61 protein-coding genes and 1 tRNA gene (2 of these 62 cut by a window edge) are annotated in these 57,671 nt (G+C 43.5%); 35 read left to right on the top strand and 27 right to left on the bottom strand.

The features are described from left to right. The 8 genes from proB to RMO68_RS10900 form a co-directional block, all read right to left on the bottom strand. Nucleotides 1–258, bottom strand: the start of a protein-coding gene (proB, locus tag RMO68_RS10935; RefSeq protein ID WP_310440791.1) for a glutamate 5-kinase. It extends 513 nt beyond the left edge of the window; the window shows 258 of its 771 coding nt (coding positions 1–258); its start codon is at nt 256–258; its stop codon lies beyond the left edge, outside the window. Continuing rightward, nucleotides 255–1,352 (bottom strand): GTPase ObgE, encoded by a 1,098-nt coding sequence (gene obgE / locus RMO68_RS10930; RefSeq protein ID WP_310440790.1) that lies wholly within the window; start codon nt 1,350–1,352, stop codon nt 255–257. Before obgE ends, proB begins: the two co-directional genes overlap by 4 nt. Before the next feature lie 154 nt (nt 1,353–1,506). After that, nucleotides 1,507–1,764: a 50S ribosomal protein L27 gene (gene rpmA, locus RMO68_RS10925; RefSeq protein ID WP_310440789.1), complete on the bottom strand. Its 258-nt coding sequence runs from the start codon at nt 1,762–1,764 to the stop codon at nt 1,507–1,509. A gap of 23 nt (nt 1,765–1,787) precedes the next feature. Continuing rightward, entirely contained in the window at nt 1,788–2,096 is a 309-nt protein-coding gene (gene rplU, locus RMO68_RS10920) for a 50S ribosomal protein L21 (protein ID WP_310440788.1), read from the bottom strand. Between the two features lie 61 nt (nt 2,097–2,157). After that, nucleotides 2,158–2,529, bottom strand: a complete 372-nt coding sequence (locus RMO68_RS10915; protein ID WP_310440830.1) for a RidA family protein — start codon at nt 2,527–2,529, stop codon at nt 2,158–2,160. Between the two features lie 21 nt (nt 2,530–2,550). Next, nucleotides 2,551–2,946, bottom strand: a complete 396-nt coding sequence (locus RMO68_RS10910; RefSeq protein WP_310440787.1) for a thioredoxin family protein — start codon at nt 2,944–2,946, stop codon at nt 2,551–2,553. Nucleotides 2,947–2,972: 26 nt separating this feature from the next. After that, nucleotides 2,973–4,070, bottom strand: a complete 1,098-nt coding sequence (gene dapE / locus RMO68_RS10905; protein WP_310440786.1) for a succinyl-diaminopimelate desuccinylase — start codon at nt 4,068–4,070, stop codon at nt 2,973–2,975. Between the two features lie 2 nt (nt 4,071–4,072). Next, nucleotides 4,073–6,097: a MutS-related protein gene (locus RMO68_RS10900; RefSeq protein ID WP_310440785.1), complete on the bottom strand. Its 2,025-nt coding sequence runs from the start codon at nt 6,095–6,097 to the stop codon at nt 4,073–4,075. A 140-nt stretch (nt 6,098–6,237) separates the two neighbouring features. On the opposite strand from RMO68_RS10900, the gene RMO68_RS10895 reads away from it, so the two are divergent. Further along, nucleotides 6,238–6,651, top strand: a complete 414-nt coding sequence (locus RMO68_RS10895) for a PAS domain-containing protein (RefSeq protein ID WP_310440784.1) — start codon at nt 6,238–6,240, stop codon at nt 6,649–6,651. Here RMO68_RS10895 and RMO68_RS10890 read toward each other — a convergent pair. The 3 genes from RMO68_RS10890 to RMO68_RS10880 are packed head-to-tail and all read right to left on the bottom strand — an operon-like array spanning nt 6,648 to nt 9,450. Next, nucleotides 6,648–7,952, bottom strand: a complete 1,305-nt coding sequence (locus RMO68_RS10890) for an MATE family efflux transporter (RefSeq protein WP_310440783.1) — start codon at nt 7,950–7,952, stop codon at nt 6,648–6,650. The two genes, RMO68_RS10895 and RMO68_RS10890, sit on opposite strands and share 4 nt — an antisense overlap. Before the next feature lie 11 nt (nt 7,953–7,963). Then, on the bottom strand, nt 7,964–8,248 hold the full coding sequence (locus RMO68_RS10885; protein ID WP_310440782.1) for a hypothetical protein: 285 nt from the start codon (nt 8,246–8,248) through the stop codon (nt 7,964–7,966). Beyond that, entirely contained in the window at nt 8,245–9,450 is a 1,206-nt protein-coding gene (locus RMO68_RS10880; protein ID WP_310440781.1) for an MFS transporter, read from the bottom strand. The genes RMO68_RS10885 and RMO68_RS10880 overlap by 4 nt, the downstream gene beginning before the upstream one ends. Before the next feature lie 94 nt (nt 9,451–9,544). Here RMO68_RS10880 and RMO68_RS10875 point away from each other — a divergent pair, with 94 nt between their 5' ends. The 20 genes from RMO68_RS10875 (at nt 9,545) to RMO68_RS10780 (ending at nt 27,376) form a co-directional block, all read left to right on the top strand. Then, entirely contained in the window at nt 9,545–9,931 is a 387-nt protein-coding gene (locus RMO68_RS10875; RefSeq protein ID WP_310440780.1) for a flagellar protein FlaG, read from the top strand. Nucleotides 9,932–9,988: 57 nt separating this feature from the next. After that, nucleotides 9,989–10,369 carry a flagellar export chaperone FliS gene (gene fliS / locus RMO68_RS10870; RefSeq protein ID WP_310440779.1) on the top strand — a complete coding sequence of 127 codons (381 nt, stop codon included), beginning with the start codon at nt 9,989–9,991 and terminating at the stop codon, nt 10,367–10,369. After that, nucleotides 10,350–10,604 (top strand): hypothetical protein, encoded by a 255-nt coding sequence (locus RMO68_RS10865; RefSeq protein WP_310440778.1) that lies wholly within the window; start codon nt 10,350–10,352, stop codon nt 10,602–10,604. The genes fliS and RMO68_RS10865 overlap by 20 nt, the downstream gene beginning before the upstream one ends. Nucleotides 10,605–10,690: 86 nt before the next feature. Beyond that, nucleotides 10,691–11,908: an argininosuccinate synthase gene (locus RMO68_RS10860; protein ID WP_310440777.1), complete on the top strand. Its 1,218-nt coding sequence runs from the start codon at nt 10,691–10,693 to the stop codon at nt 11,906–11,908. 13 nt (nt 11,909–11,921) lie between these two features. Further along, nucleotides 11,922–12,662, top strand: coding sequence for a ferredoxin-thioredoxin reductase catalytic domain-containing protein (locus RMO68_RS10855; RefSeq protein ID WP_310440776.1), 741 nt, complete (start codon nt 11,922–11,924; stop codon nt 12,660–12,662). A 12-nt stretch (nt 12,663–12,674) separates the two neighbouring features. Next, on the top strand, nt 12,675–13,121 hold the full coding sequence (rplI, locus tag RMO68_RS10850) for a 50S ribosomal protein L9 (protein ID WP_310440775.1): 447 nt from the start codon (nt 12,675–12,677) through the stop codon (nt 13,119–13,121). Nucleotides 13,122–13,124: 3 nt separating this feature from the next. Further along, on the top strand, nt 13,125–13,658 hold the full coding sequence (hslV, locus tag RMO68_RS10845; RefSeq protein WP_310440774.1) for an ATP-dependent protease subunit HslV: 534 nt from the start codon (nt 13,125–13,127) through the stop codon (nt 13,656–13,658). Between the two features lie 4 nt (nt 13,659–13,662). Beyond that, nucleotides 13,663–14,964 (top strand): ATP-dependent protease ATPase subunit HslU, encoded by a 1,302-nt coding sequence (hslU, locus tag RMO68_RS10840; protein WP_310440773.1) that lies wholly within the window; start codon nt 13,663–13,665, stop codon nt 14,962–14,964. Nucleotides 14,965–14,976: 12 nt separating this feature from the next. Beyond that, nucleotides 14,977–15,855: a GTPase Era gene (gene era, locus RMO68_RS10835; RefSeq protein WP_310440772.1), complete on the top strand. Its 879-nt coding sequence runs from the start codon at nt 14,977–14,979 to the stop codon at nt 15,853–15,855. Further along, entirely contained in the window at nt 15,849–16,802 is a 954-nt protein-coding gene (locus RMO68_RS10830) for a murein L,D-transpeptidase family protein (protein WP_310440771.1), read from the top strand. Before era ends, RMO68_RS10830 begins: the two co-directional genes overlap by 7 nt. A 3-nt stretch (nt 16,803–16,805) precedes the next feature. Then, a complete protein-coding gene (locus RMO68_RS10825; protein WP_310440770.1) occupies nt 16,806–18,098 on the top strand; it encodes a M99 family carboxypeptidase catalytic domain-containing protein in 1,293 nt (430 codons plus the stop codon). Between the two features lie 8 nt (nt 18,099–18,106). After that, nucleotides 18,107–19,639: a hypothetical protein gene (locus RMO68_RS10820; protein WP_310440769.1), complete on the top strand. Its 1,533-nt coding sequence runs from the start codon at nt 18,107–18,109 to the stop codon at nt 19,637–19,639. Further along, nucleotides 19,636–20,271 (top strand): hypothetical protein, encoded by a 636-nt coding sequence (locus tag RMO68_RS10815; RefSeq protein WP_310440768.1) that lies wholly within the window; start codon nt 19,636–19,638, stop codon nt 20,269–20,271. Before RMO68_RS10820 ends, RMO68_RS10815 begins: the two co-directional genes overlap by 4 nt. Continuing rightward, nucleotides 20,268–20,774 (top strand): hypothetical protein, encoded by a 507-nt coding sequence (locus tag RMO68_RS10810; RefSeq protein ID WP_310440767.1) that lies wholly within the window; start codon nt 20,268–20,270, stop codon nt 20,772–20,774. The genes RMO68_RS10815 and RMO68_RS10810 overlap by 4 nt, the downstream gene beginning before the upstream one ends. Before the next feature lie 9 nt (nt 20,775–20,783). Beyond that, entirely contained in the window at nt 20,784–22,358 is a 1,575-nt protein-coding gene (mshL, locus tag RMO68_RS10805) for a pilus (MSHA type) biogenesis protein MshL (protein WP_310440766.1), read from the top strand. 3 nt (nt 22,359–22,361) lie between these two features. Beyond that, nucleotides 22,362–23,171 carry an ATP-binding protein gene (locus RMO68_RS10800; protein ID WP_310440765.1) on the top strand — a complete coding sequence of 270 codons (810 nt, stop codon included), beginning with the start codon at nt 22,362–22,364 and terminating at the stop codon, nt 23,169–23,171. Beyond that, complete coding sequence (locus tag RMO68_RS10795) at nt 23,164–23,844, top strand: tetratricopeptide repeat protein (protein WP_310440764.1); 681 nt, start codon at nt 23,164–23,166, stop codon at nt 23,842–23,844. Before RMO68_RS10800 ends, RMO68_RS10795 begins: the two co-directional genes overlap by 8 nt. Then, a complete protein-coding gene (locus RMO68_RS10790; RefSeq protein WP_310440763.1) occupies nt 23,841–24,380 on the top strand; it encodes a hypothetical protein in 540 nt (179 codons plus the stop codon). The genes RMO68_RS10795 and RMO68_RS10790 overlap by 4 nt, the downstream gene beginning before the upstream one ends. A 15-nt stretch (nt 24,381–24,395) precedes the next feature. Continuing rightward, complete coding sequence (locus RMO68_RS10785) at nt 24,396–26,132, top strand: GspE/PulE family protein (protein ID WP_310440762.1); 1,737 nt, start codon at nt 24,396–24,398, stop codon at nt 26,130–26,132. Continuing rightward, nucleotides 26,129–27,376 (top strand): type II secretion system F family protein, encoded by a 1,248-nt coding sequence (locus RMO68_RS10780; RefSeq protein ID WP_310440761.1) that lies wholly within the window; start codon nt 26,129–26,131, stop codon nt 27,374–27,376. The genes RMO68_RS10785 and RMO68_RS10780 overlap by 4 nt, the downstream gene beginning before the upstream one ends. Before the next feature lie 7 nt (nt 27,377–27,383). Here RMO68_RS10780 and RMO68_RS10775 read toward each other — a convergent pair whose 3' ends face one another. Continuing rightward, nucleotides 27,384–29,462: an ATP-dependent helicase gene (locus RMO68_RS10775; RefSeq protein ID WP_310440760.1), complete on the bottom strand. Its 2,079-nt coding sequence runs from the start codon at nt 29,460–29,462 to the stop codon at nt 27,384–27,386. 35 nt (nt 29,463–29,497) lie between these two features. Beyond that, nucleotides 29,498–29,881: a flagellar assembly protein FliW gene (gene fliW / locus RMO68_RS10770; protein WP_310440759.1), complete on the bottom strand. Its 384-nt coding sequence runs from the start codon at nt 29,879–29,881 to the stop codon at nt 29,498–29,500. Nucleotides 29,882–29,977: 96 nt separating this feature from the next. Here fliW and RMO68_RS10765 point away from each other — a divergent pair, with 96 nt between their 5' ends. After that, nucleotides 29,978–32,596, top strand: a complete 2,619-nt coding sequence (locus RMO68_RS10765) for a valine--tRNA ligase (RefSeq protein WP_310440758.1) — start codon at nt 29,978–29,980, stop codon at nt 32,594–32,596. Continuing rightward, nucleotides 32,597–32,998, top strand: a complete 402-nt coding sequence (locus RMO68_RS10760; RefSeq protein ID WP_310440757.1) for a hypothetical protein — start codon at nt 32,597–32,599, stop codon at nt 32,996–32,998. Here RMO68_RS10760 and RMO68_RS10755 read toward each other — a convergent pair whose 3' ends face one another. After that, entirely contained in the window at nt 32,999–33,565 is a 567-nt protein-coding gene (locus RMO68_RS10755; protein ID WP_310440756.1) for a YceI family protein, read from the bottom strand. Between the two features lie 169 nt (nt 33,566–33,734). On the opposite strand from RMO68_RS10755, the gene pyrF reads away from it, so the two are divergent. The 3 genes from pyrF to RMO68_RS10740 all read left to right on the top strand — a co-directional run bounded on the left by pyrF (nt 33,735) and on the right by RMO68_RS10740 (nt 34,776). Then, nucleotides 33,735–34,418 (top strand): orotidine-5'-phosphate decarboxylase, encoded by a 684-nt coding sequence (gene pyrF, locus RMO68_RS10750; RefSeq protein ID WP_310440755.1) that lies wholly within the window; start codon nt 33,735–33,737, stop codon nt 34,416–34,418. 50 nt (nt 34,419–34,468) lie between these two features. After that, nucleotides 34,469–34,615 carry a hypothetical protein gene (locus RMO68_RS10745; protein WP_310440754.1) on the top strand — a complete coding sequence of 49 codons (147 nt, stop codon included), beginning with the start codon at nt 34,469–34,471 and terminating at the stop codon, nt 34,613–34,615. Between the two features lie 71 nt (nt 34,616–34,686). Then, nucleotides 34,687–34,776, top strand: a tRNA-Ser gene (locus RMO68_RS10740). Nucleotides 34,777–34,978: 202 nt separating this feature from the next. Here RMO68_RS10740 and RMO68_RS10735 read toward each other — a convergent pair. Next, entirely contained in the window at nt 34,979–35,611 is a 633-nt protein-coding gene (locus RMO68_RS10735) for a hypothetical protein (protein WP_310440753.1), read from the bottom strand. Nucleotides 35,612–35,723: 112 nt separating this feature from the next. On the opposite strand from RMO68_RS10735, the gene galU reads away from it, so the two are divergent. Next, nucleotides 35,724–36,545 (top strand): UTP--glucose-1-phosphate uridylyltransferase GalU, encoded by an 822-nt coding sequence (galU, locus tag RMO68_RS10730; RefSeq protein WP_310440752.1) that lies wholly within the window; start codon nt 35,724–35,726, stop codon nt 36,543–36,545. On the opposite strand, the gene RMO68_RS10725 is transcribed toward galU, so the two are convergent. From RMO68_RS10725 to pyrH, 6 genes are read right to left on the bottom strand one after another with little or no spacing between them, the layout of a single operon-like run. Then, nucleotides 36,542–38,128 carry an N-acetylmuramoyl-L-alanine amidase gene (locus tag RMO68_RS10725; RefSeq protein ID WP_310440751.1) on the bottom strand — a complete coding sequence of 529 codons (1,587 nt, stop codon included), beginning with the start codon at nt 38,126–38,128 and terminating at the stop codon, nt 36,542–36,544. The two genes, galU and RMO68_RS10725, sit on opposite strands and share 4 nt — an antisense overlap. Then, nucleotides 38,125–39,216: a nitronate monooxygenase gene (locus tag RMO68_RS10720; RefSeq protein WP_310440750.1), complete on the bottom strand. Its 1,092-nt coding sequence runs from the start codon at nt 39,214–39,216 to the stop codon at nt 38,125–38,127. Before RMO68_RS10720 ends, RMO68_RS10725 begins: the two co-directional genes overlap by 4 nt. After that, nucleotides 39,213–40,415 carry a tyrosine--tRNA ligase gene (gene tyrS, locus RMO68_RS10715; protein WP_310440749.1) on the bottom strand — a complete coding sequence of 401 codons (1,203 nt, stop codon included), beginning with the start codon at nt 40,413–40,415 and terminating at the stop codon, nt 39,213–39,215. Before tyrS ends, RMO68_RS10720 begins: the two co-directional genes overlap by 4 nt. 3 nt (nt 40,416–40,418) lie before the next feature. Then, complete coding sequence (locus RMO68_RS10710; RefSeq protein WP_310440748.1) at nt 40,419–42,578, bottom strand: RelA/SpoT family protein; 2,160 nt, start codon at nt 42,576–42,578, stop codon at nt 40,419–40,421. Nucleotides 42,579–42,599: 21 nt separating this feature from the next. Then, nucleotides 42,600–42,815, bottom strand: coding sequence for a DNA-directed RNA polymerase subunit omega (locus RMO68_RS10705; RefSeq protein WP_409574827.1), 216 nt, complete (start codon nt 42,813–42,815; stop codon nt 42,600–42,602). Nucleotides 42,816–42,834: 19 nt separating this feature from the next. Beyond that, nucleotides 42,835–43,545, bottom strand: coding sequence for a UMP kinase (gene pyrH / locus RMO68_RS10700; RefSeq protein WP_310440747.1), 711 nt, complete (start codon nt 43,543–43,545; stop codon nt 42,835–42,837). A 118-nt stretch (nt 43,546–43,663) separates the two neighbouring features. Here pyrH and RMO68_RS10695 point away from each other — a divergent pair, with 118 nt between their 5' ends. The 4 genes from RMO68_RS10695 to nhaA all read left to right on the top strand — a co-directional run bounded on the left by RMO68_RS10695 (nt 43,664) and on the right by nhaA (nt 48,859). After that, entirely contained in the window at nt 43,664–44,992 is a 1,329-nt protein-coding gene (locus RMO68_RS10695) for a hypothetical protein (protein WP_310440746.1), read from the top strand. A gap of 2 nt (nt 44,993–44,994) precedes the next feature. Then, the gene (locus tag RMO68_RS10690) at nt 44,995–46,092 is read left to right on the top strand and encodes a trypsin-like peptidase domain-containing protein (protein ID WP_310440745.1); all 1,098 of its coding nucleotides are present in this window, start codon (nt 44,995–44,997) and stop codon (nt 46,090–46,092) included. A gap of 30 nt (nt 46,093–46,122) precedes the next feature. Next, complete coding sequence (locus RMO68_RS10685; protein WP_310440744.1) at nt 46,123–47,487, top strand: TIGR00341 family protein; 1,365 nt, start codon at nt 46,123–46,125, stop codon at nt 47,485–47,487. A gap of 196 nt (nt 47,488–47,683) precedes the next feature. Next, nucleotides 47,684–48,859: a Na+/H+ antiporter NhaA gene (gene nhaA, locus RMO68_RS10680; RefSeq protein WP_310440743.1), complete on the top strand. Its 1,176-nt coding sequence runs from the start codon at nt 47,684–47,686 to the stop codon at nt 48,857–48,859. On the opposite strand, the gene RMO68_RS10675 is transcribed toward nhaA, so the two are convergent. After that, nucleotides 48,849–49,436 carry a DUF502 domain-containing protein gene (locus RMO68_RS10675; RefSeq protein ID WP_310440742.1) on the bottom strand — a complete coding sequence of 196 codons (588 nt, stop codon included), beginning with the start codon at nt 49,434–49,436 and terminating at the stop codon, nt 48,849–48,851. The two genes, nhaA and RMO68_RS10675, sit on opposite strands and share 11 nt — an antisense overlap. A 95-nt stretch (nt 49,437–49,531) precedes the next feature. Here RMO68_RS10675 and RMO68_RS10670 point away from each other — a divergent pair, with 95 nt between their 5' ends. Genes RMO68_RS10670 through RMO68_RS10660 form a run of 3 tightly spaced genes read left to right on the top strand, consistent with a single transcriptional unit; the run spans nt 49,532 to nt 53,273 of the window. Continuing rightward, on the top strand, nt 49,532–51,484 hold the full coding sequence (locus RMO68_RS10670) for a M3 family metallopeptidase (protein ID WP_310440741.1): 1,953 nt from the start codon (nt 49,532–49,534) through the stop codon (nt 51,482–51,484). Continuing rightward, the gene (locus RMO68_RS10665) at nt 51,485–52,492 is read left to right on the top strand and encodes an endonuclease/exonuclease/phosphatase family protein (protein WP_310440740.1); all 1,008 of its coding nucleotides are present in this window, start codon (nt 51,485–51,487) and stop codon (nt 52,490–52,492) included. 22 nt (nt 52,493–52,514) lie between these two features. Further along, a complete protein-coding gene (locus RMO68_RS10660; RefSeq protein ID WP_310440739.1) occupies nt 52,515–53,273 on the top strand; it encodes a CHAD domain-containing protein in 759 nt (252 codons plus the stop codon). On the opposite strand, the gene ung is transcribed toward RMO68_RS10660, so the two are convergent. The 4 genes from ung to purH all read right to left on the bottom strand — a co-directional run bounded on the left by ung (nt 53,233) and on the right by purH (nt 56,869). Further along, nucleotides 53,233–53,907: a uracil-DNA glycosylase gene (gene ung, locus RMO68_RS10655; protein WP_310440738.1), complete on the bottom strand. Its 675-nt coding sequence runs from the start codon at nt 53,905–53,907 to the stop codon at nt 53,233–53,235. The genes RMO68_RS10660 and ung overlap by 41 nt on opposite strands. A gap of 4 nt (nt 53,908–53,911) precedes the next feature. Then, nucleotides 53,912–54,298, bottom strand: coding sequence for a heat shock protein transcriptional repressor HspR (locus tag RMO68_RS10650; protein ID WP_310440737.1), 387 nt, complete (start codon nt 54,296–54,298; stop codon nt 53,912–53,914). Nucleotides 54,299–54,300: 2 nt separating this feature from the next. Beyond that, nucleotides 54,301–55,185: a J domain-containing protein gene (locus RMO68_RS10645; protein WP_310440736.1), complete on the bottom strand. Its 885-nt coding sequence runs from the start codon at nt 55,183–55,185 to the stop codon at nt 54,301–54,303. A 148-nt stretch (nt 55,186–55,333) separates the two neighbouring features. After that, a complete protein-coding gene (gene purH / locus RMO68_RS10640; RefSeq protein ID WP_310440735.1) occupies nt 55,334–56,869 on the bottom strand; it encodes a bifunctional phosphoribosylaminoimidazolecarboxamide formyltransferase/IMP cyclohydrolase in 1,536 nt (511 codons plus the stop codon). 95 nt (nt 56,870–56,964) lie between these two features. Between purH and RMO68_RS10635 the strand changes: the two genes are divergently transcribed. Next, a complete protein-coding gene (locus RMO68_RS10635; RefSeq protein ID WP_310440734.1) occupies nt 56,965–57,459 on the top strand; it encodes a DNA-deoxyinosine glycosylase in 495 nt (164 codons plus the stop codon). Here RMO68_RS10635 and RMO68_RS10630 read toward each other — a convergent pair. Further along, on the bottom strand, nt 57,448–57,671 hold the 3' portion of the coding sequence (locus tag RMO68_RS10630; protein WP_310440733.1) for a D-alanyl-D-alanine carboxypeptidase family protein. It continues 577 nt past the right edge of the window; the window shows 224 of its 801 coding nt (coding positions 578–801); its start codon lies off the right edge, out of view — the gene reads right to left on this strand; it ends in the stop codon at nt 57,448–57,450. The genes RMO68_RS10635 and RMO68_RS10630 overlap by 12 nt on opposite strands.

The following is a 57,671-nucleotide window of genomic DNA, read 5'->3' as shown; positions in this document are numbered from 1 at the left end:
GTGTTCAAACATCTTGCGGTATTTGTTCATCAAAATCGGCTGACCGATGGAAGCAAGAGCTTGTTTGTTCGCCAAAATCTTTTTATCGAGTTTAAGTTCCGTATAGCCTGCCGCAACCGCCCCCGAAGAGACGAGGATCACTTCATAGCTTTTTTTGAGCTCTGCAATAAAATCGACGAGGTTTTGCATTCGATCTTTTGCAATACGATTTTGCTCGCTTAAAACCGCACTTCCAACTTTAACAACGATCCGCTTCATGCGCGCTCCGTTACGACCATTTGATAAAGTGCGTACGTTAATGGTTTAATATTGAGGTTGATCGCCGAAGAGATCGGGGCGATAAATGCCGGCTTGGTACGGTCATAAAACGCTTTGTCAAAATCGGCTTGCTCATAGACCGGATATTCATCACTAAAAGCGAATCGGCTCTTTGTAACCGGAGCAAGATTCACCAGTTTCAAAAACGCATTGGTTTTTTCAATAGCTTCTTCAGGGCTCATGGCGTCGGCACGGGTTAAGGCAATCGCAAAATTGCGCTCTGCCAAAAGAGGCGAGAATTTTTCAAGCTCTTGTTTGAGGGTTTCGTATTGATACTCTAGTTCATGGTACGATGCCAAATCGATCATAAACAAAAGAGTTTTGGTACGCTCAATGTGACGGAGGAATTTAAGCCCAAGCCCTTTACCCTCAGATGCTCCACCGATAATCCCCGGAATATCCGCCATAATATACGAATCAAACTCACCGATATTAATCTGCCCAAGCTTCGGAGTCAGTGTCGTAAACTCATAGTTTGCTACTTCGGGACGAGCGTTGGATACCGTAGAGATCAAAGTTGATTTTCCAACATTCGGAAATCCGACTAAGCCTACGTCTGCGATCAGTTTAAGATCAAGTCTTACAATACGGGTAACCGCCGGTTCACCCGGCTGAGCGTACATCGGCTTTTGGTTGGTTGAGGATTTAAAATGGACATTTCCTAACCCTCCGCGCCCCCCTTCTAAAAAGAGAACTTCTTTTCCGTCTTCGAGAAGATCAAGTAGTACTTCACCAGTCTCGACATCAACAACCTGTGTTCCCGGAGGGACAACGACAACGAGTCGTTTACCTGCTTTACCCGCCATATTGGAACCTGACCCCGGTTGACCTTTATCGGCTTTGAGGTTTTTGTTTCCTTGAAAGTGTGCAAGGGTGTGGGTATTGTTGTCTACTCTAAAATAAACATCACCTCCACGGCCACCATCACCGCCGTTCGGTCCCCCTTGAAGAACGTATTTTTCCCGTCGAAAAGCAACACACCCTGCTCCCCCTTTACCGGATGAGACGGTAATTTCTACACTATCACTAAACATGGATGTCCTTCAGGTTGTTTTGAACGCTTGTCTCATAATGAAACAACTATTATTTGCTTAACTCTATACTTTTCGAAAAGTACATGATTAAAAAGATAATTTTGGAAATTGTATCAAAAATCGGGCGAAAGCCCGACGAGAGTCTTTGAGAAAATTAAGCGGCAGGGATGATAGAGACTTGTTTACGTTTTTTGTCTTTACGTTCGAATGCAACGACACCGTCAACCAACGCATACAATGTGTGGTCTTTACCCATACCCATATTTTTACCTGGGTGAACTTTTGTTCCGCGTTGACGAATAATAATATTACCCGCTCTTACGAATTCACCGCCGTATTTTTTGACACCGAGTCTACGTCCCGCTGAGTCGCGGTTATTCTGTGTACTACCCTGACCTTTCTTATGAGCCATGCTGTCCTCCTACTTTAAAATAATTACGCAGCGATCTTAACGATGCGAACGCGTGTGTGATCTCGTCTGAAACCACGTTTCAATTTGCTGTCTTTACGACGACGTTTTTTGTAGATCACGACTTTACGGTCACGACCTTCATTGATAACCTCAGCAGTAACAACAGCACCACTTACGAATGGGGTACCGGTTTTAAGTTCACCGTTATTTACGGCAAGAACTTCTTTGATTTCGACGGTGGTTTTAGGATCTAGTCCCATTTTATCGAACAAAAGGATATCACCCTCTTGAACTTTATACTGTTTTCCGCCGTTTTTGATAATTGCGTACATTAGCGTTCCTTACTTACAAGTCTACAAAAAGTGGCGAATTATAGCCAACGTTTATTTAAGCTTAAATTAAAGCGATAGCATCAATCTCAACAAGTGCATTTTTCGGTAACGTTTTCACGGCTACCGTCGAACGCGCCGGCTTATGATTGCCGAAAGTATCACCGTATATTGCGTTAACTGCCGCAAAATCATCCATATCCGCCAAGAAGATCGTCGTTTTGATCACTTTGTCGAAAGAACTGCCCGCTGCTTCCAAAACCGCTTTAAGGTTTGAAATAACTTGAATACATTGCGCGCTCACATCCCCATCAACCATTTCACCTGCAGGGGTTAGTGCGATTTGACCGGAGGTAAAAACCATCCCGCCTGCTAACATCGCCTGCGAATAGGGTCCGATTGCTGCAGGAGCGTTAGGTGTTTGTACATTCTTAATCACTGTTATTCCTTAGTAAAATTATTTTTTAGCTTTACGCAGCGCATCATCCAAAATCGATTGATAATCTTCTGTAGGCCAATATCCCGGAATAGAGTAAATCACTTTTCCGTTACCGTCTAAAAAATAACTCATCGGTACCATTTTGGCTGTAAGCATTTTAGGATAAACACTCTTGTCTCGGGTAACATGAACCGGAGCAAAATAGGTATTGATTTTAGAGATAACCTCAGCATCGGACAGCGTTGTCGCTTCAAGCTTACGGCACCATCGGCATTGCTCCGTCGTGATAATGACCAACATCGGTTTAGACTCTTTTTTTGCTTTAGCCTGTGCTGCCGCAAAAGTATCATGCCATGCGATTTCAGCACCGAAGAGGTTGAGCATTAAAAGAACTAAAAGGAGTATTTTTTTCATTCTTGACCTTTAACTAAAACAGAATTTTACCGAAAATTATGGATCAATTTTGTAAAAACAGCATAAAGATTTTGAACTTCGGCAATGGTTGTCCGCTCATTGGGGGCATGTATCGTATCGTTAATAACACCGAATTCGATCACATCGATCCCGTATGCGGCAACAAAACGGGCATCTGAAGTCCCCCCAGCCGTAGAGTTTTTGGGAGTGATGCCGCACACTTCAACAATCGCATTACGCAATGCTTTGACAATTGGGGTAGTGGCATCGGTGATAAACGGATAAGCCGATTGATCCAAGCCCAAGGTATAGTCCATTCCGCAAAGTTGTGAGTCGATAAATTTTCTAATACTTTCTTGATCGGTTCGGGTGGAGTTTCGGACGTTAAACATCATTTTCAACTTACCCGGTGAAACATTCGTTGTCTCAATCCCTGCACGCATATCGGTAATAACCATCTGACTCGGAGCAAAATATTCATCCCCCTCATCCAAAAATACACCCGCAATGTGTGATAACGCGGGGGCAAGTTGATGAACAGGATTGATCGCTTTTTCAGGATACGCGGCATGTCCTTGTTTTCCGATGATTTCGATTACACCGTTGATCGACCCACGACGCCCTACTTTAATTGCATCCCCGAATTTATCTTCACATGTCGGTTCAGCCACCACAACGGCATCCGGCAAAAGATTATGCTCTTTGAGATAGGCTAATACTTCAACCGTTCCAAATTTAGCGGGACCCTCTTCATCCGAAGTCAATAAAACGGATAACGTACCGTTAAAATCTTTCGCTTCTTTTAGCGCTTGGATAAAAGCCGCCACACCGCTTTTCATATCCTGTGCACCGCGAGCATAAATATATCCCTCACTCTCGGTTGCCACAAACGGATCGCTGTTCCACCCCTCCCCTGCGGGGACGACATCGACGTGTCCTGCAAAACAGAGATGTTTTCCCACTCCGAAACGACGATAGGCAAAAAGGTTTTTCACCCCTCCTCGGTCAATGCGTACAGTGGTAAACCCCTCCAAATACTCTTCTAAAAAATCAAATATACCGCCATCTTCAGGGGTAACACTCGGTGATTCCAAAAGCTGTTTAAATAACTCAATAATATTCAATGTTAATCCTCTTTTAACTGCGTCTCATACTCCAGACGCAAACCGCTCTGCGTCATTATAAAACCTTGCAGTTTGATTTTGCCTTGAGAAATCGCACGAGAATGCGTTTCACATAAAGGTATAAGATGGTGGTGCTCTTTTGTAACAGGGTTTTTTTGAGCGTTTCGTACCAATGCACCGCAAATAACACACTCCGATGCCACCACTTCACGATACCGCTTAATGTACTCTTTTTGGTTACCGAGTTCCAGCACATCATACTCTTTTGCTAAACTTTCCCGTAATCGTTTTGCATTCTTTAAGAAATTGGGATTCATATGAAGCGATTCGGCAAACTCCAAACCGTACACACTGCTCCCGCGCCCTGATTTTAAAATACGATCATACGTTAAACGATCATGTTCTTCATCATAACGTACACTGAGATGCAGGTGTACTACTTCACGTAAACGGCTGAGTTCACTAACCATAGAGAGTTGATGCAAGTGCGTCGTCATTAAGAACAAACACCCTTTTTTAGTGAGTTCCATTATCGTACTGGCAACTATAGCAACGGCCGAGAGAGTTTCGGTACCGTGACTGATCTCATCCCCTAATACCAATGAACGTTCCGTTGCTCGGCTGAAAATTGTGTTCAGTTCCAGCATCTCTACTCCGAAAGTAGAAAGCGATTTCGCAACATTATCCCGCGATTGAATACGGGTATAGATGCCGTCAAAAAGGGAAAACTTCATCACTTTAGCAGGAACAAAAAAACCGCTTTGCGCTAACGTTACCGCAATACCGATACTCTTCATAAGTGATGATTTTCCGCTCGAATTGATTCCATAAAGCAATACGCCGCGAATATTAGCACCGTCATGCACCTTGGAATCCAACATAACCGTATCCGGATACGGCAAATCGACACAATCACGATCGCCCATTACAATATCGTTCGGAACATACTCAATACCCTGTTCTTCTACCAACAAATGACGTAATCCGCTCATTTGCAAAAAATTTTCCTCTTTAGATACCACAATCGTAGGACGAATTAGGGCATATTTTTGAGCGTTAAGGGCTGAAGCTACGGCAACGTCGATTTGAGCAATCCAATTCAGTGTATTTCTGACTAAAAGCATTTGGGCCTCTTGCCATTGCCGCTCATATGCATGATTACGTAACTCTATCTCCCACCCTTCCTGAATCATTTCCGGAATAAGAAGCTGAGTCAAATTATGCTTTGCACAATATTTTTGAATTTCCATAATAATTGAAAATGAGTTGAGGACAAGATCTAGCTCACCCTTTTGTCCGGTTTGAAGATTGCGCCATAACAGCTCAGTATCGGTTACTAAGCGCAACCGATCTTTGAGCCAGAGCGCATGGGGGTTGAGAGCTTCAATCCAATCAAACCTTTGATTAAGCTCATAAGAATCTTTGATCGGTAGAAAAAGGCGAAAACGTCCTAACCTTTTTCCCATCGGAGTCGACATATTCATAAAGAGTTTAGCAATACTCGGGGCTCTTGAATCAATTGCTGTTATTTCTAACTGCTCAAGGGCATTGTTCCCTAATTCTATCAATTGTGTTGTTTCTAAAAAGCTCGGCAGCGGATACGTAAAAAGCTTAGTGTCATTAATACGATTGGCAAGCAACGCTAATGCCTGTGCGGCTAACGCTCTTTTTTCCAAACTCAAATGCTCTAGCGGGCTCAAAAGCGAATAGACCCCGAATACCTCTTTAAAGAGTTTGTTTTGCTCTGTCGCATCCAATTGATTTGCATCAAAAGTATATTCGTACATTGCAAAACTCGGTGCGATTTCATCAAAAATTTGTTTTGAAGAAGCCCCGATAATAAGACGACGACTATCGGTAACAAATAAAAGATGCAATACTCTATCTATTGCACCGTAAGGGTGTGCGGGATCTGCTTCAATCTCACAAAGCCATCCTTTAAGACCAAACGGTTCAAACATCGCCAAGCCGATTGAATATCCGCTAGAGTCTGCATTGATAAATAGGGCTGCTTGATACTCTTGCATTATGTTACCATCGCTTTTTTATCTATAATTTTTTATAAAGATCATTATACAAAAATGAATGCTATTTAACTTTTATTTTAGTAACAATCGGGTTATAATCGCAAACTTATATAGTTCAGTCTAAGTTTAGGATATGGTATATGAAACGCCCAGCACCAGTCAATGAAGAAGTTTTATTTGACGGACGAAGTTTGATTTCCGAAACGGACACCAAAGGTATCATTACCTACGTTAACCGTAAATTTACTGAAATGACAGGCTACACCGCCATAGAAGCAGTCGGTCAGCCCCACAATCTGCTCCGTCATCCTGATATGCCAAAAGCTGGATTTGAACAAATGTGGAAAATTATCGAAAGCGGGAAAATCTGGGAAGGATACGTTAAAAATCTCCGAAAAGACGGGAAATTTTACTGGGTAGTTGTCCATATCGTCCCGAAACTTGATGAAAATGGCAACATTATCGGCTATATCGCTTCACGAAAAATGCCTGATCGAGTACGTCTCAAAGTAATCGAAGAACAATACAAAGCAATGCGTGTTCAAGAAGACTAAATTCTCTTCATCAACCACTCTTTTTTACGATAAACACTCCAAAACCAATACCCTTTAATAAATGTTTCAATCGTCATAGCAATGTATATCCCTAAAATTCCTCCCCCAAATTTCAAAACCGCATACGCCGGAATAATTCGAAAAAGCCATAAAGACACGAGGGAGATCTGCATACTCAGTTTCGTTGCACCGGCACCGCGTAACGCACCGCTGAGAACGAAAGTCAGTGCAAGGGGAACTTGTGCAATCCCCACAAGGCGCAGATAGAGTGCCGCTTGATCAATCGTTGCGGGGTCTTGGGTAAAAAACTGTATTAGAATTTCAGGGATAGCTACCAAAATTACACCGACGCTTCCCATAAACAGTATCGCTATTTTTGCACTCAATATCCCCGATTCATACGCATAATCGTATTGCTTCGCCCCAAGATATTGTCCGACTAAGACCATAGCGGCTACGGAAAATCCGAATCCGGGCATAAATGCTAACGCCTCAATCCGAAGTCCGATCTGATACCCGGCTAAAACTACCGTACCTTGCGAAGCAATCATCATGACAAAGAGCAAAAAGGAAGCGACTCCGGCAACTCTTTCTACGGCTGCGGGGGTACCGATAAAAATCATTTTTTTCAAGTCATTCAGAGCAACAATCGGATAAATTCCTAAAATCCCCCCCCTTCGTATCAAAAGCCACCCGTATATGATGACGCTGAACCCATACGCACACACTGTTGCGTAAGCAGCACCTTCAACCCCCATCGCTTCAAAACCGCCATGTCCGAAAATAAAAAGATAATTCAAACCGGCATTAAGAAATGCCGAAGCTATTTTAATAAAAAGTGAGCTTCGTGTATCTCCAGCAGCGGAGAGAGCACTGTATGCCAACGTATCGAGAAATATCAGTCCCATTCCCAAAGAAAGAATGCCGAAATATCCGCTCCCTAAAATCACCACCTCTTCGCTTGATCCCATCCATCGAAAAAAATCAGCCGCAAAAGTCCACCCGATAATCCCTACGATGAGTGACCCAGCCAGCGCAACCCACAGTCCGACAAAAACGACTGCCGAAGCACGATTACGCCTTCCACTACCGATATACCGCGAGATCAAAGCACTCGAGCCGATAGCATAAACACTCATAAAAGCTTGAATGACCATCATAAACTGCATCGATAATCCAACCGCGGCCAATGCGGCAACACCTAAAATTCCGACCATAACCATATCTATCAAGATCTGGATAATATCGAGAAAATGTTTTAATGCAGCGGGAATCGCAAGCCGTAATACACGCTGTTTCATCATAAGAGTATTCAGTTTCGGAACCTTTGCGCTATCTCTTCCATTACACTAAAAAGCTCCTCTTTTGTTGCATATCGAAGCTCTATTCGGTTCGTCGGAACCTCCCCTACGGGATCAAAATCACAAATTAAAAGATACGCTTCAAGCGTTATCTGTTCGGCTTTTAATTCGGCCCATTCCAACGATACCGAAGCACTTTCGCCTCCGGCATGAATCAAAGCGGCAGGATACAAACGGGTGATTTTTGCCAAATCAATCTGCTCTCCGTTTGCTTCAAACATCATCTCATTTTTCATCCAATCTCCTCAAGCTCATACATCTGTCGTATCCATCGATAATAGAGTGCGGCGAATACAAAAACACTCCCCAAAATCAACGTTATCATCGACAACGAAACCCCTAAGGTTGCCAAATAACCTATCAATAGTGAGACAAATGCCCCCACCCCTAAAAAAATCATATCATTATACGCAATCACGCGACCGTAGTAATCGCTATGGGTATGATGTTGTAAAAGGGTATACGTATAGGACCATAAAGTGGTAGTCACGAAACCTACGGTAACCGAAGCAACCATTGAAAGATAAAAATTATCTATCACCAATGCCCAAAAAATGATACTCAATGCTTCTCCAAGCAATAGCCACCCTAAACGTCTATTATTAATCCAGTGTCCTAATACCATCGGGCCTATGACCAATCCCACCGCACGAGCGGCATTGAGTAACCCTATCCCCAATGATACGGCAATGATTTGAGAATAATAATGTTTTGCAGCCAAAGCGACCAGAGCATCAAATGCGGTAAACCCTATAATGGCGTGAAGAATTATAAGATGATAGACAATAGGATTGGCCCGAATATAGGTAAAAGCTTCCCGCATCATAACCATCATCTTTGTACCGTTTTGCGATAACTCAATCTCAATTTTGATCGTATACGCTAGAAAAAGGACAATAACAAATAACCCCGCATCGAGTAAAAACGCCGTTGTAACGCCTACCCAATAAACCACCAAGCCGCTCAAAGCCATCCCGAACGTATACGACAAAGACCAAATTATGGAATGAATTTCATTCGCTGCTTGAAGATCTTTCCCCTCCAAAATACGTGGAAGAAGCGACATCTCAACCGTAAAATGAAAGCTCGCAGCCCCCATACGGATAAATACCAATACATACAAAAGCCATAGCATCCCGACATTGTCGACACTAATCAAGGATAAAGTACAAAAAATTTCTATCAGAGTAAGGAGTATCATCAGCCGTTTGGGATGGATACGATCAAGAATAACACCGCTCAAAGGAGCTTGAAATACCCCGGGCAAGAAATGGAGTGCCGCAACGAGAGCTATTGTCGTCGCATCAGCTCCCATCTGAATTAATAGTGTGTAAATCGCAACATTGCTAAACCACGCTCCGAAATAAGCAAGCAACTGAATTAAGGAGAGGCGACGAAGAAGCGGTTCATTACGTAAGAGAATTAAATAGCGTTTCATAGTTGTAAGGTTATCACGGGAGTGATTAAAGTTTTTATTTTCATGGACGATTTAGGGTTAGAAATTGCCTCATATTTTTATTAGGAGACTTACAATGGAAATCTTCCAAACAACCGCAAAGATGCAACAAAGTCAAAGTGTTGCTCCAAAACAAAATGTTACGGACGTTCAAAGCGTTCAACAAATACAAAAAGCACAAATCCAGCAGGATCAAGCAGCGCAGGCTAATACTGAACAAAAAACGTCAAAAACTGCTTCTCAAGAGGATATGAATCAACTGATTGATCAACTCAACAAATCGCTCAATCCGTTTAACACAACCTTGAAATTCGGGTTTGACGATTCGTCAGAAGACTTTTACGTATCCGTAGTCGAAACGAAGAGCAATCGTATGCTTAGACGTTTTCCGATTGAACAGGCAGAGGCACTTTTGCCGAAAATGCAAGAAGTGAACGGGTTGTTATTTGATCAAAAAGGGTAAGTACCCCTTTTAGAATATTTTTAATACTTTTTATCGAATAAATCAAAGGACTTTTTTATGCATACAAATTTAGCTTATAACACATACACCCAGAATAATATCGGCGTTGAATCACCGGAAAAATTGATCCAAATGATGTATGAGGGGATATTGCGTTTTAACATGCAAGCAAAACGTTCCATCAATGAGGGCGATATTGAACGCCGTACGTATTGGATCAACCGCTCTAACGCCGTAATCAGTGAACTTATTAATATTTTGGATTTTGATCAGGGAAGTGTTTCACATTATCTTGCCGGACTTTATACCTATCAACTCCGCTTGCTTGTAGAAGCCAATATCTACAGTGATTCCACTAAAATCGACCAAGTAAGCCAAGTTTTCAAAGGTCTTTTAGAAGGATGGAAAGAGAGTACCGATGTGGCTAACAAAGCTTAAAAAAGCACTGATTCTGGAAGACTTCGAGCATCTCTCAGCTTTGCTGGATGAGATGCCTCAATTTGATACGATAGATAAAATGGAAGAAGCCGCCTATCTTCTAATGCAAAGTAAAATATGTTTGGAAAAAAATAAAGTACATACGGCTCAGATCTTAAATCAACTCAAAAGCACGCTTGATTTTCTAAAATCTACTCAAACAGAACCACCCTCTTCCCTAAATCTCAAATTTTAACCCTTTTCTCACCCTTTTTTTGATAAAATCGCGACATTCACTCCATACATGATATGGAGCAAGGGTTCAACGATAAGGAAGCAGTTATGAAAAAAGAGGTTAAAAAAGTTGTTCTTGCCTATTCCGGCGGATTGGATACAAGTGTCATTTTAAAATGGCTCCAAGACGAATATAAATGTGAAGTGGTTACTTTTACCGCAGATATCGGTCAAGGCGAAGAGGTAGAACCGGCACGTGCAAAAGCAATCAGCCTCGGGATCAAACCTGAAAATATTTACATTGAAGATCTTCGTGAAGAGTTTGTACGCGATTATGTTTTCCCTATGTTCCGTGCCAATGCGATTTATGAGGGGGAATATCTCCTCGGAACGTCGATTGCACGTCCTTTGATTGCAAAACGTCAGGCGGAGATTGCCCGTATCACGGGTGCTGATGCAGTCAGTCACGGCGCAACCGGTAAAGGAAATGACCAAGTCCGTTTTGAAATGGGGTATTTGGGTCAAAACAGTGCTCTCACTATTATCGCTCCATGGCGCGAATGGGATTTAAACTCGAGAGAAAAACTACTCGCCTATGCGGCAGAACATGGTATCAAAATCGAGATGAGCGGCAAAAAATCACCGTATTCTATGGATGCGAATCTTCTTCATATTTCCTATGAGGGCGGAATTTTGGAAGATCCTGCTTCCGAGCCGGAAGAGAGTATGTGGCGCTGGACGGTATCACCTCAAAATGCCCCTGATGAAGCGGAATACATCGAAATCGGTTATGAGAAGGGAGATCCCATCAGCCTCAACGGCAAAGCCCTTTCTCCTGCCGTTATGCTAGAGCAGCTCAATATCATCGCCGGACGTCACGGAATCGGGCGTGCCGATATCGTTGAAAACCGTTTTGTCGGGATGAAAAGCCGCGGGTGTTACGAAACTCCGGGCGGAACTATCATGATCAAAGCACACCGCGCTATCGAATCGTTGACACTTGACCGTGAAGAAGCACACCTCAAAGATGAGTTGATGCCGCGCTATGCAAAACTAATCTATAACGGTTTTTGGTTTGCACCGGAGCGCGAAATGCTCCAAGCGGCTATTGATAAAACCCAACAAAATGTACGCGGAACCGTTCGATTGAAACTTTACAAAGGGAACGTAATGGTTGTCGGACGCAGTTCAGATCTTTCACTGTTCAATCCTGAGTATTGTACCTTTGAAGAAGATTCTGTGTACGATCAAAAAGATGCAGGCGGATTTATCAAACTCAACGCATTGCGTTTCATCATTGCCGGTAAAGCACGTAAAAATAAATAAGGAAATTTTCACTATGAGCATCATAAAAATAGATATGAATTCGGATGAGTTCCAAGCGGAACTCGAAAAAACAATCAAATTTACCGACAAAGTAATCAACCAATTCAGTTGGGTCTACAATCCTCAAGAAGAGATCAATGAAGGGGTTCAACTCGGCCTTGCCCGTAATAAAATGATGTACGGTAAACGTTTTTGCCCTTGCTATATGGTTGAAGAGGTTGAGGGGAAATATCAAAGTACCGATAATCGCCTCTGTCCTTGTACCACCGCCATTGAAAAAGAGCTTCCTGAGGAAGGAGTCTGCCATTGTCAAATCTTCTGTACACCAGAATTTGCGGCAGCTAAACGCCTCGAAATGGGAATCGAAGAGGTTACGCACCAACACTCTCGCGGTCTTACTAAAGAAGAGTGCGAAATGTTATTGACCAAAAGCGATATCGATAGCGATGAGCTAACGTCTCTTTTCGAAGCGCGTGAGCTCGGAATGGTCACATTTAAAGTAGTCGACGTTCGTGAATGGATGGAGTGGAAAATGGGACGTATTTCCGGTGCCGACGTATTGGTTCCGACCAGCAGTTTCTTCCAAACCCTTACCGAGTCGAAATTAGAGAAAGACGAAAACATTATTGTTTATTGTCATGTCGGTAGTCGTAGTGCTCACTGTCAGCGTATCTTGCACGATATGGGATACACCAAAGTTTCCAATCTCGCGCACGGTATCGTCTCATACGGCGGCCAAATTGTTCGCGGTTAATCAAGGATTAAAATGAAAGTATTATTGACAAAAGATGTCAAAGGGGTCGGAAAAGCCGGCGAGATCAAAGAGGTAGCCGATGGTTACGGTAAAAACTTTTTAATCGGCAAAGGTCTAGCTCTTGCGGCTACCAATGAAGTTTTAAAAAAATATGAGTCGGAACAAAAGAAAAAAGCCGCCAATGAAGCCGCCGAAATCGAGCGTCTTAGTGCGATCAAAGCGCAGCTTGCCGATATCAAAGTCACCATCGTTAAAAAACTCGGGAATACAGGCCATCTCTTCGGTGCCGTGACTAAAGATGAAATTGCCGATGCCCTCAAAGCGCAACACAATATCGAAATTGATAAAAAAGAGCTCGATGCCAAACACGGAATAAAAACAACCGGTTTGCATGATCTCGATCTCAAACTCGGTCACGGTATCCACGCGACTCTTCATTTAGAGATCAAAGGAGAATAATCGATGTTTGATGCCACAACCATACTCGCGTACAAAGGTAAAAATAAAGCCGTTATCGGCGGAGATGGGCAAGTGACATTCGGACAAACGGTTCTCAAAAACAATGCAACCAAAATCAGAACGCTCCACAACGGAGAGGTTTTAGCCGGTTTTGCCGGTTCAACCGCTGACGCATTTAACCTTTTTGATATGTTCGAAGAGTATTTAGCACAACGCAAAGGCGAACTTATCAAAGCGGTTATCGATTTTTCCAAAGCATGGCGTAAAGACAAAGTATTACGCCGTTTGGAAGCGATGATGATTGTCCTCAATCATGAGCATATTTTCATACTTACCGGAAACGGTGATGTTGTTGAACCTGAAGACGGTGAAATCGCCGCTATCGGTAGCGGTGGAAGCTACGCTATTTCAGCGGCACGCGCCCTTAAAAAACACACCTCTTTGGATGAAGAGACACTGGTCAAAGAGAGTCTCGCTATAGCAGCCGATTTGTGTATTTACACCAATCATAATATCAAAACATTGAGCCTCGGTTAAACGGATGAATATGACCCCTCAAGAGATCGTCGATTATCTGGATCAACATATTATCGGTCAAAACAATGCAAAAAAAACCATTGCGCTAGCCCTTCGAACCCGTTATCGCCGATTGAAACTTGATCCGGTTTTACAAGATGAGATCATGCCGAAAAATATCCTAATGATCGGTTCGACCGGTGTAGGTAAAACAGAAATTGCCCGCCGACTTGCCAAAATGATGCAATTGCCGTTTATCAAAGTAGAAGCGAGTAAATACACGGAGGTAGGCTTCGTAGGTAGAGATGTAGAATCTATGGTACGTGATTTGGTTATGACCTCATTATCGATGATAAAGGCAGAGCACAACGAGTATAACAAAGAAGCGATTGAGCACTATGTGCTCGATACCCTTACCCAAAAGCTACTCAGCGATCCTGCATATCTTTCATCCGATGAAACAGCCTTGCGAGAACTTATTCGTAACGGCACCATGGATGGGCATATCGTCGAAATAGAGCTTCAAGCACGCGGCGTCGAATTCAACGATACCAATATGCCTCCTGAAATTGCCCGTGTTCAAGAATCATTTTCTAAAATGTTCTCCGTCATGGGAAAAGAGGATACAAAAAAAGAAGTAACCGTCGCCGAGGCCAAAGAGATATTAGCGCAAGAGGCCTCCGATAAACTCCTAAACCATGATCAAATGAAGCGTGAGGCGCTTAAGCGTGCCGAAGACGGGGGAATTATTTTTCTCGATGAAATCGATAAAATTGCTGTAAGTTCTCGAAGCGATGGGCGCAATGATCCAAGTAAAGAGGGGGTTCAACGCGATTTGCTCCCCATTGTGGAAGGGAGTATCGTATCGACAAAACTCGGCTCGATTAAAACCGATCATATCCTTTTTATTGCCGCCGGAGCTTTTCATCTCACCAAACCCAGTGATCTCATCCCTGAACTTCAAGGACGTTTTCCGCTTCGAGTGGAATTAGAACCTCTCAATGAGGATGCCCTTTACTTGATATTGACCAAACCGAAAAACTCATTACTGGAACAATACAAAGCACTGTTGGCAACCGAAGAGATGACCCTATCTTTTGATGAGACCTCCGTACGTGCCATGGCGCGTTATGCTCAAAGAGCCAATAAAAAGACTGAAGATATCGGTGCTAGACGGCTTCATACTGTTGTTGAAAAAGTGTTAGAAGAGATTAGTTTTAACGCCCATTTGTACCAAGGCAGTACCGTTACAATCACCGAAGCGATGGTTAATACCATTCTCTTACCACTTGTTGAGGATGAAGACCTCGCACGTTATATACTCTAAAGGCAATTATTAATGAACAAAGCAGGATTTGTCGCTCTCGTCGGACGCCCTAATGCAGGGAAAAGCACTCTAATGAACTGGATTTTGGGTGAAAAAATCGCCCTTGTAAGTCAAAAAGCAAACGCTACCCGCAAACGCTCCAATGCCATCGTGATGCACAATGACGATCAAATTATTTTCGTCGATACTCCGGGACTTCATCAAGCCGAAAAACTTCTTAACCAATATATGTTGGAAGAAGCCCTAAAAGCCATCGGTGATTGTGACATCGTTGTCTATCTCGCTCCCGCATCGGATAAAACGATCCATTATGAAAAATTTCTGGAAATTAACTCGGATAAACGGAAACATATTATTGTTCTGAGTAAAATTGATCAAATTTCTCAAGCCGAACTCCTCAAAAAAATCGGAGAGTATAATCAATTTAGTGACCATTTTATTGCCCTTATCCCTATGTCCGTCAATAAAAATGTGGGGAAAAAAGATCTCCTCGATACCATTGTCAAACATCTCGATGAGTCCCCTTATCTCTACGATCCTGAAAACATCACAACCGAAATGATCCGTACTATTTATAAGGAGTTCATTCGAGAAGCGATTTTCGATAACATCAGTGATGAGATCCCTTATGAATCGGATGTTATTATCGATAAGATTGATGAAGATGCCCCCGTTGAACATATTCGTGCAACCATCATTGTCGAAAAAGATTCCCAAAAAGGGATTATTATCGGTAAAGGGGGGGCGGCCATCAAACGGATCGGGCAAAATGCCCGTGAAAAAATAGAGCGCTTAGCATCAAAACCTGTTTATCTTGAACTCTTTGTCTCCGTTAAAAAAGGGTGGACTACCGATAAAAAATTTCTCACTGATTTAGGCTACGAATGGTAAAAATTCTCTTTGTTACAGTACTCACGTTTAGTACACTTTTTTCTTCCGAAGTGATCACTTTATATAAAAGTGGCGGGAAAAAATTACTCGACAGCCAAATGAATTCTCCTGCCTATTGGTCAGGATCTCTTTTTAATAAAGATCTCCGTTTCGGCTATTTTGAACGTGCATTTTCACTTTTGACGTGTAACAAAGAAAAAGGGTTGTTAGAACTCTACACTCCGGACGCACAAAAACGTTTTTCTCTTAAAAAACGCTACAGTGCCTTTACCGGAAAAAATGCCGGCGATAAGAGAGTTGAGGGTGATCTAAAAACTCCTGTCGGAATTTATACACTCACCGAAAAGAAAAGACGTGTTGACCCGTTTTACGGGCCGATGGCGTTTGTCACCTCTTATCCCAATCTGTATGATCGTATCCGTGGGAAAAACGGCGATGGAATTTGGGTACACGGGGTACCTTTAAGCGGTTCGAGAGACCCTTTTACAAAAGGATGTATTGCTATCGACAATAATGATTTGATACAACTGGATCAATCCATCAACCCCTCCAATACCTTATTAATCATTGATTCTACCCTAAAACAAGGGGTCAACCCCTCCGCTTACTCAGCTATTCTCGCAGGTCTGTATCAATGGAAATATGCATGGACTTATAACGATATCGAGAGCTATATTTCCATGTATGATTCCTCTTTTAAACGCTTTGACGGGATGAATTTAGGTCAATTCAAAGCGTATAAAGAACGAATTTTCGCTAAAGATGAAGCAAAAACCATCGCATTGGATCGCCTCAATATCATCCCTTATCCGGGTGAAAAGCGGAACCTTTTTTGGGTGACTTTTAATCAACTTTATATTAGTGACTCCCACCGATTCGAAGGAGAAAAATCGCTTTTGGTCCGATTGAATGCCAATCAATCGATCTCGATTTTAACGGAAGAATAACACATGTATTTTTCCTTCCTCGTCTCTTTTTTCTTTATTACCTCTTTGTACGCACTCCCGTTTAACTTCATTAAAAAAGAGACGGATATTTTAAATGCTCCGACATTGCTGGTTATCGGCGGAATCCACGGCAATGAGCCCGGAAGCTATTTTGCGGCTGCCTTATTATCCCGATATTATCAAATCAAAGAGGGAAACCTTTGGATTGTTCCGGATTTGAATCGACCGAGTATCCAACAGAACGATCGTGGAATCAATGGGGATATGAATCGTAAATTTGCCTATATCGATCCCAATGATGCCGACATTCAAACCGTTCAAGAGATTCAAAAAATCATAACGCAAAAACAGGTCGGACTCATATTAAATCTTCATGACGGCCATGGATTTTATAGAAAAGAACACTTGAATACGATTTTCAATCCTAATGCATGGGGACAAACCTGTGTCATCGATCAAGGCACTCTCGATACCGAGCACCCCTACGGCAACTTAAATGATATTGCGTCGAAAGTGAGTCGTGAGCTTAATAACGGGTTAATTGAAGATCACCATTTTTTCGATGTGCGCAATACCAATACACGATTTGATGATGAAGCAATGAAACACTCACTGACCTATTTTGCCGTTTCTAATAATAAACCTGCATTTGCCATCGAAACCAGTAAGAATTTACCCACATTACACCATAAAGTATTTTATCAACTCTATGCAATTGAGTGTTATATGAAACTGATGGGAATCAAATATGAGCGTGCTTTTGAACTGAACCTGAATGTCATTCAAAAGCTACTAACCAACCATGAATTTCTAACTATTAATAACGATATATATCTTAATTTAAACGATTTAAAAAACCGTTTAAGTTTCATTCCGCTACAATCGGAGCGAAACGAGTTTAAATTTTTCCATCCATTAGGTAGTGTTCAAAAAAATCAACAAACCTATGATCTTTATATCGGTAACCAAAAAATAAGTACGCTTGTACCCAGTTATCATCCAAAAGAGTTTTGCGCTGAACCTATACAGATTATTGTTGACGGAAAAACAAGATCTATTCCCCTCGCTACAGATTTTTTTGCCGATGCCGATTTTAAAGTAATCAACAATGATCGTAATACACGGGTCAATATCATCGGTTTTACCAAAAAAGGGGTGAGTGATGAGGGGAATTTGAATGTAAAATTGAACGATTTAGATTCAAAATACTCCATTGATACCGCACATAAGAGTTATCGCATAGAGTTTTATCAGGAAAACCGCTTTTGCGGAATGATTCTCGTACATTTTAAATAGGATATAGGATGAGTATAAGCAAACACTATTCAACCATCGTATCGTCTGACCCTTATAAAGCAGATTTTTATGAAGGTACGCTCAATACTCTATCCCATACCTCCTCACCCTCTTTTTCAAAAGAGCAATACACCCTATCTTTTTTAAATACCAAAGGATTTATCTCCACCCTTATCGGAATCAGTAAAAATGTTCCGGATGACGATATTTATGATGCATTGGAAAACAAAGTTTACGAAGAACTTGCATTGGATATGGCTATCGAATACCATTTCAAGTACATAGAAGCTATCCATAAAAGTACAGATACCGATCGCTTCTTCCATGTATTTGTGGTTGATCCCCTGACGCTAGAAGAAGAGTACGCCCAGATTGTTGATACGATAAAATACATTGATCAAATTATCCCCGTTCCGCTACTGCTGAAATCTCTCTACGTTAAAGAGCTTATCGGTTCATCGGGTGTGCACTGTTTTATCTATTTTCAAGAAAATGACGCATTTTTTTGTATTTACAATCAACAAGAATATATCTACGCAAAATCATTAAAATTTTCACTCAAACAAATGCATGAGCGCTTTTGTGAACTGTTAGGCGAACAAATCGATCTTAGCTCTTTTAAAACGATGTTAGCCCAAGAGGGGCTGAATACCTCACTTGCCGAGCATCAAAAAAGCCTTATCAAACTTTTCGGTGAAATTTTTCTCCATATCAGTGATGTTATCACCTATGCCAAAAGAGCGTATGAGATCAAAACATTTGATGAAATTTATATTGGAACCGGTGTAGGAAACGTTCTTGGACTCGATGAGTATGCGCAAACCTATTTAGGGATTAAAACGACTCCGCTGGATTTTAATTACGGATTTGATACCCACGGAGAAAAAGTAGATCAGCTGCATCAACTCATGCATCTCTACGGACGGCTTGAAACCGATGAACGCTATGATTGCAATTTTACGATATTTCATCGCCCTCCCCCTTTTACCAAACGTGACAGCGGAAAGCTTATCTTAGTAACTGCCGCGTCTTTAGCTGCCGCGCTTCTCTATCCGGGTGTTTATTGGGGGCTCTCCTATGTTGAAGAATTTCATCATGCTGTTTTAGTCAAGGAATATGAACAGGTTCATAGTGAAAAAATAACCCGAGAAGCAACGGTCAACTTAAAACTGGCCAATAAAAATGCCGCTCAAGCACGTTTGGATGAGCAAAAAGAGGCCTATAAACAAAAACAAGACACGTTAGTGCAAGTACATGATAAAAAAGTCAATTATCCGATGAAGGCTAAAATCATGGCCGATTTCACCCAAAGCTTTAATCACTATCGGGTCCAACTAAAAACCATTACGTATGCTGAAGATATTAACAATACCAAAACCTTCACCTTTGGATTGACATCTTCCAATACGCAGGATATTACAGCACTTCTCAAACATCTCACTAATACAAAAAACAACCGCTATATTTTTAATCTTGAGCTCATTTCCTATAATGAAGAGCAAAAATCCTACCTTAGTGAACTTAAGGCGGTCATCAAATGAAATTGCAAATTGAAGACTATCTTTACGCTTTAGATCAATCACTCTCTTACAAAAGTGACCGAGATAAAATGATGCTTTTTCTCATCATTTTTGCCTCGTTATTCGCTTTCTCTTATTTTTTCTTTTGGGAAAGTTCGGAGGCGAGTTTCAAGATTTCACATGAAAAAGCACTCCGAGTCGAAAACGATTTGAATGCGGATAAACAGTATTTGCTAACCTATCCTCCTGAACGTATTAGTCAAATTGAGCAAGAAACCGTTGAGATTGAACGTCAATATGCTCTGTATATCCAATACAATACCTACATCAAAGAACAATTAGAGCAAATATCTTCTTTATACTACGATGAAATCGTCTGGGGGGCTTATCTTGATTCAGTCTCTCGTTATGCACGTGCAAATAAAGTGAAACTTGCCCGTTTTGCCAATACGCTTCAAACAGACAACCGCTCATTCGGACACGTATTGGATATTACTATTGCATCCGAAGGGGCTTATAAAAACACCTTGAAATTCATTAACGCCTTGGAGCAAAGTCATCTGGTTGTTGATTTGCACCATTTTAATATAGTTGCCGATGAGAAACTCAAAGGGGATCTTAATATCTCGGTATGGGGGATTGTAAGAGAATGAAAAAGTACCTTTCGACCCTAGTACTTACTTGGATGACACTTCATGCGGCTATCCCGCCGACCAATACAACACCCACTACGGCAGGGATATATCCTAACGGTAATGAAGAACTGGCAAAAATAGACGAACAAATTCGTGCCATTCTTCCTTCCCGTTCGGGAGTTTCAGATGGATTGATTAATTCCCTTCGTGATCCGATGAAAATGACAAAACCCTCAGTTACGACCAAAACCGGTTCTAATCTTTTAGCACCGCCGAAATTAGGGAGCACTATGGGCATTTTCGCCCAACCGAAGATAATCGAAGAACCGTTACGTCTTCTTGCCATTATGAATAAATCGGTATTTATAAGTGGAAAATGGTATAAAATAGGGGAAAGTGTCCGTGATTTTACCCTTGCTGAAATTAAATCGAATTCTGTTTTACTCACCGGAAAAAAAGATCAAAAGCTTATTTTGTTTTTGACGAAACAAAATAATAATATTAAAATTATCACGAAATAGGAAAGTATCATGAGATCTGTAATTAAATACCATGTACGCGCGTTTATGTTATCCGTTGCCGCGGCTACCCTCCTCATCCCTACTCTCCATGCAGATTGTACCTATGAGCTTTTCAATATTTCATCGGTCAAAGGGACAAGTGTAGGAGAATTCGTTGATCAGCTAAGCGACGAATGCGGTATGAGCGTTATCGTAACCGATGAGCAGGCTGAAAATATTTTAAAAAAACAGATGAATAAAACCTTTTTGAAAAATTTAACTATTAATGAAGTTTTGGATTTGATTATCAAAGAGAACAATCTCCAATATACCCTGCAAAACAATATTCTCAAAATTTCTTATTTAACCACCAAAACGTATAACATTGACTACATTATTTCACAACGTAAAGGGGTGGGAAGTGCCAATATCACCCTCAGCTCCAATACGAGTACAGCAGCAACCGGAACATCCTCTACCTCAAAAAGCACCTCAGGCGGCGGGGGAGCCTCCTCTGAATCGGGGATTAACATAACCTCCAGTGATGAAGTCCAATTTTGGGAAATACTGGATAAAGAGCTTGAAAGTATCCTCAACCGCCCGGAAGACGGGTATAAAGCTCAAATCCCGATGATTAATAAAAATGCAGGGCTAGTGACCGTTACCGCAACCAATACGCAAATTAAACGGTTGGATACCTATCTGGAAGATTTACAGAAAAAAATGCAAACGCAGGTGTTAATCGACGTAAAAATGTACAGCGTCGTCTTTAGTGATGCTTCATCCACCGGTATAGACTGGTCACAATTATACGCATTGCAAAATGTAAAACTTGGTTTTGATTATGTTACTACCAAAAATATCGATAAAACCTATAGTGGAACAAACAGTGCTACCTCTACAGGTGTTTTATTTGATGGGTTTTCTGCAAACGCGAATAATGCTAATGTCTTCCAACTTAGTGCCGGCGGTAGTCTCAATGAAGTCATTAAATTTCTAAAAACACAGGGAGATGTTTACTCGATCTCCAACCCTAAAATCCTGACCCTTAACAATCAACCGGCGTTGATAACCGCCGGAACCGAGCTCTTTTATAAAACAAAAAGTTCTACAACCTCAACAAGCAGCGGGGGGACGGATAATACCGAAGATGAAACCGTTTCTTCTGTTTTCTCGGGCGTTCTACTCGATATTACCCCTGAAATTTCCAGAGACGGCAGTATCACCTTACGGATAAACCCATCCATCTCCGAAACGGCAAGTGAAATTTCTACGGACAACGCAACCCGCTCGATGCCGCCTGATTTGAGTCGTCGTCAAATGTCATCAGTCATTAGTGTTAAAGATGGAAACCGTGTCATTTTAGGGGGATTAATCAATACCAAAAACGTTAATGACGCAAACAAAGTTCCTCTTTTGGGAGACCTCCCCGTTATAGGTTATCTTTTTAAGCGAGAAGGGATCAGTAAACGGACGGAAGAGATCGTTATTATTATCGAACCGCATATCATTAAAAAAGAGGCCGATACCCTCAGCTTAGGGGATTTGGGATATACGCGCCTTGGCAAGCCAAACGAAGAAGAATCCAAGCCTGAAAGTAAATAACGGATGGAGCATTCCCTTTTTTCAAAACCGCGCGATCTGTTTTTAGATGTCGTAGATCCTAAGGACTACGTCCATATCGATAGTATTTCACACATCTATCAATCTCTCAAAAGTTCAGTGCAAAAACCTCTAAAAATGATCCTTCTATTCGGCAGACCGGGTACGGGAAAAAGTATGCTGCTGCATAAACTTCACCACGACCTTTCCAAATACCAAAAAGTTTTTATGTTTGATATTCCGATTGTGGACGAAGATGATTTTCTCCGCGTATTAGCCGAAAGGATTTTTACATATTCCTCCCATGAAATGATCACTTTAACCCGTTTTTTGGAGATTGCCAAAGATGCCGCTTATTCAGATACACCTATTGTACTCTTAGATGAAGCACAGCTTTATAGCTCATCACTCATGGAAAAAATTCGCCTGATATCGGACGCACGGGTTATTAAATTTGTTATTACTTTGCATAAAACCGATAAAGAAGAGATCATAGCAAAAGAACATTTCCAAACGCGGATATGGGAGAGCATAGAACTTCAAAACGCTACCGCCGATGAGCTCAAAATATACGTACAGAAAAAACTCCTCAAAGCAAACTGTTTTGATGTCGCCAATATGTTTAACGATAAAAATATAAAATTGGTCGCCTCTTTAACCAAAGGAAATTTTCGTGAGACGAATAAATTATTATTTTCACTTTTCAGCCTCTATTGCTGGTATGAAGAAAATAATCCCGCTTTAATCCAATACAATGCTCTCAAATCTAAGTGGATTGAGATGGCAGCTATCCATACAGGGCTGATCCATGCTTAACATACAAAACCTAGAGCGCCGTTGGCTCAAATATAAAATCAAATCATACTCACCCTATATTCTCGGTGTAGTTGCTCTCCTGACACTCCTGATAGCCGTCGCTTTCTCCAAAAATGATATACAGCATGAACCCAAAGAAACTGCCCTATCCCCTTCCAACCCGACACCTGAAGCATCTTCTACCCTCCTTGAGCCCTCTATGGACTTCATCCGATCTTTTCAGACAGCGGTACCGAGTAATGAACCGCCCAAAGCAACTCTTCAAAAAAACGCTCAGCCGGTTCGTGAACCTCTCCCTATACCCAAACTTGTCACTATTCCTCCCCCCGATTTATCCGATGAGAAGTCGTTTTCCCTCAACCGCAATGAGTCCAAACTTGATATTGAAACACTTGAGCGCCGTTTCAAAGAGACATCCAATGCAAATCTTGGACTCTTTATTGCCCGTTACCATTATGATCACGGCAACTACAGCGAAGCCTACAATTTTGCGTTAAAAACCAATAGTATCAGTAATAAGATTGAGGAGAGTTGGATTATCTTTGCCAAATCACTCGTCAAACTCGGAAGAGCGGAACAGGCAAAAAAAACATTACAGTTCTACATCACCGATTCAAATTCCGAAGCGGCACGTGCATTGCTCGATACGATTGAACGGGGTACGTTCAAATGAGATTTTTACTCTTCTTTGTGTTATTCACCCTCTCTTCCTTTGCCGATGCCAGAGACCGCCTCTATGCTCTTTATCAACAAGGAAACTATCTTCAAGCCTGCAATCTCGGTCTTAAAGGCTTTCCCTATCATCAAAATGACGAAGCGTATGTCTCTTTGTATGCTTTTTCATGCCTTAAAGCAGATTTTATCGACCGCTTGGCTGCGCCCATGATGACACTGAACCAAAGCGAAGAGGCTCGAGCCAATTCCGCATATTTTGCAGTTATCCTAATGCAAAAAAAACTTTTGATGCAAGCGCTGTATGATAATAAACCGATTAAAAATCTCACATTTCCGACCAGTTCCCATCTCCTCTCTAAAGTATTTGATTTGTATCTCAAAGCACCTCAGCCGAACCGACCTATCAAAGAGTATCAAGACCCCTCGGATAGCCGCCTCAGCTATAAGCTCTACCCCACGCAGAGCAACGGACGTAAAAGCATCGCGATAGATGAATACTATGATAAAATATTGACCCTTCATCATGTATATTAATAAAGGATAGAGTATATGGATCGCATTACGCATGATTTGTTAGAAAAGCACCATATCTCGCAACAACAAATTGATCGTCTTACCTCCCATGGGGTTCAAGATGATACCGTTTTAGAAACCCTCACTAAAGTGGGGGCCATCTCCACCAACTTTATCAAACGTTTTATCGTTGAACAAATCCGACTCGGTCGATATGAACTCTCCATCATCAAAAATTACCATTTTTTAGACGAAATCTCGATTCTGACCCATTTAGCCGAAGTGATTGAAGTCCCTTTTATCGATCTCGACTCCATCGACATGGATTATCGACTCGTTGAAAAGATACCGACACCTCAGCTTAAACGGTACAATGCACTCCCTATCTCGCAAGACGATATGTATGTCATGGTCGTATTCGCCGATCCTCTCAACATTGAAGCGCAAGAGTCTATTCAACGCCTCTTCCCTCGAAAATCACTTAAAATTGCCGTTGCCACCGAAAAACAGATTCAAGCTTATTTGTTTAAAATGGAGCTCAAAGACAGTGTCAAAGAACTTGTCGCCAATATTCGTAATGAATTGCGCAATATCGGAACCATTGAAGAGCAACAAGAAGCTTCTTCGATCTTACAGCTGATTGATGTCATTTTAAAAGCGTGCATCAAAGGGCGTGCAAGCGATATACATATTGAACCTACCGAACGTAACTGTGTCGTTCGCGGACGTATTGACGGAAAATTGACCGAAATTTTTATATTTGATCGAGATATTTATCCGCCGTTGGCTTCACGTATTAAACTCTTGGCCAATCTTGATATCGCTGAACGCCGTAAACCTCAAGACGGTCGTTTCTCCGCAATGGTTATGGACGCGGAGTTTGATTTTCGTCTCTCTACGCTCCCCATTATTTACGGAGAATCGATCGTTATGCGTATTTTGGATAAGACCAAAGCGCTCGTCAAACTCGAAGACTCCGGAATGGATACCCAAAGCTATCAAAAACTCCTCAAAGGGCTTCAATCTCCTTTCGGTATTATTTTGGTCACAGGCCCTACGGGAAGCGGTAAAACAACCACCCTTTACGGTGCGCTAAATGAGCTTCGTAACATTGAAGACAAGATCATTACGGTTGAAGATCCCGTCGAATATCGTATGAATTTGATCCAACAGGTTCAGGTGAACCCAAAAGTGGGACTCTCTTTCGCCGATGCCCTCCGCTCCATCCTCCGTCAAGACCCTGACAAGATTATGATCGGAGAGATCCGTGACCATGAAACACTGGAAATTGCTATCAAAGCCGCACTCACGGGGCATCTTGTTATCTCTACCCTCCACACCAATGATGCCATCAGTGCCATCCCCCGTATGGTGGATATGGGCATTGAACCTTACCTCATAAGCGGCGCACTTGTTGCGGTACAAGCCCAACGGCTCATCCGTAAAATCTGTATTCATTGTAAAAAAGAGGCCGATATTCCCCAAAATATTCTCCAAGAATACCATACCCTCATTCCTCAAAGTACCGTTTTTTATGAAGGGGCAGGTTGTAAAGAGTGTAACGGCTCTGGATACATGGGGCGAGAGATGATTTGTGAAGTTCTCCCCATGAGTGAAGAAATTTCCAGTATGATTGCCAGAGGAGCCTCCAAAGATGATCTTGTTAAGCAGGCAAAAGAAGAGGGGTTTGTCGGGATGTTTGAAAACGGCATGTCGAAAGCGGTGCACGGGATTACAACCTTGGATGAGATTCTAAGAGTCGCAAAAGGATGAAATATTTTGTAGCGACCATCCTCGCTAAAGGGAAAAAAACCAATCAAGGTTTTTATGCAGAGAATAAAAAAGAGGCGCACTACCTAGCCAAAATAAAATTCTCGGGGATGATTCTAAAAGTAACCGAAGCTACCCCTCCGCTCGAAGATCAGCTGCGCCGTTTCAAAGAGACCCTTTTCTCCAATATCCGAAAACGAAAACTCAAACAAGACGCTTTGATTGGCGCGATTCGGCAGCTTGCCGTTATGACGAATGCCGGTATCTCAATCCACGACTCTTTGAATGAGATAGCCGATGCCACAACCGATAAAACGTTGCAAATTGTTTTAGGGACAATGGCGGAAGATATCAATGCCGGACACAGTCTCTCCCACTCCGCCCATAATTTTAGTTACGAACTCGGCAATCTCTCTCTTGCTATGATTGAGCTTGGGGAGAAAACGGGAAACATGGCGGAAGCGCTACATAAGCTTGCCGATATGCTTGAAGAGATTCGTCGTAACATTATTAAATTCAAAAAAGCGATGGCGTATCCCCGCAACGTTATGATCGCTATGGCCATCGCCTTTACCGTTCTTATCTCTTACGTTGTCCCCCAATTCAAAGCCATATTTGAGCAACTGGGTGCCGATCTTCCGGTTCCGACTAAAATTTTATTATTTTTAGAGCATCTGTTTAATACCTACGGAGTGTATGTTCTTGCCGCACTTTTCCTTTTTATCGTTGCCTTCCGATACATGTTGCATAATAATCGGGAATTTAGGTACAAATGGCACCAATTCTTACTCAAAACCTATCTGATTAAAAATATCATTATGTACGCTACCCTAAACCGTTTTACGTTGGTCTTCTCCGAATTGGTTCGTGCGGGTATTCCGATAGCCGAAGCGTTGGAAACCTCCATCGCCATGATCGATACCCTCCCCCTGCAAGAAAAGTTATTAACGGTGCGTCAGACGGTTGAAAAAGGGGGAACCCTCCATAACGGTTTGGCAGAAACAAAACTTTTTGAAAATATGATTATTCAGATGATCTCTGCCGGAGAATCAAGCGGTCAACTCGATGCCATGATGCAAAAGGTGATGGAGTATTACAAAATGAAATTTGATGCCATCATTGACGGTCTCTCCGAAGCGGTTGAGCCTATTATGCTTTTATTGATTGCGTGTATGGTTGTACTCTTGGCACTGGGTATTTTCTTGCCGATGTGGGAGATGGGGAACGCGGTACAAGGTCGCCGATAAAAAAGAGCTAGGCCTCTTCGTTTGTACCCTTCGCGACCAAAGCCGCATACATTTCATCTTTGGGGATCAATCCCGCCTCAAATAAAAACTGTGAGGGGACGAAATTGGTTTTTTTGATTTTGTCGTATTTGGCGTAGCTCAAAAAGAGACGATCTTTTGCCCGAGTCACGGAGACATAAAAAAGCCGCCGCTCCTCTTCTATACTTCCGCTTCGGCACATCAGTTTTCGATTGGGAAACCGTCCGTCCATTAAATCGATAACATACACCTCTTGATACTCCAACCCTTTGGACGCATGGATACTCAGCAGATGCACCCCCTCCCCTTGCGTCAAATCCTGAGACCCCAAAACCATCGCGTTTAAAAATCGTTCATGATCCTTGTAGGGGCGGGAGAGTTCAAACAACAAAGTACATTTACGGCGAATTCTCTCTTGGGATTCGCTCTTGGCACGCTCATCGATAGAGCCGTTCTCCGTCATAGCCCGCCTTGTTGAGAGCATCTCGATCACATGGGCGTACAAGCTTGAGAGAGCAATTTTTTGAACCGCCGCCTTAGGCTCTTTGATATCCCGCAATTGTCGAAAAAGGGTAAAAAGGTCATGTAAAAAAGTGGCGGAATCTTTGGAAAGCTTCGCATGTTTTAAAATGGGGTTACCCATAAAATTAGGATCAAACCCGAGTTTTGCAAACCGTCCCGCACTGCCGAGTTCGGCATAATCGTCAAAAAGTCCCAACTGATGGTTGAGACGCCGCTTTTCAAACGGATTGGATATTTCGGCATCAGGTGAATACAATCCGCGTAAAAACGACCCGCGGCCTAACTTTTGCAATGCGACGAAAAGCTCTTTGGCGATAGCACTTCCCACCCCTTTGGCGTAATCAAAGAGATGGATAAACGCCATCATATCCGACTCATTGACCAATAACGTGTACATATCCAAAAGGGCCTTGATCTCTTTGGAATCAAAAAAGCTGGTTCCGCCGCGCCGACGGCACGCGATTCCCATCTCACGCAACGTCGCTTCGATACCGTCTGCCGAGGCGTTATTTCTGAAAATCACCGCTATCTCTTCTCGATTGGTAGAGGAATCCCCGATTTTTTGGGCAATTCCGTGGTACTGATCAAACAGTTCGTCGTAGATGAGCAGCGCGGGACTTTGCGCCTCATGATTGCGCGTCACTTCAAGCGCTTTGGGGTAAATCCGCTCATTATAGGCGATAACCGTATTGGCAAGCGAGAGGATCGGAATCGTGGAGCGGTAATTTTTGTTGAGGGTATAAACCTGTGCGTCAGGGAAATTGGTGGTAAAAGAGCCGATGATGGAGATATCCGCACCGTTAAAAGCATAAATACTCTGATCGTAATCTCCGACACAAAAGAGCGACGGAGGGCGCATAGCATTGATCAACGTCCCTTGAAGGGCATTGGTATCTTGGTACTCATCGATTAAGACCTCTTTGTACCCCAAATCGCTCTTCAATGCCAAATCGCGCATATGCAACAGCAGATCATTAAAATTGACAAATCCGTACTCTTTTTTTAACGCTTCAAACTCATCAATGATATCGGCATAGATGGCCGCATACACCGCGTGTTCATCCTGACGGGTCAAAATCCACTCTTCGAAATTTGTACTCAACTCGGTATTTTGATAAAACGAGTAAACATCATAAAGATAGTTGGCACCGTATGCCGATGTCGCGCAATCGATATGGCTAAACGTTCGCTTTTCGTACACGCTTCGAAAAAGGGTTTTGAGTTCTCGCGGCTGTTTGAGGACGACTTTCCCCTCTTTGCGTTTGAGCCATCGGTAACTCACCGCATGAAAGGTTCCCGCATCGATTTTGGAAGCGATCTCCCGACCGAAAAATGCCGCTACCCGCTCCACCATCTCCTGCGCCGCTTTGTTGGTAAAGGTCAGGAGTAAAATCTCTTCGGGTTTGACGTTTTGGGAGATAAGATAAGCGATACGCCCTACAATCGTGGAAGTTTTTCCGGTGCCCGCCGAAGCAATAATAAGATTATGCCCATACGAAGCGGTTGCTGCCGTATATTGCTGATCGTTGAGGCGGGAGAGTGGCAAGAGGCTCCTTAAAGCCCCTAAAAGAAGGAGCTAAATTATACTTTAAATTTTTTAATCGGTTCGGCTAAACCTAGACCGGGATGATTTTTCACATCTAATACCGCTTGTGCCATAGTCGCGTTGTCTTGATTAAAAATAAGCGGGGCTAGGAAGTTGATGCACGATTCATCGAGCGGGTCTTGAATAACGGCGATATTATATACCACTACCTTTGAATCTTCACTAATATCCAGTAAAACTCTCACCGATGTCGGTAAATCAAAAGAGTACTCACGCAACAGATAGGGATTCACGACCGTGAAACTGATATTACTACCGTCACAACTTTTAAGAGTAGCAAACATCTCATCAATTTGGCTCAACTCTACCTTGGTAATCTGATCAAATCCTAAAATCGTTGACTTCACAGTATATTGCATGGTTCACCTTTGATAATTAATACTTTATATAAAGCAATTAGCGTTCCTCTGAAATTTGGTATAATTCGCGATATTTTTTGTTACCAAGGCCTTGTTATGTCAGCTACCCACTACGATCCCAAAAATATTGAAGAGACTTATTATCCTATATGGGAGAACCGAGGCTATTTTGAGGTTGAGGGGAACCTATCCATACAAAAACCGAACAAACATTTCGCCATCATGCTTCCCCCTCCGAACGTCACGGGATCACTGCATATCGGTCATGCGCTAAATCATACCCTTATTGATATCATCACCCGCTACAAACGGATGGACGGCTATGCCGCTCTGTGGCAGCCGGGAACCGACCATGCGGGGATCGCGACCCAAAACGTCGTCGAAAAACAGCTCCTTGCCGAGGGGTTAACCAAAGAAGAGCTCGGACGCGAAGCGTTTTTGGAACGGGTATGGAAATGGAAAGCGCACAGCGGCGGAACCATTGTGAGCCAAATGCGTAAAATGGGGGTATCGCCTGCGTGGAGCCGTGAACGTTTTACGATGGATGAGGGGCTAAAATCCTCCGTTAAAGAGGCATTTGTCCACCTCTATAACCAAAACCTCATTATACGCGGTAACTATATGGTCAACTGGTGTACCCATGACGGCGCACTCAGCGACATCGAAGTGGAACACGAAGAGCACCAAGGGAACTTCTACCATATGCGCTACCCCTTCAGCGACGGCAGCGGGCATATCGTGGTCGCTACTACCCGACCTGAGACCTATTTCGGCGATACCGCCATCATGGTACACCCTGATGATGAGCGTTACCTCCACCTCATCGGACAAAGCGTCACTCTGCCGCTCATCAACCGCGAGATCAAAATCATCGCCGATGGCCATGTTGATCGTGATTTCGGAACCGGTGTCGTTAAAGTTACCCCCGCCCACGATACAAACGACTACGAAGTGGGCAAACGTCACGATCTCGAATTCATCACTGTTTTCGATGAAAAAGGGATACTCAATCACCATGCGGGAGAGTTTGAAGGATTAGAGCGTCTCGAAGCGCGCGCGATAATCGTTAAACGTCTCGAAGAATCGGGATTTATCGAGAAAATCGAAGAACACACCCACCAAGTGGGGCATTGCTACCGTTGTAAAAATATCGTAGAACCCTATATCTCCAAACAGTGGTTTGTCCGCAAAGAGGTCGCGCGCGGTTCGATCGATAAAACCAATGAAGGGTTGGCACAGTTTTTCCCTCCGCACTGGATCAACAGCTACAATGCATGGATGGGCGACCTACGCGATTGGTGTATCTCACGTCAGCTTTGGTGGGGACACCGTATCCCTGTATTTTACTGCGATGATTGCGGCCATGAGTGGGCAAGCTTAGAGGAGAATCCTGAGAATTGTCCCCATTGTGCAAGTAAAAACTTCACCCAAGATCCGGATGTCCTCGACACGTGGTTTAGTTCCGCCCTTTGGCCGTTCTCGACTCTGGGATGGGGGAACGGTGACAGTGCGCAAGATCAACTTTTCCAAAGTGAGGATATGGCTCGCTTTTATCCAAATACCCTCATGATTACCGGATTTGATATCCTCTTCTTTTGGGTTGCACGGATGATGATGATGGGGGAAAGCTTTACGGGCGAACTGCCGTTTAAACACATCTATCTCCACGCTTTGGTACGGGATGAACACGGGCAAAAAATGTCCAAATCCAAAGGGAACGTTATCGATCCGCTCGATATGGTCGAAAAATACAGTGCCGATGCGCTGCGCTTTACGTTAGCTGTCCTTGCCGTTCAGGGGCGTGACATCCGCCTTAGCAACGACCGTCTGGAACAAAGCCGTAACTTTACCAACAAACTCTTCAACGCTTCCAAATTTTTGCAAATGAATGTTCCGACCTTTAAAGATTTAGCGGATCAAGAGATCACTACACCGTTGGGGCGCTATATGCTCTCGCGTTTCCATCGTGCAACAGCAGAGACGAGAGCGTTCTTGGACGAATACCGCTTTAACGATGCGGCAACGGTACTCTATCGCTTCTTATGGAACGAGTTCTGCGACTGGGGTATCGAACTGGGCAAAGCGTCAAAAGAGAGCGTCAATGAGCTGGGAAGCATCTTTAAAGAGTCGATGAAACTCCTCCATCCGTTTATGCCGTTTATCACCGAATTTCTCTACCATGAGCTTTCAGGGACAACCCTCGAAGAGGGGAACTCGATCATGATTATGACCTATCCGGATAATATCGCGGTTGATGAGGCCATCGAAGCGGAATTTGCGATCATTATGGATGCGATTGTTACCCTGCGCCGTGCCAAAACGCTTGTTGATTTAGGAAACCAAAAAATCGACCTCGCTTATCTCAAATGCGGCGGCGATCAAACTATGATGGCACCGTTTATTGTGCGCTTGGCAAAAGTCGAAACGCTCCATTTTACCGACTCTAAAATCGATAACGCCATCAGCGATATCGGAGAATCGGTTGAGGTATACTTGCCGACCGAAGCCATTGATTTAACCCCTATTATTGATCGACTCACCAAACAGCGCGAAAAACTCCAAAAAGAGGTCGATAAGCTGCGCGGGATGCTCTCTAATGAGCGTTTCGTCGCCAATGCTCCCGAAGCCGTTATTACTGAAAATCGTAACGGTCTTGCCGATGCCGAAGATAAAATTACTAAAATTGGCGCTCAACTCAGCGCGTTAGGAAACTAATTGCAATTTCGGGAACTCTCCGCATCCGAGTTGGTAGAGGGGTTTGCCCTCCTCACGACACTGCGTACCGAACTTACCTCCGATCAATTTGACGCATTCATCACTTCGCAATATCCCAAAGATTACCGACCTATCGGTGCGTATCAACGCGGTGAGTTACAAATTTATGCGGGGGTGAGCATACGGGAGAATTTAGAACTGGGACGCCATTTAATCGTGGATGATTTTGTGACCTATGGCGGATATGAGCATCTAAGCCGTGAAATGATCGATTATTTGGTCGATTACGCCAAAATGTACAAATGCCAATCTATTTTAGTGTGGGGAAAACAACAGGGGTTAAAGCTGAATGATTTAGAGGGATTCCGCCCCAAACGGGACGGGTTTATCAAAACTTTTTAATTACTCCTCAATCCCCTCGACTTCAACTACCATTTTAACTTCGTCTCCGACGACCACACCGCCCGCTTCAATCGCTTTATTCCAGTTTAGGCCGAAATCTTTTCGGTTAACTTTTCCGCTCAATACAAAACCTGAACGCTGATTTCCCCACGGATCGGTTACCGTTCCCCCCATATCGATATCAAGAACCACTTTTTTGGTAATTCCGCGAATCGTTAAATTTCCGGTCATTTTGGTTTTGGTAGCGCTCGTCATGACAAAATTAATATCGCCGAATTTAGCGGTATCAAAAAAATCGGCACTGCGTAAATGATCATCACGTTTTGCGATACCGGTATCAATCGACTCGGCTTTGATAGCTCCGCTTAGGGATTTAAACTGCCCTTTCTCCAAATCATACATCCCAGAAAAATTACCGAATTTTCCGGTTACGGTACTAATCATCATGTGTTTTACTTTAAAACCCACATTTGAATGTGAAGGATCGACTTTATAGAGTGCGGCAGAGGCAACACTTACGCTCATTACTAATCCGGCTAATGCCATCGCTATCAAATTTCGCTTCATGAGATACCCTTTTTATTTTAGTATTCGAATATTGTAGGCTGTTTTCATCAATGAATTATTAATACAATGCAAATGGACGTTTTTTTTAAGATTTAATACAGTACCCCATCTCAACCCTTTCAAAACTTCTCTTGGTTATACTTTTACCAATATTATCCAAAGGCTTATCATGCAATTGTGCGTCGCACTTGACCTCCCGAATCAGGAAGAGAACTTAGCCCTCGTCGAAAAACTCAAAGAGTACCCCCTATGGCTGAAAGTGGGTCTACGCTCGTATATCCGTGACGGTAAGCCGTTTATCGATGCCATCAAAACGATCAATCCCGAATTCAAAATTTTTCTAGACCTCAAGCTCTACGATATCCCCAACACGATGGCGGATGCCGCAGAATCGATCATGTCTCTAGGAGTCGATATGTTCAACGTCCATGCCTCCGCAGGACGCAAAGCGATGCACGAAGTGATGAAACGGCTCTCCCCTTATGAAAACCGCCCTCTCGTCCTCGCAGTGACCGCCCTCACCTCGTTTGAAGAGGGAGAGTTTAAACACGTGTACGGAGAGAAAATCGCACCCAAAGCGGATCGTTTTGCACAGGATGCACATGAAGCTGGGTTGGACGGAGTCGTGTGCAGTGCCTACGAGAGCGCTTCGATCAAATCACTCACGTCAGACACCTTTATCACCCTCACCCCCGGAATCCGACCGTTTGGTGAAGATGCGGGAGATCAAGAACGGGTCGCTACCGTCGAAATCGCACGGGATGAAAAAGTTGACTTTATCGTTGTCGGGCGACCGATTTACAAAGCATCCAATCCTGCCGAAGTCGTCGAAAAAATCCTCGCTATTTTATAAATTGGAATATTCCTTGCTTTATTTCTTGTAAATACCTGCAAGGAGACTGCATGAAATTTATGGATAAAATCGAGCTGGTTGTAAAGTTGAAAGAAAAAATTGCCGAAGCAAAAGCTTCTAATGAGGTTCTGGCTACGCAGTTACAAGCCCTTTTGGATCAAATTATCACTACTCCCAAAAACTCTCCCGCAATTTGACGTATCAAAGCACCTATTTAAGGTGCTTGTTATGTACGTATGCTTATAATTACGCCCTCTTTAATAACACTGGACGAGTAGGAAAGCGGCTGAATCCACCTCCCTGCTAAGGAGACGTACTGGCAACGGTACCGAGAGTTCGAATCTCTCCTCGTCCGCCACTTCAATTCCCTATTTACCGTACTTTCCAAGACCTAAAAAAATACCAGTGACACTATAATGACTTTTTCTGTATTAAATAACGTGTGTTTTATATAAAAGTTATGGAAGATTTTGAAAAAAATTAAAATTTGAAGCGATGCAGATTACGGTGTGCGGGGAAAACCCCGCCTCGTTTGTTTACTAACGAATCGTTACTAACTTTTAGTTGTCACGTCCGTTATGACCTTTGTTTCCATGCCCGCGATCATCTCTATCACCTCTGTCTCCACGATCATCACGTCGTTCTTCACGATGATTAGACGAGTTTTTTCCACGGTAATGCTCATTAATTCCGTTATATCTCTCACCGCCGCGTCGTCGATCAATCACTTCATCAGGGGCGATTCTATGGTAATCTGAGAGGAATCGAACGTTGACCAGTTCAACAATCTCAACATCCCGCAATTTATGGTTTTTATTTTTATATCCGTACGCTTTTCCATAAGGGGGCTGATGATGTCTGCGGCTCTCTACGACGTAAAGGGTACGCGGATCAAGTCCCAGACGTACACTGATATTCCACCAGCTAATACCGCGCATCCGCAAATCGGTAATATAACGTGCATCACGATGCGATTTCTGCGCTAAAAAGTAGACGACGCTCATCTCATCACGGGGAACCGAACGCTCGATAACAATTACCTCTTGTTGCGGTACGCGATAATAATCTCCGATAGAGAGTGTAAATCCGTCAATCCCTCTATCTGAACCCGAAACTCCGATATCAAAATTCGAAGCACCGAGTGTTGTCCCCATAATTCCGAGGATACAAGCTAAACGTATAGTTTTTTTCATAATTTTCCTTTATACGACATGGCTCATTGTACCCCAATAAATGTTGCTCAACAGTAAACAAAATCCGAAGAGACAATTGTGATAAAATAACGCTCATAATTAAGGAGTCTCAATGATCAAAAAATGTCTTTTCCCTGCCGCCGGTTACGGAACACGTTTTCTCCCCGCAACCAAAGCAATGCCCAAAGAGATGCTCCCCGTCCTTACCAAACCTCTCATCCAATACGGTGTCGAGGAGGCCGTTGAAGCAGGAATGCACACGATGGCAATCGTAACCGGACGCGGAAAACGGGCATTGGAAGATCATTTTGACGTGAGCTATGAGCTTGAGCACCAAATCAAAGGGTCTGATAAAGAACACTACCTTACCGAGATTCGCGCCCTTATCGATCATTGTACTTTCTCCTACACACGCCAAAATGAGATGAAAGGGTTGGGTCATGCTATCCTCACGGGAGAAACACTCATCGGTAACGAGCCGTTTGCGGTTATTCTTGCCGATGATTTATGCGACGGAGAGGGAAATGGTATCCTGAGTCAAATGACGGCGCTTTATGAGCGTTATAAGTGTTCTATCGTCGCTATCGAAGAGATTGATCCAAGCCATACGAATCGATACGGTATTATCGAGGGCAAAGAGATTGAAGAGGGGGTTTACAAAATCACTAACATGGTTGAGAAACCCGATCCCGAACATGCACCGAGCAATCTTGCGATCATCGGGCGCTATATCCTCACCCCTGATATTTTTCAAATACTCGAAAATACCCCCGCGGGCAAAGGGGGAGAGATACAAATTACCGACGCACTCATGACCCAAGCACAAAACAAAACCGTGCTGGCCTATAAGTTTAAGGGGAAACGATTTGACTGCGGAAGTGTCGAAGGGTTCGTCGAGGCAACCAACTATTTCTACGAGAAGAGTAATCTCTAACTGTTATTGGCAAAATATCTGCCAATCCCCTCCAATAATCCCTCTACGATCCACCGTTGATATTTCTCATCCGCGATACGCGCCGACTCATCCGGATGGCTGATATACCCCACTTCTAAAAGTACCGCAGGCATTTGCGCCCCGACGAGAACCCAAAACGGAGCTTCTCGTACGCCGTTGTCGTGAACATTCGGGAATTGTTTGCGCAAGTTGCCCAACATCCCCTTTTGAAGATCGATAGCAAGTTTATTGGAAGCAATAATTTTCTCTTTATTGAGAAAGCTCAAAAAACTGAGTTTTCCGTACTGCCCCATCTCTTCCATATCTTCGGAGTTTTCCAATGCGGCAACTCGCATAGAACGCTCACTGCGTGTCGGAGAGAGAAAATAGGTCTCTAATCCCTGTGCGGCGAGCGGATCAGAGGTTTTTGGGATGGAGTTTGCGTGTACCGATATAAAGAGATCCGCCTCTTTATCATTGGCAAATTTCGTACGATCTTTGAGCTCGATAAAGACATCGTTACTACGGGTCATATAGACGGTATATCCCTGTGCGCGAAGCTTCTCACTCAACTGATTTGAGATTTGCAACACTATCTCTTTTTCCATAAAGCCGTTTCCGACGGCACCGCTGTCTTTTCCCCCGTGTCCCGGATCAATCACAATTATTTTTTTGCTTCGATCCCGCGGAGTCACGGTGATAAGAGGAGGAAGTGCCGCGACAAGAGGGGGCTCTTGTACGACCTCTGCCTTAGTCGGTGTCGCAAGAGGAGGGGTTGTTTTGGGCGGCTCGAGAGAGAGATCAATATAGAGAGTTGTCCCTTTAGGGGTCGTTTTAATCGAGATAGCGTGATTGTGTTCGATCACGAGACGGAGTGTTTTAGCATCATACTGTGCCATTTTAATACGGTTGATATTTTGATGCTCTAATGTCTGAGTTTTTGAAAGGGTGGACGAATCGATATCGACTATGTAGCGAAACCGTTTTTTATCCGCCTCAATAATTTTAGAGAGTCGTACTTCAGAAGGCTTTAGTTCCGTATCAAATAGAAGTTCCAACCCTTTGTCTTTCCATTGTGTATCAAGGAGCCGATGGCGCATCGTCATCGTTATCTCATTGCCTCTGGCAATAGGTTCGACTTTCATCATTTTCTCAGGTTCAGGGGTAGTAAATTTACCCGCAACAAGGGCAGGTTTAAAAGTTTTGTCGTAAATGACCGAGGGGACGGTCGAGGAGAGCGTCTTTTCTGCTAAAGCAGCAGGTTTAAGAGAAGGTTCGCTTTTTTTAGGAGAAATTTTGAGTTTTGCCAAATCGGCTTGATACTTACTGACATCGATTCCGAGTTTCTCTCCTCCCGAAACGATCCCCACCAATGCCTCACTCGCAAGAGCACTGTTTTTATCGAGGACGGCGCGAAGATAAATCGTTTTAAACTCATTGTACCCACGAAACTGTTCGATTTCATCGCTACTTTGCAATGATCGCTTAGCCGATTCCAAACGGACGTTATCGTTTGCTTCAGCATACAAAAACAGGGCTAAGAGAGCTATCAGAAGGATACGGATCAGCACGCTGAAACTCACTCCCCGTGCGTTAATTTTTCCATCAACTCTTTGACGGAGATAATTTTATCGATCCGGTAGCCGTTGCTTCCTGAAAAATAAAGTCCCAATTCCAAATCTCCGACGTACGCATCGCTGAGTCGATCGGCAATACAAAATCCGACCTCTTTGGCTTCTACACCCCGATTACACGGAGCGACACAGTTCGAGATACATTTGATCGAGGGGCCGGTGCGGGTATCAATCAGATCGCGCAAATTGGTACGAACACCGCGCGCGGGATATCCGACAGGAGATTTCATCAACGTAATGTCCTCTTCTTTGGCCTCTAAAAGAACTTTTTTAAAGTTATCATGCGCATCGCACTCATGTGTACCGATAAAGCGGGTACCCATTTGGACTCCGGTAGCACCAAGTTCCATCATTGCTTCGATATCGTTTTTATCCCAAATTCCCCCTGCGGCGATAACCGGAATATTCCCCCATAAAGCGGCTTCTTCCACTACGGGACGAACAAGGTTTTCGAGTTGGTACTCTTCCATTTCACACTGCTCGTACGTAAAACCTTGGTGACCGCCGCTTTTAGGCCCCTCAAGTATTACGGCGTCGGGGAGACGGTTATACCGTTTTTGCCAACGTTTGCAAATAATCGAAAGCGCCTTGGGAGAAGAGACAATCGGTACCAAAGCAACATCGGGATAATCCGCCGTAAATTCAGGCATATTCGTCGGTAATCCCGCACCCGTAATAATAATATCAATCCCCGCTTCACACGCGTCGGTTACGACACGGCCATAATCGTTGATCGCATACAAAATATTACACGCCAAGGGTGCCTCACCGCAAATTTTTCGGGCATTTTCAACGATAGCCGTCAACCCTTTTTTAGAATAAAAGTTTTCAGTATCAAGCGGTCGGTTAGCTACCAATTTATCCGCATGCATTTTATTTTCATAATATCCCGTCCCTACCGCACTAATGACCCCAAGGCCACCCTCTAGCGACACCGTCCCTGCTAATTTATCCCAACTGATTCCGACACCCATACCCCCTTGAACAACAGGGGTTTTTATCGTATATTTGCCAATTTGAAGTGGTTTGAAGCTCATGGGATTACCTTTAATCGCGCAAATTTTCGTTTTCCGACTTGAAGGATGTATTCACCCAGTTCAAGTTGATATTGCTCATCGCTTAGTTTATTTTGATCGATTTTAACAGAGCCTTGCTTAATCTCCCTACGTGCTTGAGAAGTAGATGGGCTGAGGAGACAATCGACGAGTGCTTTGGCAATCCAAATCGGCCCTTGAAGGGAAAATTCTTCCATTTCACTCGGAATTTCGCTTTGCGCATGGACACGCTCAAACTCTTCTTGGGCAAGCTGTGCCGCCTGTGCCGAGTGGAATCGTTCCGTAATCTCCAACGCCAGTGCCTCTTTCACTTTTTTAGGGTGCAACGTGCCGTTCTCAACGCCCACTTTAATCGCTTCAATCTCATCAATCGTTTTAGCGCTTAAAAGCTCATAGTAACGCCACATCAACGTATCGCTAATGCTAAGTATTTTTCCGAACATATCGTTTGGCTCGTCGGCTACCGCGATGTAATTGTTGAGCGATTTTGACATTTTTTGAACGCCGTCTAGCCCTTCGAGAATCGGCATCATAAGGACAGATTGCTCTTTCCCGATCTCATATACCCGCTGTAAGTGGCGCCCCATGAGAAGATTGAATTTTTGATCCGTCCCCCCGATCTCAATATCGCTTTTAAGATGAACGCTATCGTAACCTTGGAGCAGAGGATACAAAAACTCGCTGATGGAGATGGATATCCCCGCTTTATGACGTTTATCGAAATCATCCCGCTCTAGCATTCGGGCAACGTTATACGTGGTTGTCAATTCCAGCATCCCTGCCGCGCCTAGAGGGTTAATCCAATCGGCATTGAAAACCACGGTTGTTTTTTCAGGATCGAGAATTTTGAATACCTGATCCTTATAACTCTGCGCATTTTCCAAAACCTGCGCAGGGAGAAGTTTTTTACGTGTTTCGCTTTTACCGGTCGGATCACCGATTTGCGCCGTGAAATCACCGATCAAAAACTGAATATGTCCTCCGAATTTTTGAAACACGGCAAGCTTCTGAAGCAAGACGGTATGCCCCAAATGAAGATCGGGGGCGGTCGGGTCAAACCCCGCTTTAACCGTATAACTCTCCCCTTTTTCAAAATAGTTTTTTAAAAGTGTCTCAAGACGCGCTTCGTCGATAATTTCGGCAGTTCCCCGTCTAATTTCTCGTAATGCTGATTGAATCATGATTTATCCTTGGCTTCGGTACGCATCATCCGTCCGAAAAAATTGTATGATTTTCCCTTTTTTCTCCAGTTTGGAGCGAAGACGATTGATATCGGCCTCAAGAGTTTGGAACTCCATTTCACAGTATTGCGTATGTTCGGATTTCTCTTTTCCAAGCTCGATAGAGTTGATATCCGCCCCCATTTTCGCCATATAGGTAAGCAAATCGGCGAGCGATCCCTGTGCGCTTTGCATACTGATTATCAGGTGGTAGCGGAAATAGTGCTGTGCTCTCCAACGAACAAATACCATCGGTTCTCTGCGATCAATCAATCCGGCTGCATTTTTACACATTTTATGGTGAATGTGGGCTTTCCCCTCTTGTAGAAATGCAACAATTTCATCCCCTGTTTTAGGATGACAGCAATAATCAAATACGGCATCACCGACACTGCTGTTGGCATAAATCTCTAGCGATGCAAAAACATAGGGTTTCAAGCGAAAACGATTACGCGACAAAAAGGCGCTAAAACGGTTGTTTTCACCCATCTCCTGCGTAAATCGATTCACGGTCTCTTTGAGCAAATCCAATTCACTCGGGATTCGATGACGCTGCTCTTCAAGATGGGTTTGAGTGAAAAGTTCATCAATCCGAACCGGATCAAGACTAAAGATAGAGCTTAAAATATTAATACCGGTTTCGGTATCGATAGCACGTATCCGCTGATTGCAGTTGGCTCGCATGCTGGCTTTGGCACGGGATGTTTTAACCGTATCAATCCAACTGCAACGGTTTATTTTTTTAGAGGCCGTCGTGATTTTAACGATATCACCGTTGTGCAGTTCACTCAAAAGCGACGCTTTCTCTTTGTTGATCAAACACCCCTCGGCGCTGTCTCCGATCTCGGTATGTACCGCATACGCAAAATCAAGAGCCACCGCACCGCGAGGGAGAGTAAACGGTTTTCCTTTCGGTGAAAAGACACTGATGTCTTCACTGAAAAGGTCATTTTTAATCAGTTCATAAAATGCTTCGACTGATTCATTTTGATATTGGAGGTTATGGAGCCAATCGAGACTGATCGGATTATTCCCGCCGCTTTTGTATTTCCAATGCGCCGCAACCCCGAGTTCCGCCGTTTTGTGCATCTCATAAGTGCGAATTTGTACTTCAAAAATCGCCGTTGAATCAAAAACGGATGTATGGAGCGTCTGATACCCGTTCTCTTTCGGGATCGAAATATAGTCTTTGAAGCGTGAAGAGAGCGGTTGAAAATTCAGATGGACCAATCCTAAAACACGGTAACAGTCGATCGGCTTTTTCACCAAGATCCGTACCGCCAAAAGATCAAGAATTTCATCGATACTGATCCCTTTTCGTTGCATTTTAAGGTAAATGGAGTAGTGATGTTTGACGCGGCTGAGGATTTCAAAATCATCTTCATTAAATCCGTTTTCCTGCATCATTTTGGTCAGTTTTTCACAAAAATCGCTTAGACGGGCATTGATAGAACGGAAATTCTCCTCAAAATACATATCAATTGCTTGTTTCTCTTCGGTAAATAAGTATTGAAAACTCAAATCCTCCAACAAGTTTTTAAGATATGAGATCCCTAAACGACTCGCAATCGGTGCGTAAACGACGAGAGTCTCTTCTGCAATACGGTGCTGTTTTGCCGGAGCTAAGGCTCCTAGCGTCAACATATTATGAAGACGATCACACAGTTTAACCACTAATACGCGAACATCTTCGATCGAGGCAACCAGCATCTTGCGAAAAGAGAGAGCCGAAACGACCAGCTTCTCATCCGAGTTTGAGGGGATAAGCTGAGCATCTCGAATCGTGTCGATTTTTGTCAATCCCTCAACCAAATGGGCAACATCATCTCCATAATCACGTGCGATCTCATCGATACCGATATGGGTATCTTCCACAACATCGTGTAAAAGTGCGGCAATAACCATCGCCTCATCACCGGTAATGTTAGCAACAATCGATGCGACTAAAACCGGATGGACAATGTACGCTTCACCGCTTTTACGAAACTGATTATGATGGGCTTGTTGTGAAAAAGCAAGGGCATTTTGGATTGCGTTTGAGGGGGGGATGTGTTTGTAGAGGTGTGCAATAGCACCCTCAACATCATTGATTCCGATTACGTTTTCTATGTCGATGGTATTCAATGATGCCGCTTTTTAGTAAAATTAGTCTTTGTCTACGAAACCTTTGATCGTGATATGCCCCTCGGCAATCTCCATCAAAGCGATATCAGCTGTTTTAGCTTTTTTTACATCGACATTCAGTTTCGTCGTTGCTCCGTTAAGAAGCTCTTCTGAGCGTTTTGCTACGGCGATAGCCAATTGATAACGGTCGATATTAGCAGTTTCAAGTGCTTTTGCGGTAAGTTGTTCGAGTCTCATATTTATGATCCTTTTAGATTTATTTTACGATAGAGCAACTCTCTAAGTTACCCTGAATAATTTCAAGAAGATTTCCCGGCGTAAACATATCGCACACGATAATCGGTAATTTATTCTCTTTAGCCAATGCGATAGAGGTATCATCCATCACTTTGATATGATCTTGCAACGCTTGCTCATACCCTAGACGAGGCAATTTGATAGCATCATCGAATTTTTTAGGATCTTTGTCATACACGCCGTCTACTTTGGTCGCTTTGATAATCACTTCGGCTCCGATTTCAATCGCACGAAGTGTCGCAGCGGTATCGGTCGTAAAAAACGGATTCCCTGTCCCTGCGGCAAATATAACTACACGTCCGCGCTCCAAATGGCGGGTTGCACGGCGAACGATAAACGCTTCGGCAATTTGTTCCATTTTGATCGCACTTTGGACGCGTACCAACATCCCCTCATGTTCACATGCTTCTTGCATCGCAATCGCATTGATGACCGTAGCCAACATCCCCATGTAATCGCCCGACGTTCGACGAATAATTCCATCAGCCGCCGCAGTCACACCGCGGATAATGTTGCCGCCACCGATAACGATTCCGACTTCAATCCCTGCATCAACGAGAGTTTTGATCTCACCGGCAATAAATTTTAGAATTTTCGTATCAATGCCGTGACCGTTTTCACCGGCCAAAGCCTCACCGGAGAATTTTACCAAAACACGTTTATAGCCCATACAACTCCCTATAAAGCATCTTTGATGTGCCCTTAAAATTACGGGTATTATACTTTATTGTCGCTTTAAGGTTGCTTTGATTACACTAAGCTTTATATTGAGCAAAGGAAAAGCAGAGGTGAGATGGTTCAATACGTTAAAGAGTTGGTTTAATCCATCCCCTATGCATTGCGCTCCGCTTTACGGGCGGGGAATTCACGCCCTTCCGAACCCGAATGAAAAAGAGCTGTTTGAACGTTCATCGGCGGCTTTTATCGACGGTGATATTTTAAGCGGTTATGAATATTTTTTATCTTCTTTGATTCATAAAGAGAATCTATTTCCTACACCGCATTTGAGTATTGAACGTTCCGAAGAAACGCTCCACTTCAGCCTCTATCAAGGGTATGCCCTTATCAAAGGGAGTGTGAGCGAAAAATCGCTTGAAGCGCATGCCGATATTGCCCTCAGCGAACAACTCCATGTCGCCATCAAACGCCGTTTTTTAGAGCGTGATTTTCAGCTCACTTACTGCCGTTTCAGCGAAGACAAGGGGACTATCAGACTCTCAATCTGTCTCGACAATGCGACGATTACCCCCCAAAAAATCTTTTACCCGCTCCGTGAAATCGCCCTCAATGCCGATTTTGAAAAGGAGTTTATCGCCGGTGAATTTGATGAATCGGCACTTTTAGATACGCACCATCTTATTAATATTCCTCAAGAAAAAATCGAAACAAATTACGCTTTTATGCGACAATGGATACAAGAGACCGAACAAAGTCTCTTAGGCCTTTTATCGAATGACAACACGGGGATGACCTCTTTTAGCTACCTTGCTCTCCTTCTGCAAATCGATTATCTTCTCCTCCCTCATAAAAAAATGGCTAAAAATATCAGTGAAAAAATCAACGGCTATTTTATGGACGATGAGAAACTTACCGAAGATAAAAATGCCGATTTGGAACAATATCTGGGGGAACTCAGCGCGATGGATATTGAATCTTTTTCCACACAATTTTACAATTGCGCTTATACTTTTTCCCCGTTCGAGCAGGCAATGCACGATGAAATTTCGACCTTTATCGAAGAATCGCTAGGGAAAGTCCGCTGGTACAAAAACAACCGCTCGACCTACGTCATCAGTGTGATTTACCGCTATATATCTCTATATATTCTTTATAACTACGGGCTTCATCCCTCCCTGCGCTCACTCCTGCATCTGCACGTTGAAGTATATGCCTCCGATTTTTTTAAAGCCGCCGGAGAGATCCCCCTGTACGATCCCCTCACCCGAACTTTTAAACAAAATCTTATAGCGCAGCGGATCCGCGAGTCGATAGAGCCGTATATTAGCCGCTATAAAGGGCTTAGTGACTTCTCAGAACACCTCAATTACAGTGATTTAGACCATTTTAGCCAAAGCTTTTATCTCCAAGTTAAAAATCTCGATTATACGGAGGTCTAAGTGTGAATACCGCTACCCAAAAAATGGTCGAACAAACGATTGAAAGTATTGTACAGATCACAAATCCTTACGGCAGCGGAAGCGGATTTCTTATCGGAGAGCTTATTATTACCAACTCTCACGTGGTCAGTGGGCTTAAAGAGGTGTTAATCAGTACCAAAACGCTTTCCAAAACCATCGGTACGGTCATCTATGATGATCCGGCATTTGATCTGGCATTTATCCGCTCTCCGATATTGATTGAATGCAAAAACCCTTTACTTCTCTCCTCTGCACCGGTTTTAGACGGAGATAGCGTCATCGCTATCGGACACCCTTATGGACTTAACTACTCTACCACCGAGGGGATCGTTTCCAAAGCGTCCCGTTTACAAGGGGAAGTCGAATACATCCAGTTCGATGCCGCCATTAACCCTGGAAACAGCGGAGGACCGTTGCTCAACGACTCTGCAGAAGTCATCGGTGTCAACACGTTTATCATCCAAAACTCCAATAATCTCGGCTTTGCCCTCCCCTCCTACACCCTCAAAGATGCCTTAGATCAATTTAGCGCGTTAAAAACCGAAGATATAATCCGTTGTGTTTCATGCAAAAACCTGATCCTAGAATCTACGATTCAAAACGATTATTGCCCGAAATGCGGTACCAAACTTGAAGTAGCAAAACGCCGTCGTGAAGGGTATAAACCCTCAGGTGTGGTAGCTCTCATCGAGAAGATTTTGGGAATACTCAAAATCAATGTCACCCTCTCGCGGCGAAGTCAGCGAAGCTGGAGATTTGAGCTGGGAACGACCCGAATCGATATCAACTATTACGATAACGGAATTATTATCGCCGATTCGGCACTTTGCCGTATTCCGCAAGAGAATATCGAAAATCTGTATGATTTTTTACTTAGTGAAAACAGTGTTTTAGAGACATTACAATTTTCTATCAATGAGAATACCGTTTATCTTTCGTATATTATCGTCGATTCATCCCTCAGTGAAGAGTACGGGACGGTAGCACTACGTAAACTCTTTGACGAGGCTCCCCGCTATCAAAAACTTCTCATTGAGCGCTTTAAAGCCCCTGAACCGAAATTCGATGAGTTTGAATAATCGGTTAACAATTTACAAAAAGGTGACGAAATGACCAACATTGAAGAGCACCGATTCTGGATAAATGCAAAACAGCTCTTGCGTGAACGTTTAAGCCTTATAGAAGATAAAGCAGACGATACCGTTATCGATGAGCGTATCCGCAATGACATTCATATGAAGGGGGCAAATCTCTGGATTTTAATGTTTGCTATTTTCGTCGCATCTATCGGTCTAAACGTCAACTCCACCGCCGTTATTATCGGGGCGATGTTGATCTCTCCTTTGATGGGGCCGATTATGGGGATCGGATACGGAGCGGGGATTAACGATTTCAGTCTCTTAAGAAGAGCCTTTAAAAATCTGGCTATTGCAACCTTTATCGCTCTACTTACCTCTACCCTTTATTTTTTGATATCACCGCTCGATACCGCCCAATCAGAGCTCCTTGCACGGACGACACCGACCGTGTGGGATGTCTTGATCGGACTTTTCGGAGGATTAGCCGGAATCGTAGCGATCACACGCAAAGAAAAAACAAACGTTATCCCCGGTGTTGCTATTGCAACGGCACTAATGCCGCCCCTGTGCACAGCAGGATTCGGTTTGGCAACAGGGCACTGGAGCTATTTCTTCGGAGCATTTTATCTTTATACCATCAACTTTGTTTTCATCGCATTATCAACATTTTTAATCGTTCGCGCATTTAATGTGGCGGAAAAAAAATACGTCGATTCCGATGTTGCCAAGCGAGCACAACGCTATATCGTTGCCGTAGTTCTTCTAACAATCCTTCCGAGCTCATATTTGGCCTATCAGCTCGTCAGACAAGAGGTCTTTAAAGCCAAAGCAACCGCCTTTGTAAACGAACATCTGAATTTTAAAAATACGAATGTGGCTCAGGTAAAAATCAACCAAAAAACCTATGAAGTAAAAGTATTTTTGATCGGAGAGCATGTTCCCAAAAGTGAACTCAATAACATAAGTATACGGCTAACGGCAGAGGGGCTGGAAAAAGCCAAACTCAAAGTGTACCAAAACGGCGAACGTGAAGATGTTGACGTCTCTACGCTCAAGGCCGATATCATCACCGATCTGTACCAAAATACAAAAGCCGATCTGCAAGCTAAAGAGAAAGAGATTGCCCGACTCAAAGAGGAAATGTCTCTTTTATCACGCAACCGCGACTACTACAGTGCCGTCCCTAATGAGCTAGAAACCCTCTTTCCTAAAGTTAATAATGTCGTCTTGTCCCAAAATTATGATGAAACGGCAGTTGAACGTAACGTTAGTGAAAATCGTCTGATTCTCAATGCCGATGCTAAAAAACGACTGACAAAAGTGGAACGGGTAAAAATAGAAAAATGGCTCAAAATGAGAACCCAATCGGATAACGTAAAAATCATTATCCATTGATTTTAGAAGGCTATTGTTTCTCAACTGTTTACTTATTTACTCTACCATACATACTGTTTAATGTTAGCAGCATAGCATTAAAATTTCATTGTACACTCCTTTAGAATAGTCCTATCTTTTGTACAGCAGCAAAAGGTTGGACTAATCAAATCACAACAATCCCTTCATTAAACTATAGAAAATCAAAAGGAAAAATATGCTCAAACATTCATTGCTGAATTTTTTTAAGCTTGAATCTGCCACCGGAATACTCCTCGTTTTAGCCACACTCTTTGCTATGATCATGGCAAATACGAATCTTTACTCACTCTACGACGCACTAACGTCGATCCCCGTTGTCATCAGCTTCGGAGAACTCGTGATTGCCAAACCGCTTCTCCTATGGATTAATGATGGGTTAATGGCGATCTTTTTCTTTATGATCGGCTTGGAAATTAAACGTGAAGTGATTGAGGGTTCGCTCAGTGATCCCAAAGCGATAGCCGTTCCCGCTTTCGCCGCACTGGGCGGGATGGCAGTCCCCTCACTCATTTATGCATGGTTTAACTGGAACAATTCGATAGCGCTTCAAGGGTGGGCAATCCCCTCTGCTACCGATATCGCATTTGCTCTAGGAATATTAACCCTTCTAGGTGATCGCGTCCCTAAAGGGCTTAAGCTCTTTCTTTTAGCTCTGGCGATTATTGACGACTTGGGTGCTATTATCATCATTGCCCTTTTTTATACTTCCGAACTGTCGAGTGTTTCGTTAATCACTGCGGCGACTATGATTGCCCTGTTAATCATTATGAACATCAAAGGGGTCATCAATCACACCGCATACATATTGGTCGGTATCGTCTTATGGACAGCAGTTTTAAAATCAGGCGTTCACGCCACTCTCGCCGGCGTCATTCTGGGGTTACTGATTCCACTGAAAAATAACAAATCCTCTTTTCATGCACTTGAGCACTCCCTCCACGCACCGGTCAACTTTATCATTTTGCCGCTGTTCGCGTTTGCCAATACCGGCATCGGCTTTTCCAATATTTCGGCACAAGATTTCTACGATCATATCACTTTAGGAATCGCATTCGGCCTCTTTATCGGCAAACAGACAGGGGTATTTTTATTTAGTGCTTTGGCGGTTTGGATGGGATTTGGAAAACTCCCCTACGGTGTCAATTGGGGGCGGCTTTACGGCGTTTCCATCATCAGCGGGATCGGGTTTACGATGTCATTGTTTATCGGCTCTCTCGCATTTGAACACGCCAGAGCAGGCGGTATCGCTTTAAGCGACGAAAGGCTGGGGATATTACTAGGATCCCTCCTCTCCGGAGTGATCGGGTATGCGGTATTACGCTATTTTTTAAATAAACCAGTTATTGAATAAGCGCTGATACCGCCTCTTTTTGTGGAAAATCAGCCCCCATACTGATAATAAACGACGAAGCCTCTTGAAGGGAAAGGGTCGTTTTTTTGATCTTTGCTTCATCAACTAAAACCGTGTAACCGCTCGTAGGATTTGGAGAAGTCGGAACAAAAAGAACACAAACATTTTCATAACGGTTCAACAGATACGCCGGAACCCATAATCCTTCTTTCGGATACTCAACCAATACCACCTCTTTTTTCGTCCCGTCTTCCCCTCCGCTGAGCATAGCGGCAAGTTTTTTTGAGACAGAGTAAACCGAACGAATTGCAGGGATTTTTTCAAAAGTGCTGTCAATCATAGAGACAAAAATAGAACGCCCGTATTTTTCAATCGAAAAACCAAGCAATGCAAAAACACCGATAACACCCGCCATCAAAGCCAATGTAACACTAAACGAATTCGTATAATCGTGCAGAGAAGAATACGCGCTAACTCCCAAGTTTTTGAGATAATTGACGACAATAATCACCAAAATCAAAGGAAAAAGAGATAACGCACCGACAAAAATATAACGAAGTAATAATCTGATTTTCATACTCATTTAACAAACCTTTTTAATATAACAAATTGTCGAATTATAGAATAGTTTTTGAAACACTTGACTACAATATCGTAACTACAGGAGAGATTATGCAACCTTTTACCGATTTTAAACTGGATTTAGAGACTTTTATCTCCGATCTAAACGCTCTCATTGAGATTAATCATAAAACCATTACCGATTTGTTGGCTGTTCCTGAAAAAACCTATGCCAATTTTGTACGCCCTTTTGATTTAATGGAGGAAGATTTAGAGCTTTTATTTACCCCATTATCTCACATCAATGCGATTAAAAACTCTCCAGAGAGTCAAAAAATTTATGCCGAAGCTCTCCCGATTTTGACCGATTATTCCACCTTTATCGGACAAAACCTCGCTATTTACGAAGCGTTTAAAGCAATCAAAGCTCGTGAATATGATCATCTCAATACTGAACAACGCCGTATCCTCGATCTCAATATTCTCCATTTCGAACTCGCGGGAGCCCATCTGGATGAGACATCCAAAGAGCGTTTAGCCGAGATTAATTTACGCAAAAGTACCCTCACTAACGACTTTTCCCAAAACGTCCTCGATGCCACCAATGCCTATGAGAAGATCATTACCGACGAAGCGGATGTAGAAGGGATACCTGAGGGTGATTTGGAAGATGCCAAGTTTGAAGAAAAAGGGATAACAAAATATCGATTTACCCTCCAGATGCCCTCTTATATCGCTTATATGACCTACGGGCCCAACCGTACGATTCGCGAAGAGCTTTATCGTGCTTACACAACTCGCGCACCTCAAAACGGAGCCATTATCGATGAACTGATGGCGTTGCGCCAGGAGAGTGCAAAGCTCTTGGGCTTCGAAAACTATGCCGAGTACTCCCTCGCTTCCAAAATGGCACCGAGTACGAAAAGTGTTATCAGCTTTTTAAACTCCCTCATTGAAGCATCCCGTAAACAAGGGATGCAAGAGCTTGAAGAACTCCGTGCCATCGCACCGGAAATCGATCTGCAAAGCTATGATACCGCTTACTACGGAGAAATCCTCAAAAAAGCCCAATATGACATTGACGAAGAGGAGTATCGTCCCTACTTCGAACAACGCAGTGTAATGGAGGGGATGTTTACCTTTTTAAATGAGCTCTTCGGCATCCGCTTCGTCCCTCAAGAGATTGAGTTGTGGGATGAAAAAGCGAGCGTTTACGATATTTATGAGGGCGATACCCTCACCGCACGGGTCTACTTCGACCTTGAAGCCCGTAAAGACAAACGAGGCGGTGCTTGGATGCACAATTTCCAAACCCATTGCGAAGATACGCAGGGGTGCACCCATCTCTCGAGTGCTTTTGTTGTCTGTAACTTTCCCCCCTCTTCCGACACTTCTCCCTCACTGCTGCGGCACGATGATGTCGTTACCCTCTTTCACGAGATGGGGCATACCCTCCACCACCTCCTCAGCCGTGTCAAAGAGCATGGAGTCAGTGGAGTGAACGGGGTCGAGTGGGATGCAGTTGAATTTCCCTCTCAATTTTTGGAGAACTTTGCCTATGAGCCGAAAGTTCTGAAACTCTTCGCAAAACATCACCAAAGCGGCGAAGTCCTCAGTGACGAAATGATCGCCAAACTGATCCGCGCCAAAAATTTCCAAAGCGGGATGTTTATGCTCCGACAAATCGAATTCTCCCTCTTTGATTTCGAGCTTCACTCCAAGCTCTATCAAGGAGAGGAGATACAAAAGCTTTTAAACTCAATCCGAGAACGTACCGCCCTCATCAAACCGCCCTCTTATAATAAATTCCAAAATGGATTTAGCCATATTTTCAGCGGTGGCTACAGTGCGGGGTATTACAGCTACAAATGGGCGGAAGTGCTCAGTGCCGACGCCTATTACGCCATCGTCGATGAGGGGGTATTCGGGAGTGAGCTTGCCCGTCAATATAAAGAGATCGTCTTAGCCAAGGGGGGAAGCCAAAGTATGCAAGAGTTATTTACGGAGATGATGGGGCGTGAGTGCGACTCTAAAAATCTCCTTCGCCTAAATGGGATTGAATAAATGCGTCTCTTTTGGATTTTGGCATTAATAATCTCATTTTTGGGAGGAGTCGAAGTGAAGATAGCAAGCTATAACGTCGAAAATCTATTCGATATGAATAAAGACGGAAACGAATACGAAGAGTATATTCCTAACGGCGATTCGGGATGGACTCAGGAAATTTATCGTATCAAACTGCGTAATACCGCCACCGTCATTCAAGGGATCAACGCCGATATTATCGGTTTGCAAGAGATTGAGTCGGAGATCGCACTCAAAGCACTCAAAGCCGAGCTTAATCGTCAAGGTCTTTATTACCGTTATCACCTCTTTGCTCGAAATAGTAAGTCGAGTGTCAACGTCGCACTTCTCAGCCGCTATCCGATTCAAAGCGCCCTCAAACACCCCATTAACTATAACGGCAGATACCGCGATATTTTGGAAGCAAAAATTGATATCAACGGAAAGAGTTTAAGGGTATTCGTCAACCACTGGAAATCCAAAAGCGGCGGTGAAAGTAAACGTATTCTCAGTGCCAAACGCCTTTCTATTCGTCTGGCTGAACTCTCAGCGGATGAACCGTTTGTACTGTTGGGGGATTTCAACTCCCATTATGAAGAGTATAAAACCTTTCTCAAAAGCCGTCATCATAACGATACCGAAGGGATTACGGGTATCAACCATATCCTCAAAACGATCGACGATGAGGGAAACCCTATCACCTATGCATCTCTTAAAAAGAGTAACGGGTATTTATATAATCTCTGGTATGAACTGGATGAATCTAAACGGTGGAGTCACCAATACCGAGGTCGCGGCGAGGGGCTGGATAATATGATTATCTCACCTTCACTGGCGGATGGTCAAGGAATAGAGTATGTGCGGGGGAGTTTCAACCGCTATGATCCCGACTATCTCTTTTACAAAGGAAAAGTGTATCGTTGGCAACAAAGCCGTAAATATCCCAAACACCATTTGGGTGAAGGGTACTCCGATCATCTGCCGATTTATGCTTTGTTTCGTTTGTAATATTCATTGGCTATAATGGCCTATGGAAGAAAATAAATTAAGCCGCTATTTACTCTATCAGCTCTATCACACACGGGTTCTTCTTCACTCGCTTCAATACGATGCGAGAGAGGAAGATATCCACGAGTTTCGTGTAACTCTACGCCGTGTCCGCTCCCTCATTAAACTCTTTCTTACTGATTTGTCTTTCCCGAAAATCTTAAAAACAGCTATGCAAGAGACCAATTCGGTTCGGGAGATTGATGTCCTCCTACGTTCACTGAGACGTTCAAAACATCCCAAACTTTTCAAATATCTCTCAAAACTCCGAAAAACATCTGCGAAAACTATTTTTACTCCCGACTATACGGATAAAACACTCGCACTTATCGATGAATATTCCCTTCTGATTTCACAAAGCGATCCCCATTTTCTACCTGAGATACTGATTCAAAAACTCCTTACCCATTACCAACATTGTATCGATTCCTTCTCGACTCTTCAAAGGGATTCAGATCCCAAAACACTTCACCGTCTGCGAATCGAATTTAAAGATGCGCGATACGGTTTTGAATTTTTAGAGATCGCAGATATCCATCAATGCCAAGAAGTTATCCTACATTGTAAACAACTCCAAAATACATTAGGAGCTATACAAGACACCGTCAATCAAATTGATTTACTCAAAAAAATTTCTCAAGACTATCCTTCTGACGAAGTAAAAGATCTAATACGGAAGCGGAAAAAAGAGCTTCAAATACTCAAAGACACCACTCGATCGGAGCTATCTGCACCGATTTGAGATAATCGTTCGTTTGAGTAAAAGGTTTTGAGCCGAAAAAGCCCCGATACGAGGAGAGAGGTGAGGGATGAGGAGCTCTAAGTATTAAATGCTTAGAACTGTCGATGAGAGCAGCTTTTTTTCCTGCCGGTGCACCCCAGAGGATAAAGACGATATGTTCTCGTTGATCACTAAGTGTGCGAATCACTTGATCGGTAAATTTCTCCCAACCACGCTCTTTATGCGAAAACGGTTCACCCGAGCGGACAGTGAGCAAAGTATTCAAAAGTAATACCCCCTCATGAGCCCAATGGCTTAAATCACCGCTTTTAGGATACGGGCATCCGATGTCGCTTACTAGCTCTTTGAAAATATTCTGGAGTGATGGGGGAAGCGATATTCCGTGTTGTACCGAGAACGATAACCCATGAGCCTGCCCCACACCGTGATAAGGATCTTGTCCTAAAATAACAACTTTGACATTCTCAAACGGAGTCGAATTGAAGGCATTAAAAATGTGGCTCCCCTGCGGGAAAATTGTATAGTTCTTTTTCTCTTCGAGGAGGAAAATTTTGAGCTCTTCCATATAGGGGTGAGCGAATTCAGACGCTAATGCCTCTTTCCAGCTCGGATGAATAATCGGATTGATACTCAAAAGCTTACTTTAAAATATCATCTTCGAAAATAACCATCTCATAAATACTCCGTTTTGTCACCAACGATTTCTCCGGCGGGACATTGGAGCTGTTACGCATTCGGGCGACTTCGACACGGAGCTCTGAGAGTTCACTCTCCATCATCTCCATTTTATCTTTGAGACGCATGACGACATCGACACCGGCAAGATTTACACCAAGCTCACGCGTCAGACGAAGAATCGTTTTGATTTTCTCAATGTCGCGCTGAGAGTAGAGACGTATACGCCCATCGGAGCGTGAGGGGGCGATCAAATTTTCCCGTTCATATTGACGAAGCGTCTGAGGATGAATATCCAAAATCTTCGCTACGATACTAATCATGTAAACCGGTTCGTCAAAATGGTGCATGATTATGCTCCTTGAGGAAGAGATTGTTTCATCTGTTCAACCAAATCAGGATCAATTTTATCAACCGCAGGCAACACGATGTTGGCTTTGAGATACAAATCGCCGCGAATATTACTCTGACGGTTCAATACTCCCATCTCTTTGAGACGGAATCTCTGACCATTTTTGGTGTTTTCCGGAACTTTCAGCGTAACCTCTTTTTCTAATGTCTGAATAGCGACTTTCCCGCCGAAAAGTGCCGCATAAAGAGGAACATTAAAAGTTTTAACCAGATTATCCCCTTCACGCTCATATTCGGGATTAGCGGCAACATCGATTCGTAGATAGAGATCTCCCGCTTGCGATCCATGTTTTTTCCCTTTTCCGCGAACACGGAGCTTTTCGCCGCTTTTGATCCCTGCGGGAATTTTGATATCAAAACTCTCCCCTGAGAGGCTGATCGAATGCTTACCACCCAATACGGCAACTGCAAACGGAACCGTTACATTGGCGTCGATATCGAGGTTCATTCCTCCACCAAAACCGCCTCCGCCAAAGCTTCCACCCCCAAACCCGCCGAAACCGCCTCCACCGAAGCCACCGCCGCCTTGACCGAAAATGTTACGGAGAATATCATCCAGATCGACATTCCCCCCCTGCCCTCTGGCAAAATCATGGAAGTTTTGTCCGCCGAACATCGAGTCACCGAACTGATCGTATTTTGAGCGTTTCTCTTTATCGCTGAGAACTTCGTACGCCGCATTAATCTCTTTAAATTTCTCTTCTGCTTTCGGGTCTTTGTTCACATCAGGGTGGTATTGGCGTGCGAGTTTTCGGTATGCTTTTTTGATCTCGGCTTCACTTGCACCGGGAGCGATTTCAAGGGTAGTGTATAAACTTTTAGACATTTTTTTATCCTATTCATTGCATAGTAATTAATTTATTGAATATTATAGCATTACACTTGAGTCAATGTCAATCAAGGTTAAAAAGAAGAGCTCGTAAGATAGGGAAAAAGGAGGAATTAACAATTGCGCCGATATGACGCAACTATTCTTAGTGTAAAAAGTGGCGAACGCCTGTGAAATAGAGAGCCATACCGTGCTCATCCGCCGCCGCGATGACCTCTTCATCACGTACCGAACCACCCGGTTGGATAACGGTTTTAACCCCCGCACCCGCCGCCGCATCGATAGAGTCCCGGAATGGGAAAAACGCTTCAGAAGCGAGTGCCGAACCGCTCACATCCAGACCCATCTCTTCGGCTTTTTTGAGTGCACAGCGCGCCGCATCGACACGAGAGGTCATCCCCATACCGACCGCTACCATTGCCGCATCTTTGACATAGACGACACAGTTTGATTTGGTGAGAGATGCCACTTTATAAGCAATCTCGGCATCTTTCAAAGCCGCATCGCTTGCAACGTGTTTGGTTACTAGTTTTGCGTTTTTAATTTCCTCAGAAGTGACACGGTCGGCATCTTGGAATACAAATCCGCCGTCGATGTGTTTGAAATCGATCGCGTCGTTGCTGAGGGTAATGCGATTAGCTCCGTACTCGAAAAGTTTGAGACGTTTTTTCGGTTCAAACACCGCACGCGCTTCCTCATCGATAGAGCCTGCAATGATCACTTCGAGGAACATTTCGTTCATTTTTTCCGCCAACGCTTTGGTCACGACGCCGTTAACCGCGACGACACCGCCGAACGCGGAGATCGGATCGCATTTGAGCGCTTCGGTGTACGCATCGAGGAGGTTTTCACGGATAGCAAACCCGCACGGGTTACCGTGTTTGACGATACAGATAGCATTTTCATCCCCGAAAGCCGCCGCGATTTTCACTGCGCCGCTGATGTCGGTGAGGTTGTTGAAACTTGCTTCCCCTTTGAGGGTTTTGAAGTTTTTAGAGAAAAACGTATCAAACTCGTACAATCCCCCTTTTTGGTGCGGGTTTTCGCCGTAACGGGTATCCATCACTTTGTTCCCGACGATGAACTGTTTTGACCCCATGCCGTTGTTGAAACGTTTGTTCATGTAGTTGGCAATCATCGAATCGTACGCCGCAGTGTGCTCATACGCTTTGATCATGAGATCACGGCGGAACTCAACCGTATTTTCACCGTTAGTGATGGCATTGAGGACCAGCGAATAATCGGATGGATCGGTGAGGATGATAACACTGTCAAAGTTTTTCGCCGCAGAGCGCACCATCGCAGGACCGCCGATATCGATGTTTTCGATAATCTCTTCGAAATCATCGGTTTTTTCGATCGTCGCTTTGAACGGATAGAGGTTGACACATACCAAATCGATCGCCTCAACACCGAGTTCAACCGCTTGGTCGAGGTGCGATTGTTTGTCACGTCGGTGCAAGATTCCGCCGTGGATGTACGGATTGAGGGTTTTAACACGCCCCTCGAAACACTCCGGGAATTTGGTCACCTCATCGATCTCGATGGCACTTACGCCTGCGTCTTTGAGCATTTTGTAGGTTCCGCCCGTAGAGATGATTTGATACTCCAAACCGATAAGAGATTTGGCAAACTCAACGATGTTGCTTTTATCGCTGACACTGAGCAGTGCACGCTTCATGCAGTTCCTTTGAATGGGTCTGATACCCGTAATTTAATGGCGGAATTGTAACAAAAGGTGGTTTAGGGGAAGGTAAATTGAGATAAAATTCTTCTATGAAATCCTATATTCACCCCTTTCCTTCCATCCTTGATGAGCATACCCGTATTCTTTTCCTCGGCAGTTTCCCCAGCATCGCCTCATTTGAGCAAGCCTTTTACTACGCCCATCCGCGCAACGCGTTTTGGCCGATACTCAAAGCGATTTTTGATGTCCGTTTAGAAACCAATGAGATGAAAAAAATATTTTGTCTGGAAAAAGGGATCGGATTGTGGGATGTAATCGCAACCTGTGAACGAAGTAACTCAAGCGATACGAATTTAAAAAACTGTATTCCTAACGATTTTGAAAAGCTACTAAACGATTATCCGAATATCCAAGTCATTGCCTTTACGGGTAAAAAAAGCCACGATTTGTTTGAAAAGTATTTTAAAGATTTGAAAATAGAGAAAGTATTGCTCCCCTCCACTTCACCTGCCCATGCAGCGATGAAATTCGAAAAGAAACAAGAGATTTATAAAAGTTTCATTACTCAGTATCTAACTGTTTAGTACCTGCTCAAATATATTTTTAGCGGTCTTCCATCGATCCCCTTTAGCATTCATCATCACAATCACACAATCTTTGCCGTCTTTTTTTGCCCGTGCGATCAAACATGGTCCCGCTTTAGCAGTGTAACCCGTCTTGATCCCGACCGCATACTGGTAGCGGTTCAAAAGACGGTTATGGGTGTAGGCATAAAATTCGCGGTTTTTATTGAGTG

The sequence above is a fragment of the Sulfuricurvum sp. genome (assembly GCF_031427015.1).
Lineage (GTDB): Bacteria > Campylobacterota > Campylobacteria > Campylobacterales > Sulfurimonadaceae > Sulfuricurvum.
The sequence above is the reverse complement of the archived record's forward strand: the minus strand, read 5'-3'. Positions and strand labels throughout refer to the sequence as shown.

Excerpts from the sequence above, each read along its gene's own strand:
- RMO68_RS10900 (WP_310440785.1), bottom strand. The coding sequence starts at position 6,097 with ATGCAAGAGTATCAAGCAGCCCTATTTATCAATGCAGACTCTAGCGGA.
- RMO68_RS10685 (WP_310440744.1), top strand. The coding sequence starts at position 46,123 with ATGACCAACATTGAAGAGCACCGATTCTGGATAAATGCAAAACAGCTC.
- RMO68_RS10810 (WP_310440767.1), top strand. The coding sequence starts at position 20,268 with ATGAAAAAGTACCTTTCGACCCTAGTACTTACTTGGATGACACTTCAT.
- RMO68_RS10880 (WP_310440781.1), bottom strand. The coding sequence starts at position 9,450 with ATGAAACGCTATTTAATTCTCTTACGTAATGAACCGCTTCTTCGTCGC.
- tyrS (WP_310440749.1), bottom strand. The coding sequence starts at position 40,415 with ATGATTCAATCAGCATTACGAGAAATTAGACGGGGAACTGCCGAAATT.
- RMO68_RS10820 (WP_310440769.1), top strand. The coding sequence starts at position 18,107 with ATGAGTATAAGCAAACACTATTCAACCATCGTATCGTCTGACCCTTAT.
- RMO68_RS10830 (WP_310440771.1), top strand. The coding sequence starts at position 15,849 with ATGGTAAAAATTCTCTTTGTTACAGTACTCACGTTTAGTACACTTTTT.
- RMO68_RS10675 (WP_310440742.1), bottom strand. The coding sequence starts at position 49,436 with ATGAAAATCAGATTATTACTTCGTTATATTTTTGTCGGTGCGTTATCT.
- rpmA (WP_310440789.1), bottom strand. The coding sequence starts at position 1,764 with ATGGCTCATAAGAAAGGTCAGGGTAGTACACAGAATAACCGCGACTCA.
- rplI (WP_310440775.1), top strand. The coding sequence starts at position 12,675 with ATGAAAGTATTATTGACAAAAGATGTCAAAGGGGTCGGAAAAGCCGGC.
- RMO68_RS10890 (WP_310440783.1), bottom strand. The coding sequence starts at position 7,952 with ATGAAACAGCGTGTATTACGGCTTGCGATTCCCGCTGCATTAAAACAT.
- fliW (WP_310440759.1), bottom strand. The coding sequence starts at position 29,881 with ATGCAATATACTGTGAAGTCAACGATTTTAGGATTTGATCAGATTACC.
- hslU (WP_310440773.1), top strand. The coding sequence starts at position 13,663 with ATGAATATGACCCCTCAAGAGATCGTCGATTATCTGGATCAACATATT.
- RMO68_RS10780 (WP_310440761.1), top strand. The coding sequence starts at position 26,129 with ATGAAATATTTTGTAGCGACCATCCTCGCTAAAGGGAAAAAAACCAAT.
- RMO68_RS10745 (WP_310440754.1), top strand. The coding sequence starts at position 34,469 with ATGAAATTTATGGATAAAATCGAGCTGGTTGTAAAGTTGAAAGAAAAA.
- RMO68_RS10895 (WP_310440784.1), top strand. The coding sequence starts at position 6,238 with ATGAAACGCCCAGCACCAGTCAATGAAGAAGTTTTATTTGACGGACGA.
- RMO68_RS10665 (WP_310440740.1), top strand. The coding sequence starts at position 51,485 with ATGCGTCTCTTTTGGATTTTGGCATTAATAATCTCATTTTTGGGAGGA.
- RMO68_RS10755 (WP_310440756.1), bottom strand. The coding sequence starts at position 33,565 with ATGAAGCGAAATTTGATAGCGATGGCATTAGCCGGATTAGTAATGAGC.
- RMO68_RS10785 (WP_310440762.1), top strand. The coding sequence starts at position 24,396 with ATGGATCGCATTACGCATGATTTGTTAGAAAAGCACCATATCTCGCAA.
- pyrF (WP_310440755.1), top strand. The coding sequence starts at position 33,735 with ATGCAATTGTGCGTCGCACTTGACCTCCCGAATCAGGAAGAGAACTTA.
- RMO68_RS10735 (WP_310440753.1), bottom strand. The coding sequence starts at position 35,611 with ATGAAAAAAACTATACGTTTAGCTTGTATCCTCGGAATTATGGGGACA.
- nhaA (WP_310440743.1), top strand. The coding sequence starts at position 47,684 with ATGCTCAAACATTCATTGCTGAATTTTTTTAAGCTTGAATCTGCCACC.
- fliS (WP_310440779.1), top strand. The coding sequence starts at position 9,989 with ATGCATACAAATTTAGCTTATAACACATACACCCAGAATAATATCGGC.
- pyrH (WP_310440747.1), bottom strand. The coding sequence starts at position 43,545 with ATGGGCTATAAACGTGTTTTGGTAAAATTCTCCGGTGAGGCTTTGGCC.
- galU (WP_310440752.1), top strand. The coding sequence starts at position 35,724 with ATGATCAAAAAATGTCTTTTCCCTGCCGCCGGTTACGGAACACGTTTT.
- RMO68_RS10645 (WP_310440736.1), bottom strand. The coding sequence starts at position 55,185 with ATGTCTAAAAGTTTATACACTACCCTTGAAATCGCTCCCGGTGCAAGT.
- RMO68_RS10650 (WP_310440737.1), bottom strand. The coding sequence starts at position 54,298 with ATGCACCATTTTGACGAACCGGTTTACATGATTAGTATCGTAGCGAAG.
- RMO68_RS10885 (WP_310440782.1), bottom strand. The coding sequence starts at position 8,248 with ATGAAAAATGAGATGATGTTTGAAGCAAACGGAGAGCAGATTGATTTG.
- RMO68_RS10910 (WP_310440787.1), bottom strand. The coding sequence starts at position 2,946 with ATGAAAAAAATACTCCTTTTAGTTCTTTTAATGCTCAACCTCTTCGGT.
- RMO68_RS10860 (WP_310440777.1), top strand. The coding sequence starts at position 10,691 with ATGAAAAAAGAGGTTAAAAAAGTTGTTCTTGCCTATTCCGGCGGATTG.
- RMO68_RS10670 (WP_310440741.1), top strand. The coding sequence starts at position 49,532 with ATGCAACCTTTTACCGATTTTAAACTGGATTTAGAGACTTTTATCTCC.
- RMO68_RS10825 (WP_310440770.1), top strand. The coding sequence starts at position 16,806 with ATGTATTTTTCCTTCCTCGTCTCTTTTTTCTTTATTACCTCTTTGTAC.
- obgE (WP_310440790.1), bottom strand. The coding sequence starts at position 1,352 with ATGTTTAGTGATAGTGTAGAAATTACCGTCTCATCCGGTAAAGGGGGA.
- era (WP_310440772.1), top strand. The coding sequence starts at position 14,977 with ATGAACAAAGCAGGATTTGTCGCTCTCGTCGGACGCCCTAATGCAGGG.
- RMO68_RS10765 (WP_310440758.1), top strand. The coding sequence starts at position 29,978 with ATGTCAGCTACCCACTACGATCCCAAAAATATTGAAGAGACTTATTAT.
- purH (WP_310440735.1), bottom strand. The coding sequence starts at position 56,869 with ATGAAGCGTGCACTGCTCAGTGTCAGCGATAAAAGCAACATCGTTGAG.
- hslV (WP_310440774.1), top strand. The coding sequence starts at position 13,125 with ATGTTTGATGCCACAACCATACTCGCGTACAAAGGTAAAAATAAAGCC.
- RMO68_RS10795 (WP_310440764.1), top strand. The coding sequence starts at position 23,164 with ATGCTTAACATACAAAACCTAGAGCGCCGTTGGCTCAAATATAAAATC.
- rplU (WP_310440788.1), bottom strand. The coding sequence starts at position 2,096 with ATGTACGCAATTATCAAAAACGGCGGAAAACAGTATAAAGTTCAAGAG.
- RMO68_RS10790 (WP_310440763.1), top strand. The coding sequence starts at position 23,841 with ATGAGATTTTTACTCTTCTTTGTGTTATTCACCCTCTCTTCCTTTGCC.
- RMO68_RS10875 (WP_310440780.1), top strand. The coding sequence starts at position 9,545 with ATGGAAATCTTCCAAACAACCGCAAAGATGCAACAAAGTCAAAGTGTT.
- RMO68_RS10720 (WP_310440750.1), bottom strand. The coding sequence starts at position 39,216 with ATGAGCTTCAAACCACTTCAAATTGGCAAATATACGATAAAAACCCCT.
- RMO68_RS10800 (WP_310440765.1), top strand. The coding sequence starts at position 22,362 with ATGGAGCATTCCCTTTTTTCAAAACCGCGCGATCTGTTTTTAGATGTC.
- RMO68_RS10855 (WP_310440776.1), top strand. The coding sequence starts at position 11,922 with ATGAGCATCATAAAAATAGATATGAATTCGGATGAGTTCCAAGCGGAA.
- RMO68_RS10660 (WP_310440739.1), top strand. The coding sequence starts at position 52,515 with ATGGAAGAAAATAAATTAAGCCGCTATTTACTCTATCAGCTCTATCAC.
- RMO68_RS10815 (WP_310440768.1), top strand. The coding sequence starts at position 19,636 with ATGAAATTGCAAATTGAAGACTATCTTTACGCTTTAGATCAATCACTC.
- mshL (WP_310440766.1), top strand. The coding sequence starts at position 20,784 with ATGAGATCTGTAATTAAATACCATGTACGCGCGTTTATGTTATCCGTT.
- RMO68_RS10865 (WP_310440778.1), top strand. The coding sequence starts at position 10,350 with ATGTGGCTAACAAAGCTTAAAAAAGCACTGATTCTGGAAGACTTCGAG.
- RMO68_RS10705 (WP_409574827.1), bottom strand. The coding sequence starts at position 42,815 with ATGAGACTCGAACAACTTACCGCAAAAGCACTTGAAACTGCTAATATC.
- RMO68_RS10635 (WP_310440734.1), top strand. The coding sequence starts at position 56,965 with ATGAAATCCTATATTCACCCCTTTCCTTCCATCCTTGATGAGCATACC.